This window comes from Streptomyces sp. NPDC056296 (assembly GCF_042268605.1).
In the GTDB taxonomy this organism is placed as follows: domain Bacteria; phylum Actinomycetota; class Actinomycetes; order Streptomycetales; family Streptomycetaceae; genus Streptomyces.
The window spans coordinates 55,395-111,404 of the sequence record NZ_JBHJRX010000021.1 but is presented as its reverse complement, the minus strand read 5'-3'; the positions used below and the strand labels follow the sequence as shown (position 1 = coordinate 111,404).

The following is a 56,010-nucleotide window of genomic DNA, read 5'->3' as shown; positions in this document are numbered from 1 at the left end:
TTCGGCCCCCGGCTGGCCAGCTTCCTCACCGGGTACGGCGGAGCATGGCGAGATCAGTACGGGAACCTCTACTTCTGGGTGCCGATCGTCGGCCCGCTGATCGGTGGCGTGCTCGGCGCGGGTCTGTACAAGGTTTTCATCGGCCGGTTCCTGCCTGCGGCGGAGCCGGAGCCCACGGGGCGCGTACCGGCGCCGGAGGACTGACACCGGCCGGAGAGGCGGCACAGCATGGCGGACTTCATCGGCGCGGTGGACCAGGGGACCACCAGTACCCGATTCATGATCTTCGACCACGGCGGCAACGAGGTGGCGAAGCACCAGTTGGAGCACGAGCAGATCCTCCCCCGCTCCGGGTGGGTGGAGCACGACCCGGTGGAGATCTGGGAGCGCACCAACTCGGTGATGCAGAACGCGCTGCGCCACAGCGGTCTCTCGGGGACCGACCTGGCGGCCATCGGCATCACCAACCAGCGGGAGACCACGGTGGTCTGGGACCGGCGCAACGGCCGCCCCTACTACAACGCCATCGTGTGGCAGGACACCCGAACCGACGCCATCGCCGCGAACCTCGACCGTTCGGGCCGGGGCGACGTCATCCGCCGCAAGGCCGGACTGCCGCCGGCGACCTACTTCTCCGCCGGAAAGATCCAGTGGATCCTGGAGAACGTCGACGGCGTCCGCGAAGCGGCCGAAGCGGGCCACGCCGTCTTCGGCAACACGGACGCCTGGGTCCTGTGGAACCTGACCGGCGGTCCCGACGGCGGCATCCACGCCACCGACGTGACCAACGCGAGCCGGACCATGCTGATGGACCTGGAGACGCTCGACTGGGACGACGAACTGCTGGGCTTCTTCGGCATCCCCCGGTCGATGCTCCCCACCATCAACCCCTCGTCGCACGCGGAGGCCTACGGTGTGGCCCGGACCTCCCGGCCGCTGCGCGCCGCCGTACCCATCGGCGGGGTCCTCGGCGACCAGCAGGCGGCCACCGTGGGGCAGGTCTGCTTCGCGCCCGGCGAGGCCAAGAACACGTACGGCACCGGCAATTTCCTGGTGCTCAACACCGGCACGGAACTGGTCCGCTCCCAGCACGGTCTCCTGACCACCGTGGCCTACCAGTTCGGCGACAGCCCGGTGGTCTACGCGCTGGAGGGCTCTATCGCGGTGACAGGGTCCGCGGTGCAGTGGCTGCGCGACCAGATGAAGATCATCAAGACGGCGGCGGAGAGCGAGGAACTCGCCCGCACCGTCGACGACAACGGCGGCATGTACTTCGTCCCGGCCTTCTCGGGCCTGTTCGCCCCCTACTGGCGTTCCGACGCCCGGGGAGCGATCGTCGGCCTCGCCCGGTACAACGACAACGCGCACCTGGCGCGGGCGACCCTGGAAGCCATCTGCTACCAGAGCCGCGACGTCGTCGAGGCCATGGAACAGGACTCCGGTGTCCACCTCGACGTGCTCAAGGTCGACGGGGGTGTGACCGCCAACGACCTCTGCATGCAGATCCAGGCAGACGTCCTCGGCGTACCGGTCAGCCGTCCCGTCGTCGCGGAGACCACCGCGCTCGGCGCGGCCTACGCGGCGGGACTGGCCACGGGGTTCTGGCGGGACACCGATGAACTGCGCACTCACTGGCACGAGTCCAGGCGCTGGGAACCGCGGTGGCCGGAGGACCGGCGCGCGCAAGGGTACGCCGGCTGGAAGGCGGCGGTGGAGCGCACGCTCGACTGGGTCAAGGTTCCCTGAACCGGCTGCCGCCCTTGAGGGAAGGACTTTGAAGGTAGGACTCGGGCGCGGAGGGCAACAGGCGTCGCCATAAGGTGATCCCATGTCTGCCAGATTGAGTTCCGCGAGGACCCGCGCCGCGCTCCGCACCACCGCGCGCACCTCTGCCGAGTTGCTGCTCATACTTGTCATGCTCGCGGTGGCCCTGTGGATCCTCGGCCGCATGTGGTCGGTCGTGTGGCCGCTGATAGTCGGTCTGCTTCTGACCACGTTGACCTGGCCGTCGGCCCGTTTCCTGCGGCGGCACGGGTGGCGTCCCGCGCTGGCCGCGGCGGTGGTGACCGTGGCGTTCCTCCTGGCCGTCACGGGCATCGTGGCGCTGATCGCGGTGCCGATGTCCTCCGAGACCGACGAGTTGACCGCCGGCGTGGTCGAAGGCATCGACCGGCTGCGCGACTGGGCCGCGGGGCCGCCGCTGAACATCGACGACGGCCAGATCACCAGTGCGCTCGACTCCGCGATGGCGCGCGTCCAGGAGAGCATCGGCAGCGTGGTCAACACGGTGGCCACCGGCCTGAGCACCGTGGTCAACGGCCTCATCACCGCGGTGCTGGCCGTCTTCCTGATGTTCTTCTTCCTCAAGGACGGGCCGCGGTTCCTGCCGTGGCTCGGCCGCCAGCTGCCCGGCCGGCTCGCCACCGACGTCCCGGCCGTCGCCCTGCGCAGCTGGGAGACGCTGGGTTCCTTCGTCCGCTCGCAGGCACTCGTGGGGCTGCTCGACGCCGTCTTCATCGGTCTCGGACTGTGGATCCTGGGCGTGCCACTCGTACTGCCCCTGGCGGTGCTGACGTTCGTGTCCGCGTTCGTGCCCATCGTGGGAGCCCTGTTCGCGGGCTTCGTCGCGGTGCTCATCGCCCTGGTGTCGAACGGCCTGACGGACGCGCTGATCGTGCTGGCGATCATCGTCGTGGTGCAGCAGTTGGAGGGCAACGTGTTCCAGCCCATCATCCAGAGCCGCGGACTCGGTCTGCACGCGGCGGTGATCCTGCTGGCGGTGACACTCGGTGGCAGCCTGGCCGGGATCGTCGGCAGTCTGCTCGCCGTGCCGGTCGCCGCGCTGATCGCGGTGGTCTGGAACTATGTCCGCGAGCAACTTAGCGACCCGCCGGAGGAACCCACGCCGGCCGACGCCTGAGGGGCGGGCCGGTCCCCGCGGTCCGAGTACCGCTTCGCGATCTCGGGTGAAGTCGGTCGCAGCCGGACGGTCGGCGCTGCTGGCTTGCGGCCGTGGATCTCTTCTCCAGCTCCTGGACGGCGTTGCGCACCGCGGTCGCCGAAGTCCCCGACGAGGACTTCGCGCGGCCGTCCGGCTGCACCGGCTGGCTCGTACGCGACCTGGTGTGCCACCTGATCATCGACGCCCTGGACGTCCTGATCACCCTCGCCACCCCCGCCGCCACGGAACCGACCCGGGACGCGGTGACCTACTGGGACATCGTCGAAGCCCCGACCGGCGACGACCCTCTCGACGCGCTGATCGTGCGTCTGGCCGCGGCGTACGAGGAGCCGTGGCTGCTCAGGTTCCACCTCGACGACGTGGGTTCCGCCGCCGGTCGCGTCGCCGGACTCGCGGATCCCGCGGGCCGGGTCGGCACCCGCGACGAGGTGCTCACCGCGGGCGACTACCTCTCCGCGTACGTCCTGGAATGGACGCTGCACCACCTCGACCTGATCGCCCACCTTCCGGACTCGGCGGAACCGCCCGCCGAAGGACTGGCCCGGTCCCGCGAGCTGCTGGAGAAGATCGCCGGTGTGGCGTTTCCCCCGTCGTTCACCGACAAGGACGCGTTGCTGATCGGCACCGGCCGGCGTGCTCCGACCGAGGCGGAGCAGGCGGCACTGGGCGAGCCGGCCGCACGGCTTCCCTTCTCCCTCGGCTGACCGGAACACCCTGTTCCCGGGAGGGAGGAGAGAGAGGCAGGCTCCCCGACCTTGCCGGGCGCGGCCCCGGCTCGCCGGTCGCGCGTCGCGGGGCGACCATGGAGGGGCAGGGCTGATCCGGGGCCAGGTACTGGGAGGCACCCGTGGGGCACACCCGAACGATCGACGTGCTGATCGTGGGCGCCGGACCGGTCGGTCTGAGCGCGGCCGCCGAACTGTGCCGGCGCGGAGTGCGCTGCCGGATCGTCGACCGGCTGCCGGCCCGGCTCCCGTACGCGAAGGCCGTCGGTGTCCAGCCACGCACTCTCGAGATCTGGGACCGCATGGGCCTGGCACCGGCCGTGCTGGAGGCCGCCGCCGTGCTGCGCGGTCAGCTGATCCACGTCAACGGCCGGGAGCGGGCGCGAATCGACCTGGTGCTGCCGTCCGAGGTGCCGTACGGCTTCGCCGCGCTGCCCCAGTACGAGACCGAGCGCCTCCTGGAGGAGTACGTCGCCGGGCTGGGGACGGTCGTCGAACGCGGCACCGAGCTGCTGTCGTTCGTGCAGGATCCGGACGGCGTCACCGCCCGGCTGCGCGATGCGCACGGCGCGCAGGAGGAGCTGCGGGCCGGTTTCCTGGTCGGCTGCGACGGAGCGCACAGTACCGTCCGCAAGGCACTGGGCCTCCGTTTCGAGGGGGCGGCCTTCGCCGAGGAGTACATGCTGGGCGACGTCGAGGCCGACTGGGACCTGCCGCCCGGTTACGGTGTGCGTTCCAGTCACCGTGCCGAGGACGGTTCGACGGACGACCTGCTGGTCTGCGTCCCGCTGCCCGGCAGGGGCCGTTACCGCATGTCGATGCTGGTCCCGCCCGAGCTCTCCACGCGGGCCGGTGACCGGGGGACCGCCGGGGCGGGCAGTGTCGCGCACGGGCTGGAGGGCGGCCGTGCGCCGGAGCTGTCCCATCTCCAGGCGGTCGTCGACCGCCTCTCGCCCCGGCCGGGCGTCCTGTCGAACCTGCGGTGGTCCTCCGTCTTCCGTATCAGCCACCGCATCGTCGACCGCTACGCCGGCGGACGCGTCTTCGTCGCGGGCGACGCCGCCCACATCCACCCGCCCACCGGCGCCCAGGGCATGAACACCGGCATCCAGGACGCCTGCAACCTGGCCTGGAAGCTCGCGCTCGTGACCAAGGGGGAGGCGGGCCCCGCCCTGCTCGCGAGCTACGACGCCGAGCGCCGCCCGGTCGGCGAGGAGGTCGTGGGCCGGACCGTGCGGCACGCGACGCACGGCATCGAGACCGACCCCGACGACCCGCGGACGCTGATGCTGCGCGAGGCGCAGTTGCTCGTCGGCTACCGTGACGGACCGCTCGCGGGCCCGCCGTGCGGGCCGGGCGACGCGCCCCAGCCCGGTGACCGCGCTCCGGACTGCGCCGGGCTGACCGCCCCCTTGGCGGCACATCCCTTGCGTCTTCTGGACGTCCTGCGCGGCCACCCGGGGCACGTGGCGCTGCTGTACGCGGCCGACCCCGCCGTCCTGGCCGCGGCGGTCACGGCGGCCGGGACCACCGTGCGGGGCGTCACCGTCCTCGCCCGCGAGGCATCGCCCAGCACGCCGGAGGCCCTGGCCGTCGGCGGATACCACGACGCCGCAGGGGAGTTCGCCCGGCTCTACCGCCCTGAGGGCCCGACGGGCTTCGTCGTCCGTCCGGACGGGTACCTCGGCGCCCGTTTCCCCCTCGCCGACGCCGAGTCGGCTCTGTCCGGCTGGCTCGGGGCGCTTTCCGCGTCGTCGGCGCGGCCCCGTGAGCGGGCGCGCACAGGTCGCTAACCGGCGTCCAACGGCCGTTCGAAGAACGTCTCCAGGACCACCGTCGCCTGGGTCCCGCTGACCCCGTCGATCGCGTAGAGGCGGCGCAGTACGTCCTGGAGCCGCTCGGTGGTGGCCGTGCGCACCTTGACCAGGACGGCCGCGCTGCCGGCGATGACGTGCGCCTCCTGGATCTCCGGCACGGCGGCGAAGTCCTCGGCCCGGTCCCCCATCCACGCCGTGGAGTCGACCAGCACGAAGGCGAGGACGCCACGGTCGAGGGCCTCGGGGTCGACGTCGACCGTGGTGGCCCTGATGACGCCCTGCTCGCGCAGCTTGCGGACGCGCTCGTGGGCGGCGCCCGCCGACAGGCCGACCTCCTTGCCCAGAGCGGCGTACGGCCGGGTGGCGTTCCGCTGGAGCAACGCGATCAGCCGACGGTCAATCTCATCTACCGACTTCATACACGAACAGTATCTGATTCGGTGATGTGCATGTTACGTTGAATGACATCCTGATCATCCCCGCTGAGAGGACGCCATGTCCACCGACGGCCCGTACGAGATCCTGGATGACCGATTCCGCACCGGACGCTGCGCGAACGGCGACAGCAGACTGGAGGTCCTGCACGACGGCTGCCGCTGGGCCGAGGGCCCGCTGTACCTCCCCGCCTGGCGCCAGCTGGTCTGGAGCGACATCCCCAACGACCGCATCCTGCGCTGGGACGAGGCCACCGGCACGGTCGGCGTCTTCCGCACTCCGGCCGGACACAGCAACGGAAACACCCTCGACCGGCAGGGCCGCCTGGTCACCTGCGAACAGGGCAACCGCCGCGTCACCCGCACCGAACCCGACGGGACGGTGACCGTCCTCGCCGAGCGCTACGACGGCAAGCGGCTCAACAGCCCGAACGACTCCGTCGTACGCTCCGACGGCACGGTCTGGTTCTCCGACCCGGACTTCGGCATCACCAGCGACTACGAGGGCCACCGCGCCGAGTCCGAGATCGGCGCGTGCAACGTGTACCGGATCGACCCGGCGTCGGGGGACGTGCGGCTCGCCGCCGACGGCTTCGACGGGCCCAACGGCGTCATCCTGTCCCCGGACGAGAAGCGGCTGTTCGTCTCCGACTCGCGGGCCGCCCGGATCCACGCGTTCGACGTCCGCGAGGACGGCACGCTGTCCGACGGGAAGGTCTTCGCCGAGGGCCGCGGGGACGTGCACTTCGACAACATCCGCTTCGACGACGAGGGCCGCCTGTGGGCCGCCGCGCTGGACGACGGCGTCCACTGCTACGACCCCGACGGCACCCTCATCGGCCGACTGCGCGTGCCGGAGCCGGTCTCCAACATCGCCTTCGGCGGCCCGAAGAACAACCGCCTGTTCATCACGGCCACCACGTCCCTGTACTCACTGGTGATGTCGGTGACGGGCGCGCCGCGCCTCTAGGTCCTGGCCGGGCCGGACGACCTTCCCGCACGGTACAGGTCGCGCAACAGGCCGATCTCGGCTCCGTGGTGCAGTACCTCCTGGTTGACCCACCAGACGATGTCGATGAAGGGGTCCTCGGCGTCGCTGCCATGGGGGTACGTGCACCGGCCGACGGTGTCCAGCGCGGCGTCGTCGATGTTCAGCAGCGCGTTCCGCCAGGCGGCGGCGCCCGTGGCGAAGGCCGCGACCGCTTCCGCCGCGCTTCCACTGACGGCACAGTCGTCGCGGGTGAGCTTGTGGGTGCCCGCCGTGTGATCGGCCCGCAGGAAGAGCATCTCGCTGAGGTGGCTCAGCCGCCATGCGAGGGTCGTGAAGGGCGGCGGTGAGGGGTGCGGGTGGGGGGCGGCGTCCCGGCCCCAGTCACCGGCGCCGGACAGAGAGGTCGCGTGCCGTCCCGGGCCGTCCGCCCGCCGCCGGACCGACCAGCAGCCCGGCACCGGCTCCCAGAAGTACTCCTCGTCCGTCATGGGGATCACCCCGGTCTCCGACCCGTCCCCGCTGTCCATGACCGGCCCGGCCATACGGCCGGTGAGGCGCTCGCACGCCCAGTCGAACTGTTCCAGCAACGGAACCAGACGAGACGGTGTCATCGGACACTCCTGCCACGAGTGGGACGAGCCCCGGAGGGGAGACGGCTTACCGACCGGCCACCCTGGCACAACCGCCGGCATTCCGCGCCCCGATTTCCCCCTGGCTCCCGCGACCGTGCCCGGACGGGGCGCGGCAGGTGACCGAAGGTGGCCGCGGACGGCCGCGGTGGCCATGGAGAAGTGAACCGGTGTACAGGAAAAGGACGTTGCGACGTAGGTTGTGGTGAAGCACTCACGCCTCGGCTGAAAGACGGACCGTACCCATGAGCGACCCTGTGACGACACCCGGCCACGCAGCGCAGCAGAAGATCGACACCTCGGTGCCGCACTCGGCCCGGATCTGGAACTACTGGCTGGGCGGGAAGGACAACTACCCGGTCGACGAGGAGGCCGGCGACGCGTACACCGCCGTCTTCCCCGGCATCGTCACCATCGCCCGCAGCAGCCGCGCCTTCCTGCGCCGCAACATCACGTACCTGGTCGCCGAGGCGGGTGTCCGGCAGTTCCTCGACATCGGGACCGGTCTGCCGACCGCCGACAACACCCATGAGGTCGCCCAGCGCATCGCCCCCGAGACCCGGATCGTCTACGTCGACAACGATCCGATGGTCCTCGCCCACGCCCGCGCGCTGCTCTACTCCACCCCCGAGGGCGCGACCGCCTACATCGACTCCGACGTGCTCGACCCCGACAGCGTCCTGAGGGACGCCGCCAAGACGCTGGACTTCGACCGGCCCGTCGCCCTCATCCTCAGCAACATCCTGGGGCACGTGGCGGACTACGACCAGGCGCGTTCCATCGTCACCCGGCTGATGGACGCGCTTCCGTCCGGCAGCTACCTGTCCGTCAACGACGGCTCGCGGGGCATCGATCCGGAGTTCGACCGGGCCCAGGACGCCTACAACGAGAGCGGCGCCGCGCCCTACATCCTGCGCACCGTCGACCAGATCACGGCGTTCTTCGACGGCCTGGAGCTCGTGGACCCCGGGGTCGTCCCGGTCACCCGCTGGCGTCCGGAAGCCGGCTCCGCGGCCCCGGAGCTCATCGGCGAACACGGCGGCCTCGCCCGCAAGCCGTGACGCCCCGACGGCGGACGGCATCGCCGGGACGGTTCGGTCCGCGTGATGCCGTCCGCCGTCGCCCCTGAAAGGATCGGGCCGGTGCGCCGCTCCTCACCGGCGCCCGCCCGACTCGACCTGCTCGACCTACTCGCCCGAGAGGAGCGGTACCCATGGCCGAATGGCCGTTGCCCGAGACGTTCCCCAGCGGTTCCGGGGCCGTCCGCTGGAACCGGCTGGGCGGAGCGGACCGGCCACCGCTGGTCCTGCTGCACGGCACGCCGTTCTCCTCGTACGTCTGGCGTGCGGTGGCCCGTTCGCTGGCGCGTGACCATCAGGTGTTCGTCTGGGACATGCCCGGTTACGGGATGTCGGAGAAGTCCGCGGGCCAGGACGTGTCCCTGGCCGCCCAGGGCCGGGTCTTCACCGAGCTGCTGGGCCACTGGGGCCTTGCGGATCCTCTCGTGGTCGCCCACGACTTCGGCGGCGCCGTCGCCTTGCGGGCCCACCTGCTGCACGGCGTCGGCTACCGGGCCCTCGCCCTGGTCGATCCGGTCGCGCTGGCGCCCTGGGGGTCGCCGTTCTTCCGGCTGGTCCGCGACCACGCGGAGGTCTTCGAGGAGCTGCCGCCGGCGCTCCATCAGGCTCTCGTCCGTGAGTACGTCGCTTCCACCGGCGGCCCGGGGCTGCATCCCACGGTGCTGGACCGGCTCGTCGAGCCCTGGCTCGGTGATTCGGGGCAGCCGGCCTTCTACCGGCAGATCGCCCAGGCCGACCAGCGCTACACCGACGAGATCCAGGACCGTTACTCCGGGATCGGGGTCCCGACGCTGATCTGCTGGGGCGAGGACGACGCGTGGATTCCCGTGGCCAAGGGACGCGAACTCGCCGCCGCCGTCCCCGGCGCCCGATGGGAGCCGATCGCCCACGCGGGCCATCTCGTCCAGGAGGACGCGCCCTCGGAGCTGACGGCCGCGCTGCTCGACTTCCTGCGGCACCTTCACTGAAGGCCGCGGCGCGCGGGGCGTAGTTGGAAACACGGGCACGGTCCCCGGAAACCGCTCGTTCCCCGGGCACCGTGCCGTGTTCGGCGCTCTCCCGGATCAGGCGGGGGTGATGTTCTCCGCCTGCGGGCCCTTCTGGCCCTGGGTGATGTCGAAGGTGACGGCCTGGCCTTCCTGCAGCTCGCGGTAGCCCTGGGCGTTGATGTTGGAGTAGTGCGCGAAGACGTCGGGACCGCCGCCGTCCTGCGCGATGAAGCCGAAGCCCTTTTCAGAGTTGAACCACTTGACAGTTCCGCTGGCCATGCCTTTGCCTTTCAGCCGATATCGGATCCGCACCGTGCGAACCCGGAGGTGGTCGTCCTGGTCCTCCGGCATTGCACAGCAAACCGCCCGCACTCCGGCGCGGGCGGTCTGGGCGAACCACGACATCTGCTGCTGACGCTACACGGCATGCCCGAGCCCCACCAGTGAGTAAGGGGTGTGAGCGGCAACGATGTTGCGAACCGGGGCCTGTGACGGCGTGCCGGAACGACGTCACATCCCGGTCATCAGCCGCGGATCGCGCGGGAGGCCCTCCACTGCGGCTGAAGGCCGAGGAGCGGGCTGTCGGGGCGGCCGCCTCGCAGTGATCCACGGGAGCGGCCGCGTCCTCGCTTCCCTGCGCCAAACGGGGGAGACGGCGAGGCGGCCGCACGACCCGGTTCCGTAAGTGGTCTAGCAATGAGTAGTCCACACACGGAGTCGGAGATCGATATGACCGTCAGGAAAGCGCTGGCCCTGGTGATCGGCGCTGTCATGTGCACCGGCGTGCTGGTGACCGGCTGCGCCGAGCAGCAGTCGGGGGCCTCCCCCCAGGACGCGCGGACGCCCGGCAGATCCGCGTCACAGCCGGCGTCCCCGCAGCCCGCTCCCCCGCGCTCCTTCCCCCGCCCTCTTCCCGGGCTCGGACCGACGACGCGGGCCCGGGTCCCCGACGCCTCCCGGCAGGCCCTGGTGGTCACGGGCGCCACGGAGAGTTCGTACGAGGCGCAGGCGGTGCTCTACGAGCAGTACCCCGCACAGGGCTGGCGCGCCGTGGCCGGTCCCTGGCCCGCCCACAACGGTCTGCGCGGCTGGACCGACGACCACGAGGCGGGCGACCTGCACACACCTATCGGCGTCTTCCGGCTCAGTGACGCCGGGGGCAGGCTGCCCGACCCGGGGACCCTGCTCCCCTACGACCAGGATCCCGAGTTCGCCGTGTCGGGCACCGGGCATCTCGGCGAGCCGCTGGAGGGTTCCTTCGACTACGTGATCGCCATCGACTACAACCGGGTGCCCGGCACCACCCCGCTGGACAAGACCCGCCCGCTGGGTGAGGACAAGGGCGGCGGCGTCTGGATCCACGTGGACCACGACGGGCCGACCAACGCCTGCGTGTCCTTGAGCGAGGAGCACATGCGCGCGCTGCTCAACGCCCTGGACCCGGACAAGGAGCCGGTCGTCGTCATGGGCCCGGAGCCGGTCCTGACGCAGTAGCGCGACCCCGGCGGTCGTCCACCCGCCGTAGACGCCCGGTGCGAAGCGGTAACGGAGCACTGCGTCCCCCGAGCCCGGCCAGGCGTACCGGTTCGTCTCACGCGGCCTTGACTGGGCGGGTCGCGCTGGGCCTACTGGAGGCACGACTGGGCGAATTCGGGGGACTGGTCCAGTGTCGGCCCGTATGTCAGCCCCCGGCCGGGACGCAGGTCAGGAGTGCGACAGTGCGGCGTCGATGGGCAGCGGCGGCAGTTCTGCCGGCATGGGCGCTGCTGTACCTCGTAGCCGCTCGGCCGCCGGGGCCCGCGGAGCCGGGTCCGGACCGGGGCGCCGCGGGGGTGTCGGCAGAGGTGACGGTGACGGTCGAAGAGGCCGGGGAGCCGGGCCCGTGCGGAGGGGAGCCGGCACTCCGCCATGTCGCCGTCCGGTCGCCGAGGACGGCGGACGCGGTCGGGGCCGACGACGGCGCCGCCGCCTGCGCCCCGGCGCCGGCCCGTGCAGCGTGGCAGGGCGACACGGACCTTCGCCCGACGGGACCGGCGGGCGGGCCAGGAGCGGGCGGGCCGGAAGCGGGCGGGGGTGCCCGAGGCGCGCCCGAGTTGCAGACGTTTCGTGCTGAGCAACGGCAGTACCGACAAGGCCTGCGCCGCGCGGCCTGAGTACCGCCCGCCGTGACGCGGTGTCCAGCAGGCCTTCGTGTGTCCGGAGTTCCGATGACGCAGGAGGCAGGCGAATGTCCGATAAGCGCATAGACGTGGTCGGGCCGGAAGAGCTCGGCGCGGACGACCGGAAGATCTGGCGGGAGATCAGGGCCGCCTCCGGAGCCCCGGCGAATCCTTTTCTGGACCCGGCGTTCACCGCGGCGGTCGGGCTGGTCAGGCCGCGGGCCGGAGTCGCGGTGCTACGGGAGGACGGGTTCCCGGTCGGGTACTTTCCGCACGAGCGGGGCTTCGCCGGGCGCGGGCGGGCCATCGGGCTCGGAGTGTCGGACAGTCAGGGCGCGGTCCTGCGCCACGGCATCCGTCTCGACGCCCACGCGCTGCTGCGGGCCTGTGCCCTCTCGTCCTGGGAGTTCGACAATCTCGAGGCCGGACAGGACCTGTTCCTGCCCCACGCGACCGAGGAACTGGCTTCCCCCGTCGTCGACCTCGGTGACGGATTCGAGCGGTACACGGAGCGCCTGCGCCGGAACTCGCCGGGCTTCCTCAAGCAGACCCTCGCCAAGGAGCGGAGACTCGCCCGTCAGGTCGGCGAGGTGCGTTTCGTGTACGACGAGCCGGATCCCGGGGCGTTGCGGGCGCTCATGCGGTGGAAGTCCGCCCAGTACCGGCGGACGGGCCGACGGGACCGGTTCGCGCAGGCGTGGATCATCCGGCTGGTGGAGCTGCTCGCCCGGAGCGAGGACCCCGAGTGCCGAGGGGTGCTGTCGGTGCTCTACGCCGCCGGCCGGCCCGTGGCCGCCCACTTCGGGCTGCGCTCACCCACGGTCCTGTCCTGGTGGTTCCCGGCGTACGACCGCGCCTACGGCAAGTACTCCCCCGGGCTCCTGCTGCTGTCGCGGATGCTGGAGGCGGCCGCCGCCGACGGGATCGAACTGGTCGACCTGGGCAGCGGGCCGGCGCGTTACAAGGAGTCGTTCAAGACGCGTGACCTGAGGGTGCACGCCGGCGCCGTGGTGCGCCCGGGGCCGGGCGGTGTCCCCTACCGGCTGGGACGGGAGCCGGTGCGAGCCGCCCGCCGGTTCGTGCACAACCGGCCGGGGCTGGCCCGTACCGCGTCCCGGACGCTGGAGGAACTGGGGCGGTTGCGGGAGCGTTGACACCGCATACGGTCGACGCGCGACCTCGGGACGTCCCGCCACGGCTGTTCGCGGTGCCGTGGCGGGCCGGGTGACCGGTGCCGTCCCTCTCGTGGTCAGCCGACGGGCGGCATGTCGGTGGGCGTCGAGTCGAGTCCGGGCCTGCGCTCACGCCAGGCACCGCGGGTGAAGTCGGGGATCTCGACGGGGCGACCGCCCCTGGCCAGCGACGTGACGCTCAGGGGGACGGGCGCACACCAGGCGGCCGAGTCGTAGACGTCGATGTCCGGCACCAGGCCCGCCCGCATCAGCTGGACGGTGCGCCACTGCAGTACGTAGTCCATGCCGCCGTGGCCGCCGTTGCCCGCGGCGTCGTCGCCGACCTTCTGCCACAGCCAGTGGTCGTACTCCTTGCGGTAGCCCTCGAAATCGCGCCAGGAGTGGCCGCTGTGGTCCGGCTCGACGTAGATCCGGGCGCCGGTCGGGGAGGGCCCCGCGTAGTCCTCGACGATCCCGCGGCTGCCGGCGAGGGTGTTGATCCGGCTGTACGGCCGGGGCGAACTCACGTCGTGCTCCGCCCGGATCGTCCTGCCCTTCTCCGTTTCGATCATGCAGGTGACCAGGTCGCCGTTGATGTAGGTCTCTTTCCAGGAGGGGTGGTCCCTCGGCACGAAGCGCGCGCGGTAGTCGGCCAGTCCCTTCGGGGCGGTCGCGGTGGCGCGCAGCGTGGTCATGCGGTCGCCGCGGTTGACGTCCATGGCCGCCGCGATCGGGGCCAGCCCGTGCATGGGGTAGAAGGAGGCGGTGCTGCGGGTGTGCCAGAGCCGCCGCCAGGAGTCGGTGTAGTAGGTGTCGGAGAAGAGGAGTTCGCGCAGGTCGTGCAGGTAGCCGCCGTGGCCGTTGGTGATGTCCCCGAACAGGCCGTCGTGCGCTCCCCTGAGCATGGCCAGCTCGTTGCGGCCGTAGCTGCAGTTCTCGGACAGGAGCAGGTGCCTGCGGGTGCGCTCGGAGGTGTCGACGAGGTCCCACAGCTGACGCAGTTCCGTCGCGATGGGCAGCTCCACCAGGGCGTGCTTGCCGCTGAGCAGCGCCGCCCTGCCGTGTTCGTAGTGGAACTCCCACGGTGTGGCGATGTACACCAGGTCGATGTCGTCCCGCCGGAGCATCCGGGCGTAGGAGTCGGCGGAGCCGCCGTACTCGGCGGGGCGTGGGTTGCCCTTGCTCTCCAGGCGGTCCGCGGCGCGCTTCGCACGGTCGGCGCGGATGTCGCAGACGGCGGTCACGGTGCAGCCGGGGACGGCCGCCCAGCCGGTGATCATGCCGCCGCCCCGGTTGCCGAGCCCGATGACACCGACGCGCACGGTTCTGTGGGCGCCGAAGGGCACCCCGATCATCGACTTCTGGCCGGGCCTGCGTCGGGGCGCCGGCGCGGCCGCCGACGCGGACGGGGCGGACGCGGTCATCCCGGCCGCGACCGCGCCGGTGGCGACGGCTGAGCCCAGGAGCAGTCGGCGTGAGACAGCGGGGGTTTCGGACATGACGGCAACACTCCTCGTGGGCGGTCGGCATCACGGGCGGGGCACTGTCGGGCGTTGTCGAGCACGGTGAAGCGCGGTGAAGCACGGTGAAGCGCGGGGCGGAGCTCGGTCGGGCTGTCGAGCGCTTTCGGGGCAAGACTCTGCGTGCTCAGCCGTTGCATGTCAATACGTGCTCGATACATCGCCGTTCCGAGCATCTCCGCGCACCGAAGTGGCGTTACATTCCGTCCTGCACGACTCCGCGTGTCGAGAGCGTGACGGGGTCTCCGTTCGTGAAGTCACCTGGCGGGATGCCCGGATGATGCCCCTCGCGCGAGGGCGGGGCCTGGTCGCGCGGGCCCAGCGTGAGCCGGGAGACGATGCGGTAGCGGTCGCCGCGGTAGAGGGAGTGCACGTACTCGACCGGACGGCCGCGTGTGTCGGTGGTCAGGCGCTCGAAGAGCAGCGCCGGGGACAGTTCCGGCACGTCGAGCAGGTCGGCCTCCGCGCGGGTCACCACGGTGGGTTCGATCGACTGCACGGCCTGGTCGACCCGGACGGCGTGCCGCTCGTTCAGGTGCTCGTACAGGTCGCCCTGCTCCAGTTCCTCACTGGTCAGGTCCGAGACGAGGTCGGCCGGGACGTGCAGGTACTCGATGGCCATGGGCGAGCCGTCGACCAGCCGCAACCGGGCCACGTAGTGGATCTGCGCCGCCGGCGACATGCGCAGCTTGCGACCCACCCGGGCGCCCGCGGGCAGGGTACGGACCTCCAGCAGTCTGCTGGTCCAGGCGCCCGCCGCCTGCGGAAGGCTGAAGGCCCGCCGGTCGGAGACCAGTTCCTGAGTGATCTTCTCGGCGGCGACGAACATGCCCCGGCCGTGCTCGCGCACCAGCAGCCCGGCGACCACCAGTTCGTCGACCGCGGCGCGCAGGGTCGGCCGGGACACGCCGAGTTCGGCACACAGAGTGCGCTCGGAGGGGATCGCGTCACCCGGGCGCCGTTCCTCGATGAGTTCCAGGATCGCGTCGCGGACACGCTCGCGCTTGAGCACCGCACCGGAGGCGGCGGCGTCGATCTCCATGCGGTACTCCCGTAACTGGTCTGCTGGTCAGCCGAGTTTACCTGTCCACATCGGTCGCGAACCAGCCACACATCACATCGCCCGGCCGAAACACCCCTTATACGCGGGGGGTTGACGCCCTCATTGGTCCATGCCACCTTCGACCAACGCCGACTGGTAAGCCTTGCACCCCTTACTGGTCAAGTGTGGGTGCTTCGTCCCTTCCAGCTCTCCCAGAGGTGAACCGTGAGGTACCGCCCGCTCGCCCTGTTCTCCACGCTGGTGCTCAGCGCCGGGCTCGCCGCCTGTTCCTCGTCCGGCGACGCGTCGGACGGCGCCGGCGGCGGCAGGACCGCCCTCGACGTGTGGCTCATGCGCGACAGCGTCTCGGCCGACTTCCAGAAGCAGTTCGAGACGGGCTTCGAGAAGTCCCATCCCGACATCGACCTGAAGATCCAGATCCAGGAGTGGGAGGGCATCGGCGAGAAGGTCACCGCGGCACTGGCCAGCAACGACGCGCCCGACGTCATCGAGGTCGGCAACACGCAGGTCGCCCAGTACGCCCAGAGCGGCGGCCTCACCGACTTCTCGGACCGGGTGGACGAACTCGGCGGGAGCGACTGGCTCAAGGGCCTCGCCGAGCCCGGGAAGTACGAAGGCAAGCAGTACGGCATCCCGTACTACGCCGCCAACCGGGTCGTGATCCACCGCACCGACCTGTTCGAGAAGGCCGGTGTGGACGCCGCCGGGATCAAGACCCGGGACCAGTGGATCGCCGCCACCGCCAAGCTCGACAAGGGCGGCACACAGGGCATCTACCTGCCCGGCCAGAACTGGTACGTCCTGTCCGGCTTCGTCTGGGACGAGGGCGGCGACCTCGCCGTGGAGTCCGGCGGCGAGTGGAAGGGCGGCCTCGACAGTCCCGAGGCGCTGCGGGCCATGGACTTCTACCAGCGCCTCCAGGCCCTCGGGAAGGGTCCCAAGGACTCGGACGAGGCCCAGCCGCCGCAGGCGGAGGTCATGGCGAAGGGGCAGGTGGCCCAGATCATCGCCGTCCCCGGCGGCGCCAAGGTCATCGAGGAGAAGAACCCCGAACTCAAGGGAAAGCTGGGCTTCTTCCCGATCCCCGGCAAGACCGCCGACCGTCCGGGCGCCGTCTTCACCGGTGGTTCCGACCTGGTCGTCCCGGCCGTCGCCGCAGACCAGGAGGAGGCGTTCACCTTCATCCGGGAACTGACCGGAGACGCCTGGCAGAAGAAACTCGCGGTCGCCATGAGCTACGTACCGAACAAGACCACCCTCGCGGGCGCCGTCTCCGCCGACCCCGGCACCGCCGCCATGGCGGCCGGCGCCGTGAACGGACACGCCACCCCCAACACCCCGCAGTGGGCGGCGGTCGAGGCGAAGAACCCGATCAAGGAGTACATGACGGCCGTACTCACCGGCCGTGACGCCGAGTCCGAGGCAGCCAAGGCGTCCCGGACGATCACCGACACGCTCAACAGCGGCTCCTGACAGCAGCCGACTGCGACACCCCGAGGACCAGGAGGCGCCGTGTCGACCGTCCGTGAGCGGAGTGGGCCGCACAAGGTCAGCCGCCCGCCGCGTGCCGCCCCCGGACGCCCGGGCGGACGCGGCGGGGCCCGCCCGGGATCCCTCTGGCCGTACCTGCTGATCGCGCCCGCCGTGCTGGGCATGCTCTACCTGCTGATCTATCCGCTGGCCCGCGCCGTCCTCATCTCCTTCCAGGACTTCCGGCTGCGTCAGCTGATCCTCGGCGACGCCGACTTCGTCGGGCTGCGCAACTACCGGACGCTGCTGAGCGATCCGCAGTTCTGGGAGGTGGTGCGCCGGACCTTCGTGTTCATGGCGGTCAACGTGGTCGCGATCATGGTGCTGTCCACGCTGGTCGCGCTGATGGCCGAGCGGCTCGGCAGGGCGGCCAGGACCGTGGTCCTCAGTTCCCTGGTGCTGGTGTGGGCCGTGCCCGTGGTGGCGGCCACCACCGTCTTCCAGTGGCTGTTCCACTCCGAGTTCGGCATCGTCAACGAGACCCTCACCGGTCTCGGCCTCTCCTCGTACGAGGGTTACACCTGGTTCGCGCACGGCGGTACCGCGTTCGCCATCGTCGTGGTCCTGATCGTCTGGCAGTCGGTGCCGTTCGCCGCGATCACGCTCTACTCGGCCCTGGTGACGGTGCCGGCCGAACTGTACGAGTCGGCCCGGATGGACGGCGCGGGCGGCGCGCGCGTCTTCCGCTCCGTGACGTTCCCGCTGATCCGGCCGATCTTCATGCTGGTCCTGTCCCTCGAAGTGATCTGGACGTTCAAGGCGTTCGTGCAGATCTGGGTGATGACCCGCGGCGGGCCGGGCGAGGCCACCACGATCCTGCCGGTGTACGCCGTGCAGACCGCGCTCGCCGGCCAGCGCTACGACCTGGGCTCCGCCGCCTCGATGCTCACGGTCCTGCTGATGAGCGGCGTCCTCGTCCTCTACTTCCGTCAACTGTTCCGCCAGGAGGGCGAGCAGCTGTGAGCACCTCGCACCCCTCGGCCCGCCGCGCGCTGCGCCGCCTCCCGCTCCACGCCGCCGCCGCGCTCACCGTGGTCATCTGCCTGTTCCCCGTGTACTGGATGGTCACCACTGCCTTCAAACCGTCCACGGACATCCAGTCGTACGATCCCCGGCTGATCCCCCGTGCCTGGACGTTCGACCACTTCCAACGGGCGGTCGCCGCCGACGGCTTCGCCCTGTTCTGGCGCAACAGCATCCTGGTCACCCTCAGCGCCGTACTGCTGGCCCTGGTCGTGGCGCTCGGTGCCGCTTACGCGGTGGCGCGGCTGCGCTGGCGCGGGCGTCGGCAGTTCGTGCTCGCGGTGTTCATCGCGCAGATGGCGCCCTGGGAGTCGCTGATCATCCCGATCTACATCATCTCCCGCGACACCGGCATGCTCGACCGGCTCCCGACACTGACGCTGATCTACTTCATGATCACGCTGCCGTTCACGGTGGTCGTGCTGCGCGGCTTCATCGCCGGCATCCCGCCCGAACTGGAGGAGGCCGCACAGGTCGACGGCTGCACCCGGGCCGGTGCCTTCCGCAAGGTCGCCTTCCCGCTGCTGGCACCCGGTCTCATGGCCACCTCCCTGTTCGGCTTCATCACCGCGTGGAACGAGTTCACCTACGCCAACTTCCTCATCATCAAGCAGCAGGACAGCCGCACGCTGCCGGTGTGGCTCTCCTCGTTCCAGTCGACCTTCGGCACCGACTGGGGGGCCACGATGGCGGCCTCCACCCTCTTCGCCCTGCCCGCGCTGGTCATCTTCCTCGCCCTGCAACGCCATGTGACGGCCGGGCTGGCCTCGGGAGGCGTCAAGGGCTGACCGCGTACGCCGTCCCCCGCCCTCCTCCCCGCCCGTCGTGCACCGCCGACCACCGGAGCCGTCCCGTGGAACTGCCACGCCCCGAACTGGCCCTCGTGCCCCGTCCCCGCCGCATCTCCACCCGCTCCGGCCGCTTCCGGCTCGACGGCACGACCCGGCTGCGGGTCACGCCGGGAGCCGAGGCGGCCGCGAAGCTGCTGCGCACCCTCCTCGCCCCGGCCACCGGACTGCGACTGGAGGCCGCCGCAGACGGTGCCTTCGTCCTCGCGCTCGACCCCGCCCTCACCGGCCTCGGCGACGAGGGCTACGGCCTGACCGTGAGCCCGGGGGGCGCCCTGCTGCGCGCCGCCCGCCCGGCCGGGCTCCTGCGCGGAGTACAGACGGTGCGGCAGCTCCTGCCCTACGACGCCCTGTCCGAAGGGCCGGTGCGCGGCGTGCCGTGGGACCTGCCCGCCGTGGAGATCACCGACGTACCCCGCCACGCCTGGCGCGGCTCCATGCTCGACGTGGCCCGGCACTTCCAGCCGGTGTCCTATCTGCGGCGCTACGTCGATCTGATGGCGCTGCACAAGCTGAACGTCTTCCACCTCCATCTCACCGACGACCAGGGCTGGCGGATGCCGGTGGCCGCCTACCCGAGGCTCACCGAGGTAGGTGGACGGCGGTCGGAGTCGATGGCCGGCCCCGCCGGCAGCGACCGCTTCGACGGCGTACCGCACGGCGGCTCGTACACCCGCGCCGAACTGCGGGAGCTGGTCGCGTACGCGGCCGAGCGCGGGGTGACCGTGCTGCCGGAGACCGGCGTGCCGGGGCATGTCCGCGCCGCCCTGGCCGCCCACCCCGAGCTGGGCACCGACCCCGCGCGCCGCCTGGACGTGTGGACGCACTGGGGCGTGTGCGAGAACGTCCTCGGCACCGACGACCACGTCCTGGACTTCTTCCGCACCGTGCTGGACGAGGTGATGGAGGTCTTCCCCTCGCCGTACGTCCACATCGGCGGCGACGAGTGCCCCAGCACCGAGTGGGAGCGGAGTCCGGCGGCGCGGGCCCGCGCCGCCCGAGAAGGGCTGCCGGGTCCCCGCGCGCTGCACCCCTGGTTCATCGCCCGCATGGCCGGGCACCTCGTGCGCGCGGGCCGCCGGCCGGTCGTCTGGGCCGAGAACGGCGTCGCCCTCCCCCTGGAGTGCACGGTGATGAGCTGGCGCGAACCCGGGCACGGCCACGCGGCGGCCGAGCGCGGGCACCAGGTCGTGCACACCGACCACCGCGCCACCTACTTCGACTACGCCCGCGGCCCCGGCCCGCAGGAACCGCCCGCCCAGCCCGGCGCGGTCGTCGACCTGCGCGCGGTGTACGGCGTCGACCTCGCGCCGCCCACGCCGGACCCGGCGATCGCCTCCCGAGTACTCGGCGCGCAGGGCCAGTTGTGGACCGAGTTCGTCCAGACGCCCGAGCACATCGAGTACCTCACCTATCCCCGGCTGTGCGCGCTCGCCGAACGGGTCTGGGACGGCACGTCGGGCTGGCGGGACTTCACCGCCCGGCTGGCAGGGCACCGGGCCCGACTGGACGCGCTGAACGTCCCGCACGCCGACCCGCCGGCCACCGCACCGGTGCCGCCGCGGGTGGGCGGCGTCCGCTGAGCACCGGTACCGGCCGGTTCACCGTCGTATCCCCACGCCACGCACCACCCACCGCGGTTCCCGCGCAGGCGGGAGCCATGCCGAAAGGATCCCGGATGAGAACCCGACCCCCCGTCAGCCGCGCCCGCCTGGCGCTCGCCCTGGCGGCTCTCCTGGGCGGCGGCGCGCTGACCGCCCTCCCCGCACAGGCCGCACCCGAGGCGGGCGGCCTCAGCGTCCAGTACCGCACCAGCGCGAGCGGAGCCACCGCCGACCAGACGGAACCCTGGCTCAAGGTGCGCAACACCGGCACCTCCCCCGTGCAGCTCAGCCAGGTGAAGGTCCGCTACTACTTCAAGGCGGACTCGCCGAACGCCTCCTACCGCTTCGCCTGCTCCTGGGCGGTGCGGGGCTGTTCCGCCGTCACCGGCACGTTCGGCACGCTGAGCAGCCCCACCGCGACGGCCGACCGCTATCTGGAGATCGGCTTCACGCCGGCGGCCGGCAGCCTGCCACCCGGCGCGGACACCGGGGACATGCAACTGCGCTTCCACCAGACCAGCTGGCAGACGGTCCGGCAGAGCGACGACTACTCGTTCAACGGCACCCAGACCTCGTACGGCGACTGGGACAAGGTCACCGCCCAGCTCGCCGGTGCCACCGTGTGGGGCACGGCTCCCGAGGGCAACGACACGGACCCGACCGATCCGCCCGACCCGACGGACCCGCCCGGCGGCGGACAGGCCCTGTTCGACGACTTCGACTACAGCTCGCACACCGACCCGGACATCTCCGCGCACGGCTGGAGCGTGCGCGCCAACTCCGGCGGGCCCGGTGTCCCCGGCGCCACCTGGGACCCGTCCAAGGTCACCTTCGTCTCCGCCGGCGGCAACTCCGTGATGAACCTGGAGACCTCCACCGCGGGCACCGGCGCGTCCACCACGCACACCGAGGTCCTCACCAAGGACATGAAGTTCAGGAACGGCACCTACGCGGCGCGGGTGAAGTTCTCCGACGCCCCCAGGTCGGGACCGGACGGGGACCACCTGGTGCAGACGTTCTTCACCATCAACGACCTCAAGGCCCCCATGGCCGACGACTACGCCGAGTACGACTTCGAGTACCTGCCGAACGGAGGGTGGGGCGAGCCGTCGAACATCCTCTACACGACCTCCTGGGAGACCTACAACCCCGATCCCTGGCAGGCCGTCAACCAGCACTCGGAGCAGCGCCGGAGCTACGCGGGCTGGCACGACCTGGTCGTCACCATCGACGACAGCGCCATCACGTACTACGTGGACGGGCAGCACTTCGGCACGCATGACGCGCGGTACCTGCCCGAGCGGCCGATGTCGATCAACTTCAACCAGTGGCTGATCGACCTGAACGGGCAGACGTCGACGACCCCGCGCGCCTACGACCAGCAGGTCGACTACGTCCTGCACGTCAAGGACCAGGTGCTGAGCCCGGCTCAGGTCGCCGCGAAGGTCGCCGGATACCGCACGGCCGGTACGGGCTTCGTGGACGAGGTCCCCGCGTCCTGACCCGATGCCCCCTGGTGGGGACGGTCAGAACAGCCGCTCCTGGGCGGGTGAGGGCCGTCCCCGCCGGTTGCGGCGCGGGGCGCTCGGTGCGGGCGCCGTGTCCCCGAACAGGGGGGCCGTGCCGTATTCGTCCGGCTCGGCCGGGACGGTGGAGGGCCCGGTGCCCACGTTGAGGACCAGTGGGGCGTCCCGGTCGAAGTCGCCCGGTGTCATCGCCACCCACTCACGGTCCTGCCGCTCACCCACGCACCGACACCTCTCTCGCGCCGCCCGCCGCGACCACGCGACGCTACCAGCTCCGCGGCAGCCCGGTGATCAGGGCTCCTGCCGGGCGGCGGGGTGCCGGCGGACGCGCGTGACGAGCGGCGCCGGTGGCCGACGGGCCGAGGCATCGCGGACTGGTGCGGCCCCGCGTACGGGGGAGAACGCGGGGCCGCACGAGCAAGCTATCGGAGTAATGTCCCGCCTGCCAGACCCGGCCACACCGGGATGGTACGGGCGGCCCCGGTCCGCTCCGCACCCGTCGTGGCTCAGCCCGGGCGGTTCGCCGCCAGCAGTTCCGCGATCTGTTCGTGCAGCCGTCGCGGCACCCGGACCGCCCACCGGTCGGCTGCCTCGGCGCTCAGTTCCCGGCTCCACCGCCAGCTGTCGCGGGCGGCCGTGCGCACCTCGTCCTCCCGGGCGGCGGTGGTGGTGGCGGTGTACCGGTCGACGTCGGCGGCGGGCACGTCCTGTTCCAGTGCCCGGCTGGGGGTCAGCCAGTGTGCGGTGCTGTCGCGCAGGAGCCGGCAGAGCTTCAGTTGCTGCGGCGCGACGACGGCGTGCAGCAGGTTGTGGGCGCGAGCCACCTCGCCGCGGGCCAGGACGTGGGCCAGCATCAGGGTCCAGTTGGCCAGTTCGTCGGTGAGCTGCTGCGCGGTGGCGGTGGGCTCGGGCGGGCGGAACTCGGCCAGGCGCCGGGCGGCCCGGGTGAGGCGGCCGGCGCGGTCCAGCAGGACGGCGTCCTCGGGGCGGGGCAGGTGCACCATGCCCTCCCAGGTCGGCACCTCCGCGATGCCGGGGCCGGCCGGCGTGATGTGGAACTCGCCGCGCATCAGGTCGTCGAAGACGACGGCGAGGATGCCGTACATGTTGGTGTACGCCAACCGCAGCGGGGCGAGCTGTTCGAGGAACGCCCGGGCGTCGAAGTCGTCGAGGTACTCGTCCTGGACGTAGAGGTAGGCCTCGATGTCGGAGTGGGCGTCGGCCTCGCCGACCGTCCAGGAGCCGTAGAGGAGTACGCCTTCGAGACGGGGCTCGGACCGGGCGAGCTGCCGCAGCCGGGCGATGCGGTCGTCCAGGACAGGGCAACGGGAGTGAACGGACATGGGTGGCTGTCTCCTGAGTGGGCGCGCGGGAACGCTCGATCGACGCCCGGCGTCTGCCGGGCGGATGGCTGTGGACCGTGCGGTCGGTTCAGGAGACGCCCATGGCGGGGATTCTATGCCACGCCGGTGGGCCGTGGTGATCTCGCCGGCGGCGATGGCGTCGGCGAACGTGGTCGCGCGGCCGACGACCGCGCAGACCGGGGACGTGGTCCGGGCGAGGCCGCGGCCGATCTGCCCGTCGGGCCGCCACCGCCCTGCCCATTCGGACATCTCCCTCTGCCTCAGGGTCTCCTGACGCTTGCGGAACGGGGGCGTTACCTTCGGCCTCGTGAGCATCAGGTCCCGGCGAGCGCCCAGGTGAAGGACGAACGGCTGACCGTGGCGGAGACGGCCGTGGACGCGGACGAGCGACAGCCGGAACAACCAGCACGGCTCCAGCGGCCGGAGCAGCCGGAGCAACCGGTTGGAGCGGGCCGACCGGAACAGGACGGGAAGCGGAAGCGCCGCGGGCCGGGGCCCTTCACTCTGCTGCTGTTACCGGGTCTGGTGACCGTTACCGGCGTGGCCGCGTTCCTCGCGCTGACGGGCGGTCTGCCCTCCCCGTGGCCCGAGGACTCCGACACGAACCAGGCCGCGGCGGTCGACATCGACCCCTCCTACGTCCCCTGGCTGCGCAAGGCGGCCTCGGCCTGCACGATCCTCGAACCGTCCCTGCTCGCCGCCCAGATCGACCAGCTCTCGGGCTGGAGCGACGACACGGACGCGCTCTCCGGCCAGAAGGGCATCGCCGCCTTCACCGACACCGAGTGGCGGACCTGGGGCAGGGACGACGACGGCAACGGGCACTCCTCGCCCCGCGATCCGGCGGACGCCATCATGGCGCTCGGTCGGCAGGACTGCTCGCTCGCCGAGAAGGTGACCGAACTGCGCACCGAGGGCCGGGTCAACGGGGACCTCGTGGAGCTGACCCTCGCCGCGTACTCGTCAGGGACGGACGCCGTGACCGAGGCGGGGCACGTGCCTCCGACGGCCCGGACCTACCTCGCCGAGGTCGAGGCCCTGATCCCGCGGTACGAGACACTCGACCGGGCCGAGTCCGGCGGCGGCACGGGCGGGGCGGTCGGCGCTCTCCTGGCCGCTCCGGTGAGCCCGCTGACCGTCACCTCGCCCTACGGGTCGCGGGAGCACCCGCTGACCGGGGTGACCAAGCTGCACACCGGCGTGGACTTCGCCGCGCCCCAGGGAGCGCGGGTCGTCGCCGCCCGGCAGGGCCGCGTCGTGTTCGCCGCGCCGACCAGCGCGTACGGCAACCGCGTCGTGATCGACCACGGGACCATCGAGGGCAAACGTCTGGAGACCACCTACAGCCACCTGTCGTCCCTGGAGGCCGCCGTGGGACAGACCGTGGAGGCCGGCACCCCGATCGGACGGGTCGGCTCCACCGGCCTGTCCACCGGCCCCCACCTGCACTTCGAAGTCGTACTGGACGGGTACTACACGGATCCGCGCCCCTGGCTCGTCACCGGCGGGTAGGTGTATTGACCCGTCGCGTGTCCGGATCCGTGGGTCATACGGCCGGACGGCCATGGCGTCACCGTTTCGCGCCGCCCAGACTGGACACGGCTGCCGGAGACGCCGGCGGACCGATGAGCAGGCGGTTGGCGATGACGAACGAACCTTCCAGGACCGGTGCCCCTTACGCGACCGGTAACCCTTACGCGACCGGTGACTTCTCCGCGGCCGGGGTTCGCGTCCCGGACACGAAGCCGGCCCGGGAGGCGACCGAACTGGTGCGGGACAGCACGAGCGAGCTGATCTACCACCACTCGCGCCGGGTGTACTTCTTCGGCGCCCTCCAGGGGCGCGACCGGGGCCTGAGCTTCGATCCGGAACTGCTGTACATCGGCGCCATGTTCCACGACCTGGGCCTGAACGAGGCCTTCCACGGCAGCGGCCGGCGCTTCGAGGTGGACAGCGCCGACGAGGCGCGCCGTTTCCTGCGCGCGCACGACGTGCCCGAGGACGGCATTCGGCGGGTGTGGACCGCGATCGCCCTGCACACCACTCCCGGCGTCCCGGAGTTCATGGAACCGGAGGTGGCGCTGGTGACCGCGGGCGTGGAGTACGACGTCCTCGGCATCGGCTACCACGACCTCGCCGAGGCCGACCGGGCCGCGGTCGTCGCCCTGCATCCGCGTCCCGACTTCAAGCGCCGCATCCTGGGGGCGTTCACCGACGGAGTGCGGCCCAAGCCGGACACCACGTTCGGCAACGTCAAGGCGGACGTGCTCGCGCACCACGTGCCGGGCTTCGAGCGCGGGGACTTCGTGCGCACCGTCCTCGACTCCCCGTGGGCGGAGTAGGCACGGCCGTGTCCGCGCGGCGAGTGGTGGCGGTGACGGCCTTCGACGGGGTGCAACTGCTCGACGTCACCGGTCCCGCCGAGGTCTTCACCACGGCCAATCTCTTCGGCGCCCGCTACGACGTACGGGTCGTCTCCCCGTCCGGCACGGACGTGCGGACCTCCTCCGGGGTCAGGGTGGGCGTGGAGGGCGGGCCGGCCGGGCTGCCCGGCCGGCTGGACACCCTGGTGGTGACCGGGAGGCGGGAGTGGCGGCAGGCCGTCGCCGAGCCGGATCTGATGGCGCTCGTGACCGGACTGGCCGGCCGCTCGCGCCGCGTCACCTCCGTGTGCTCCGGAGCGTTTCTGCTGGCGCAGGCCGGGCTGCTCGACGGCCGGCGGGCCGCGACGCACTGGCGGCTCGCCGGGCAGCTGGCCGCCGCCTACCCGCGGGTGACGGTCGAACCGGACCCGGTGTTCGTCCGGGACGGCCCGGTCACGACGTCCGCGGGCGTCACCGCGGGCATCGACCTGGCCCTGTCCCTGGTCGAGGACGACCACGGCGGGGACCTGGCCCGTGAGGTGGCCCGCGAACTCGTCGTCTTCATGGCCCGTCCGGGCGGGCAGTCGCAGTTCAGCGCGCGCCTGACCCCGCGCGAGGCACGGCACCCGGTGGTGCGCGCCGTGATGGACACGGTGACCGCCGACCCGTCCGCTCCGCACGGCCTGGAGTCCCTGGCCCGCGCCGCGGGAGTCAGCGCCCGGCACCTGCGGCGGCTCTTCCGCGCCGAGACGGGGATGACGACCGGCCAGTACCTGGAATCCGTACGGCTGGAGAGCGCGCAGGCCCTCCTCGAAGGGGGCAACGACCACATCGAGGCGGTGGCGGGCCGGTCGGGTTTCGGTTCCTCGGAGACGATGCGCCGTGTCTTCCAGAGCACTCTGGGCGTCACGCCCACGGCCTACCGGGCACGTTTCCGCTCGACCGCGGGGTACCCGGCGCGGCGTGAGGCCTGAGCCGGCTCCCACGGCCTGCCGTGAACAAGACCCAGCACTCGCGTTTGATCCGCCGTATCGCGTCGAAGGACACAATATGACCCAGTCGAAGCGCGAGACAGAGCGTAAGTACGAGCCGTCCTCCCCCGGTGCCGATGGGCTGCCGGACCTCACCGGCGTCGGTCCCGTCGCCTCGGTCACCGAGGCCGGGGCCGAGGAGCTGGACGCGGTGTACCACGACACCGTGGATCTGCGGCTGGCCGGCACGTCGGCCACCTTGCGCCGCCGGACGGGCGGCTCGGACGCCGGATGGCATCTGAAGCTCCCGCTCGCCGGGGACAGCCGGGAGGAGGTGCGGGCCGCGCTGTCGGACGACGTACCCAAGGCGCTGCGCGAGCTCGTCCTGTCCCGCACGCGGGGTGCGGAGCTGCGTCCCGTCGTACGTATCAGGTCCGCCCGCTCGGTGCGGCACCTCCGCGACGCCGAGGGCACGGTGCTCGCCGAGCTCAGCCTGGACGAGGTGCGGGCCGAGTCGCTGTCGGGCGGCGGTGGCCGCGCCGAGTGGAGCGAGCTGGAGGTCGAGCTCGCCGAAGGGGCCCCGGCCGGGCTGCTGGACACCGTGGAGCGCAAGCTGCGCAAGAAGGGGATCGCGCGGTCGGACAGCCCTTCCAAGCTCGCCCGGGCGTTGCGGGACACCGGCGCCTCGGCGGAGGTGGGGCCGTCGCGGCGCGCCTCGGACGAGGTGGTGCCCGGGTCTCCGGGCGCGTACGTGCAGGCGTACGTGCGCGAACAGGTCGGCATCCTGGTGGCGCTGGATCCGGCGGTCCGCCGGGACCTGCCCGACGGGGTGCACAAGATGCGTGTCACGTGTCGGCGGCTGCGCGGCTGCCTGCGCTCGTACCGGTCGGTTCTCGACCGGCGGGTCACCGATCCCCTTCGCGCCGAGCTCAAGTGGCTGGCGGGTGAACTGGGGATCGAGCGGGACCAGGAGGTGCTGCGCGAGCGGCTCAGCGGTGCGGTCGCCGAGCTGCCCGGCGACCTGGTGCTCGGCCCGGTCGCCGCACGGCTTCGGGTGTGGGACGTGTCGCGCGGCGACGAGAGCCGGACGCGCACGCGGGAGGCCCTGGCCTCGGCCCGCTATCTGCGTCTCCTGGACGCGCTGGACGGGCTGGTCCGGCGGCCGCCGCTGCGCGCCAAGGCGGCCCGCAAACCGGCCCCGGTCATGGCCAAGGCGGTCCTCAAGGAGTACGACCGCCTCGCCGGACGCATGGACCACGCGCTGGAGCAGCCGCCCGGGCAGACCCGGGACGCGGCGCTGCACCAGGCGCGCAAGGCGGCCAAGAAGGTCCGCTACGCGGCCGAGGTGGCGCGTCCGGCGCTCGGCAAGCCCGTCGCCCGTCTCGGCAAGCGTGCCAAGGCGGTGCAGAGGCTGCTCGGCGAGCACCAGGACGCCGTCGTCGCCCAGGACACGCTGCGGGAACTGGCGGTGGCGGCCCACGGCGCGGGCGAGACGGCGTTCACGTGGGGCTTGCTCCACGGTCAGGAACGGGCGGGAGCCCGCGCACGGCAGGAGGAACTCCCGTCGGTGTGGCGGGAGGCGTCGGACCCCGCGCTCCGGGCGGCCCTGAACCACTGAGCCGCGCCGCGGCCCGCGTCGGTGCGCGCCTTCCGGGTCGCCCGGGGCGGCCGTGCCTCCCGGTGGACGGCCGAGGGTCAGTCCCCCCGGCCCGGGTGGGTCCCCGGCCCGTCGCCGTGTCCGGCCAGCGGTGTCGGCGAGAGGTCGACGGGTTCCTCACCGGGTTCGAGCAGGGTGTCGGCGGCGCCCACGATCAGCGGGTCGGGACTGCCCGCGGCCTTGTCGTCCTTCGCCGGATAGTCGCAGCGGTCCAGCAGGCTGCGCATGGCCTCCAGGCGGCCCCGGCGCTTGTCGTTGTTCTTGACCACCGTCCACGGTGCGTGAGCCGTGTCGGTGGCCCGGAACATGTCGATCTTGGCCGCGGTGTAGTCGTCCCAGCGGTCCAGTGAGGAGAGGTCCGTCGGCGAGAGCTTCCAACGGCGGACCGGGTCGACCTGGCGGATCGCGAAACGGGTCCGCTGCTCGGCCTGGGAAACGGAGAACCAGAATTTCACCAGCAGGATGCCGTCGTCGGTGAGCAGCTTTTCGAACAGCGGCGCCTGCTGGAGGAACTGCCGGTACTCGGGCTCCGTGCAGAAGCCCATCACGCGCTCGACGCCGGCCCGGTTGTACCAGGAGCGGTCGAAGAAGACGATCTCGCCGGCGGCGGGCAGGTGGGCGACGTAGCGCTGGAAGTACCACTGTCCCGCCTCCCTCTCGGTCGGCTTGTCCAGTGCGACGACGCGGGCGCCGCGGGGGTTCAGGCGCTCGGTGAAGCGCTGGATGGTGCCGCCCTTGCCGGCCGCGTCGCGGCCCTCGCAGAGGACGACGATCCGCTGACCGGTCTCCTTGGCCCAGCGCTGCATCTTGAGCAGCTCGATCTGCAGGACCCGCTTCTGCCGCTCGTAGTCGGACCTGCGTACCTTGCGGTCGTACGGATGGTTCTCGCGCCAGGTGTCGATCGGGCTGCCCTGCGCGTTGAGCAGGATCGGCTTCTCCGGCCTGCGCTCGTCGATCCGCAGGCCTTCGAGGAGATCCTCCTCGGGTGCGTCGCCACCGGCGCCGTCCGTCTTCGCCATCCCCGCCTCCTCTTCCGTGCTCATGCCGCGTACGCCCGGTCCCGCAGGGAGCGCACGGCGCGCACGGGCCCGGCCGACGTCCGGGCGGCCGTGACCCGGTAAGTGGTCCTGGCCGGGTCGGTCAGCGGCTCGCCCAGAGTAATCCGGCCGGCGGCGTGCAGCCGGTCGCACTCGGCGGTGGGCAGCGACGCGTAGCAGCCGCCCCTGCCCGTGGCCGAGTCCAGCGGCCGCCAGTAGCTGTATCTGCGCCCTCCGCCCTCGCGCACGGTGACGAACACGGGGGTACGCGCATCGGCGACTATCCGCAGGATGTCGGCCCCGGCAGGGCTGAGCGGTGCGCACGGGCGGGGCCCGCGGCGACCGGTGGCACGGGATTCGGCGGTCTGCGCGTGGACGACGGTAAGCGGCATCGGCTGTGGCCTTTCCGGGACAGGGGACTCGAGACCGCCTACCCGCTCCGGCCGGTGTTGATCTCGCTTGCCCGCATTCTTGTGCACGGCACTGACAATGGCGTTCCCACGCCGCCGGAACACGGCAGGTCAGCCCTGGGGTACGCCCGCGCGCCGCAAGGGGTGGGGATTGAGGCGGGCGAAGCCCTCCTGCCGTTCGTAGGGGAAGTAGGGGTAGGGAGCCGTCGTGGCGCTCGCGGCGTCGAGCCTGGCCACCTGCTCCTCGGTCAGCGCCCAGCCGACGGCGCCGAGGTTCTGCCGCAGCTGCTCCTCGTTGCGGGCGCCGATGATGACGGAGGAGACGGTCGGGCGCCGCAGCAGCCAGTTGATCGCGATCTGGGGTACGGTCCGGCCCGTCTCCTCCGCGATGGCGTCCAGCGTGTCGACCACCCGGAAGAGCAGCTCGTCCGCCACGGGCGGTCCGTAGGCGGCCGTGGCGTGCAGTCGGCTGTCGGCCGGGAGCGGCCGGCCGCGGCGGATCCGGCCGGTGAGGCGTCCCCACCCCAGGGGGCTCCACACGACGGCTCCGACGCCCTGGTCGAGGGCCAGCGGCATGAGCTCCCACTCGTAGTCCCGGCCGACGAGGGAGTAGTAGACCTGGTGCGCCGCGTAGCGCTGGTGCCCATGGGCGTCCGCGTCGGCCAGCGACTTCATCAGCTGCCATCCGCTGAAGTTGGAGACCCCGGTGTAGCGGAGTTTTCCGGCCCGAACGAGGTCGTCGAGCGTGGAGAGCACCTCCTGCACGGGGGTTCCGGCGTCGAAGGCGTGCAGTTGGAAGAGGTCGATGTAGTCCGTGCCCAGCCGGCGCAGGGCCTGGTCGACCGCCGTGATCAGACGCGCCCGCGAGGTCCCCGCGTCCGCCGGCCCGTCGCCCATCGGCAGCCCGGCCTTGGTGGAGATGATCACCTGGTCGCGCCGCCCCTTCACGGCGGCGCCGAGCACCTCCTCCGACGCGCCGCCGGAGTAGACGTCGGCGGTGTCGAACATGGTCACCCCCGCCTCCACGCAGATGTCGACCAGTCGGCGCGCCTCCGCCTCGTCCGTGCTGCCCCAGGCGCCGAAGAGTTCCCCCCGCCCGCCGAAGGTGCCCGCGCCGAAGCTCAGTGCCGGGACCATGAGCCCGGACGCGCCCAGTCTCCTGAATTCCACAACCGCATCCCTTCGTCCGGCCGTCCGTCGCGTCGTGGTGGTGCACGACGCGCAGGAGCAGCCACCCGTTAACGGGACATGAGTTCCGTTAAGATGGTCATAGGCTAACAGGAACTCAGCCACTAATGGAACCGGAGTACCGTTATGACTTCCGAAGGCGTGGGACCCGGCAGCGTCCGCCCGGGCGGACGCACCGCCCGCGTACGGTCCGCCGTCCTCCGGGCCGCCGGCGACGCCCTTGCCGAGCATGGTCTGGCCGGCCTCGACCTCGCGGACGTGGCCCGCCGCGCCGAGGTCGGGAAGACCACGGTCTACCGACGCTGGGGAACCCCGGCCAACCTGGTCGCCGACCTGCTCACGGACATGGCCGAGCAGTCGCTCCCCCGCACCGAGACCGGCACGCTCCTCGGCGACCTGCGCGCGAACGCCCGGCTGGTGCGGCGCACGCTGGCGGACCCGCGCCAAGGCGCGCTCTTCAGGGCGGTGATCGCCGCCGCGACCTGCGACGAACAGGCGGCCGCCGCCCTCCACCGGTTCTACGACGTCCGCGTCACGGAGTGGGAGCCCTGCGCCCGCCAGGCCGTCGAACGCGGCGAGTTGCCCGAGGGCACCGACACGCGCGAGGTGATCCGCGCCGTCTCCGCCCCCCTCTACTACCGCCTGCTGACCACCGACGAGCCGCTGGACGAGGCGACGGCGGACCGTGCCGCGGAAGCCGCGGCCGCGGCGGCGCGCGCGGGAGTGTTCACCCCGTAGCGATCAGCCTGCGACGCCCCGGACGAGGCCGCCGTCACGGACGTGCGGGCCGCGCTCGGCGAGCACCCGGAATCCGCCATTGCCGCCGGAACTCACGACCGGCGGTCCGGCATCGACGCAACCGAGGCGCGCCCTCGCGCTGTCGTGCACGAACACCGACCACCACGGCTTGTGACGGCTCCGTCACAAGCCCTTCACCGAACGCACACTTCCGGCCGAGTCCCGTTCGCCGTGTTCCTGGCGGTGCAGACGGTGCGCCGGGGCCGTGCCTAATCTCCCGGGCCATGCGAACCACACGAACGAGACGCTTCGGTCTCGCCACGATCATCGCCCTCGCCCTCGCCCTGTTCGGCCTGGCGCCCTCCGCGAGCGCCGCCGACCCCGCCCCGGCCGAGCTGACGTTCACCACCGACGCGGCGACCACCCAGCCGGGCGGCACGGTGAACCTGTCGATGACGATCAAGAACAACAAGACGTACGACATCTGGTTCGTCTACCAGACGATCGACCCGACCTGGCTGACCACCCAGCGGCCCGACCTCAAGTACAGCTTCACCGGATGCAGCCTGGCCTCGGAGGCCGGCGCCGTCCCGTGCACCGGGACCGGACCCGCCAACCTCGGCACCAACTACGGCGCCACCATCCCGCCCGGCCAGAGCCGCACCGTCACCCTGACCCTGCAGGTCGCCGCCGACTCCGGCTGCAACGGCAACATCGGTTTCTACTCGTACTACTACGCGGAGTTCAGCGACAGCGCGAGCGTCAACGGCGGCCCGGTCTACACGCCGGAGACCCGCGTTCTCTGCGCCTGACCGCACGTCCCCGCGCGCACTGAGCGCCGACGGCGGCCGGCCCGCGACGGACCGGCCGCCGTCGGCGCGAGCAACATCACGGTTGACCTGATCTCGCTCCACACCCGGTCAGCGCACTGGTCGAGACCATTGACACCCACGCTCCACGGAGGCCGGGATTCCGCGCCCGCCGCTTCGCGGCTCACAGCAGTACACGGGCCTGCCGGGGTGGTCCGACACGCGGAGTCCGGCGTTCGCCGACCGCTCACGGCCGTGCCCGTTCCGGGCAAATGGACACATGCGCTTTTCCGTCAAGTTCCGCAGCAGGCACACAAAAACTCCACACGCGCCTCACTATGTGACGCGACGGAAACGTCGACGACCGGCGTCTCAGGGGGGCGACGGCGTGGTCACGGGGTGGGACGTGCTCCGGCAGGAGCGTGCCCCACCCCTGCCCGGGGGAGGGAATCTCACCGCATGAAGCGGACCATTCGCACTACGGCGCTCGCAGTGGGCGCGCTGATAGCGTCGCTCGGCCTACCGGCCGGCCCGGCCCACGCCGACACCCCGGCCCCGCGCGTCGACCTGCGCGTGCTGGTCGTGAGCGACGGAGGACCGGCCACCGACGCCATCGCCGCCGAACTGGAGACCGCGGGCACGCCGTACACGGAGGTCGACCTCCAGGACGCCGGCCGGCCCGTGATCGACGCCGGCTTCCTGGCGGACACCGTGGACGGACGGCCGCGGGCCAGATTCCAGGCCGTCGTCCTCCCCAACGACAACCCCTTCCCGGCGAACTCCGCCGAGATGGCCGCGCTCGCGTCCTACGAGCGGACCTACGCGATTCCGCAGGTCGACGCCTACACCTACGCGCGCCCCGAGGTCGGGCTCCGGTACGCGGTCGGCACCGGGTACGCCGGCAGCGTCGACGGCGTCCGCGCGGAGGTGACCCAGGCCGGGCTGGCCGGACCCTTCGGATACCTGGACGGGACGGTTCCGTTCGAGGACAACTCCCCCACCGTGGGCGAGTCCTACGCCTACCTGTCGACGCCCGCACCGGGCGCCGACTTCGTGCCGTACGTCCAGGCGGCGATACCCGGGCGGGCGACGAAGGGCTCCCTGGTGGGCGAGTACCGGCACGACGGGCGGCGCGAACTCGTCGTCACGTTCGTCTACAACCAGCACCAGCAGCAGTTCCGGCTGCTCGCCCGGGGCATCGTGGAGTGGATGACCGGCGGGGTCCACCTCGGCGCCGACCGCAACTACTTCGCCGTGCACGTCGACGACGTCTTCGCGGCCGACGACCGCTGGGACACCGAGCTCAACTGCACGCCCGGCGACGTGGACTGTCCGCCGGGCGAAGGCACACCGAACCCCATCCGCATGGTCCCGGCCGACGTCGACCACGCCACCGCCTGGCAGGACAGCCGGGACTTCACGCTCGACCTCGCCTACAACGGCTCCGGCAGCGTCGACCACCGCCAGGACAACAACGGCGCCGACCCGCTCGCGGACAAGCTGATCGCCGACCGGGGCCGGTTCCGCTGGATCAACCACACCTACACACACGCCTTCCTGGGCTGCCGGCAGGACGTCAGCGTCGTCCCGTGGAAGTGCGCGACCAACCCCGACGGCAGCACCCAGTGGGTGAGCCGGAACGAGATCGCCGACGAGATCGCCACCAACCGCGTCTGGGGCGAGACGGCCGGACTCCCGCTGGAGAACGACGAGTTGGTGACCGGCGAGCACTCGGGACTCAAGGTCACCCCGCAGCAGCCCGAGGACAATCCGAACCTGGGCCCCGCCCTGACGGACACCGGCATCTCCTGGCTCGCCTCGGACAACTCCCGCGACCCCGTCCAGCGGCAGGTCGGCAGCGCCACGACCGTCTCCCGCTATCCGATGAACGTCTTCTACAACGCCGGGCGGGCGGCCGAGCAGGTCGACGAGTACAACTGGATCTACACCAGCCGCGCCCAGGGCGGCAGCGGCATCTGCGAGGACAACCCCGCGACCTCCACCTGTCTCGCCGCCCCGCTGGACACCGCCACGGGCTACGCCGGCCACATCGTGCCGCTGGAGACGCGCATCGCGCTCGGGCACGTCCTGGCCAACGACCCCAAGCCGCACTTCATCCACCAGTCGAACCTCGCCGAGGACCGCATCGCGTACCCCGTCCTCGACGGCGTACTGGAGGGCTACGACGCCCTGTTCGCCGACAGCGCCCCCGTGGTGAACCTCCGCATGGAGGACATCGGCGTCGAGATGCGGCGCCGCGCCGCCTGGCGGAGCGCGGTCGACGCCGGTCAGGTCACCGGCTACCGCGTCGGTGACACCGTGACCGTCCAGGCACCGGACGGCGTGGCCGTGACGGCGACGATGCCCGCGGGCACCCTGCGCGGGGGCACGGGCTTCGGGGACGCCTACGCCGGCGCGCTGTCCGGCTGGACCCCGACGGCCGACGGGACGCTCTCCCTCACCCTGCCGACGTCGGCCACCGCGCCCTCCGCCGTCGCCGGGCCCGGCGACCCGGCCGCCGCGACGCGCACCGCGCCCCGCACCCGGGTACCGGCCGGCGTGACCGAGCCGGTGCCGTACGGCGCGGAGCGCTGATCGCCGGACCACCACCGCAGGTCCGGTCAGCCCGCACGATCAGCCCACACCTCGGCCGTGGAGCACATCCATGCACGTTTCCCACGGCGCGCGACGCACCGGCGCGTCGCGCGTCACCCTGCTCACCGAAGGCACCTACCCGCACAGTCACGGCGGCGTGAGCGTCTGGTGCGACCAGCTCGTCACCGGCATGCCCGACCTCGACTTCGAGGTCATCGCCGTCACCGGCACCGGGCGCGAACCGCTCGCCTGGGACATCCCCGGGCACGTCTCCCGGGTCGTCTCCGTCCCCATGTGGGGGCCCGCACCGGAGGGGCGCCCGCCTCGCGGGCGGGAGCGCAACCGGCTCGCCGACGCCTACGAGCGGTTCGTGACCGCGCTGCTCGACCCGCGCGCCGAGGACGGGTTCGGCCCCGCCCTGTACCGGCTGGCGCGGGCCGCCGGGGACGGCCGGCTCAGTCCGTTCCTGCGCGGGGACCGGGCGATCGGCATCCTGACCGCGGTCTGGAACCGGCCGGGCCTGGCCGTGCGCGAGGCCCGGCCCACCCTGCACGACGCGGTGACCGCGACCGCGCTGCTGGAACACGCCCTGCGTCCGCTGGCCGCGCCGTACCCGGAAGGCGGCGTGGCGCACGCGGTCAGCGGCGGTGTCGCGGTCCTGCCCGGCCTGGCCGGACTGGAGCGGCACGGCGTGCCGTTGCTGCTGACGGAACACGGCGTCTACCTGCGTGAGCGCTACCTCGGCTACCGCACCGCCCCCTACCGGTGGCCGGTGAAGGCACTCCTGCTGGGCTTCTTCCGGCTGCTGGCCGAGGAGACCTACCGCCGGGCCGCCCTGATCACTCCGGGCAACCGCTACAACCGGCTGTGGGAGGAGCGGGGCGGTGCGGCCCCGGAGTCCATACGCACGGTCTACAACGGCGTGGACCCGGCCGCGTTCCCGCCCGCAGGTCCCGAGCCCGCGGAACCCGTGCTCAGCTGGGCCGGCCGGGTCGATCCGATCAAGGACCTGGAGACCCTGATCCGCGCCTTCGCCCTCGTGCGGGCCGAACTGCCCGCCGCACGCCTGCGGTTGTTCGGCGGCACACCGCGCGGCGGCGAGGCCTACCGGGAGCGCTGCGAGGCGCTGGCGGCACAGCTGGGGCACGGTGACGCGGTCACCTTCGAGGGCCGGGTCGAGGACATCAAGGACGCGTACGCCGCCGGGAACGTCGTGATGCTCTCCAGCATCAGTGAAGGCTTCCCCTTCACCCTGATCGAGGCCATGTCCTGCGGCCGGGCGACCGTCTCCACGGACGTGGGCGGCGTCCGGGAGGCCGTCGGCGACACCGGTCTCGTGGTGCCGCCCCGCGATCCGGCCGCCATGGCGGCCGCCGCGCTGGAGCTGCTGGGCGACGCCGAGCGGCGCCGGGCGATGGGCGAGGGGGCCCGGCTGAGGGTGATCGAGCAGTTCACGCTCCGCCAGACCATCGACACCTTCCGGTCCATCTACCTGGAGTTGTCGGCGTTCGGCACTACGGCCGCACACACCGCAGCCGTCGAGGAGGACGCCTTCGCGCCGGTGGTCGCCACGTCGGTGAGGAGTGCGACCGGATGAGCGGACCCATGGCCCTGGAACCGGGTGGCGCGGAGCAGGACACGCTGGCGCTGCGCCTCGCCGACGACCGCACACTCACCCTGCGCGCGGCCGACCGGCACACGCTCGCCCTGGCGCGCCCCGGGCACGGCTCCCGGCACGACGCGGTCGACGGGCTGGCCGCCGAACTGGCCGACCGCATCGCGCCCGCCGTCCATCCCTACGAGGTGGCCGCGCTGCTGGAGTCCGAGGGGCTGACCGGCGAGGTGATCCGGGAACGGTACGGACACACCGACCTGTTCTCCCTCGCCACGGCGCTGTACGAGCGCATACCGCGCACCTTTCCGGACCCCCCGCGCCCCGCCGACCCCTGGCGGCCCGACCACGTACGGTGCGCGCTGCGGGGCACGTTGTTCGCACTGCCCGGTCTCGCCTACGCCCTCGCGGGCCGCCTGCTGCCCCAGGACGGCGCGGTGCGGGCGCTGGTGGTGGCGGGGCTGCTCTCCTGGGCCTGGAACCAGGCGCTGGGCCACCGGGCGTATCTGCGGCTGGCGACCGGGCGGTGGGAGGCGGGGCGCACTCTCCTCAAAGGGGCGCCACTGGGCGCCGTAGTGGCGACCGGCGCCGGGACGGCCTTCGCCGGGTCGGGCGCCACCGCGCTGACCGTGACGGCCCAGTCGGGATATCTCGCGGCGGCCGGTGTGCTGCTCGTACTGGGCCGGGAGCGGCTGCTGTTGGCCGCGCTCGCGCCGGTGATCGCCGGCGCGGCGGCGTTGCCGTGGTGGGAGCCCGGGACCGTTCTGCGGGCGGGGCTGCCGCTGCTGTCGCTCCTGGGGGCGGCCGCCGCGGCCGGCTGGGCGCTGCGCGACACCCTGGCGACCGCGCCCGTACCGGACGCCGCCCGCCCGCACCTGCTGCGCTCGCTGCCGTACGGCCTGTTCGGGCTCGCCGCCGGGGCGCTGGTGTTCCTGGCAGGCCGCGATCATCCGTGGGCGGTGATCGTGCTGACGCTGAGCATGGGCCCCGCGGAATGGCTGCTGTACCGCTACCGCGGTCTGTCGGTGGCGGCCTTGCGGGCCACCGGCACCCCGGCGGGTTTCCGGCTGCGCTCGGCCGCCGTGCTCGCGGGCTGCCTGCTGGTCTACCTCGGTCCGCTGCTGCCCGCGGCGCTCCTCGTCGACGCCGACCCCGTCACGCTGCTGCTGCTCGCGGCGGCACTGTGGACCTCCCTGCTGCTCCAGGCCTTCGGCGTGGCCTGGCCCCCGGCCGCCCTGTGTCTCGCGGCGGCCGCCGGTGCCGGGGCGGTCGCCCTGGCCGGACTGCCGCCGGGCGCGTCGATCGCCCTGCCGGTGTGCTGCGGTGCCGCCGCGCTCTGTCTCACGGTGTGCGTACTGCGGCTGCTGGGCCGGCCGGCGGCCCATGCGTGAGGCCGCGGCGGGACCGCCGTACGACTCCGGGCCGCCTCATCCGGCACCTCGCCGCCCACCGATTCACCGACCGATCACCGACCGATCACCGACCGATTCACCGACCGGAAGGACCTCGCGTGACCGCCACACCGCTCGCCGCCGTCACCGGAGCCGAGGGATTCATCGGCTCCCACCTCACCGAGGCGCTCGTCGCCTCCGGGCACCGGGTGAGGGCCATGGCGCAGTACAACTCCTTCTCCTCCTACGGCTGGCTGGAGTCCCTCTCCCCGGACGTCCTCGATCAGGTCGAGATCGTTCTCGGCGACGTCCGTGACCCCGGTTCGGTCCGGCACCTGGTCGAGGGCGCCGACTGCGTCTACCACCTGGCCGCCCTCATCGCCATCCCGTACTCCTACCGGGCCCCGCACAGTTACGTGGACACCAATGTCACCGGCACGCTGAACGTGCTGGAGGCGGTCCGCGCCCAGGGCACGCCCCGGCTGGTGCACACCTCCACCAGCGAGACGTACGGCACCGCGCGGACCGTGCCGATCACCGAGGACCATCCCATCAACACCCAGTCGCCGTACGCCGCGTCCAAGGCGGGCGGGGACCGGCTGGCGGACAGCTACCACGCCAGTTTCGACACGCCGGTGGTGACGCTGCGGCCCTTCAACACCTACGGTCCCCGGCAGTCCATGCGGGCGGTGATCCCCACCGTCATCGGCCAGGTCGCGGCCGGCGAACGCGTCCTCACCCTCGGCGACCTGCGCCCCACCCGGGACTTCACTTTCGTCAAGGACACCGCGCAGGCGTTCCTGGCGGTCGGCACCGCGCCCGCCGAGCGGGTCGTGGGCCGTACCTTCAACGCCGGGACCGGCGGCGAGATCTCCGTCGGCGACCTGGTGGCCCTCATCGGCAAGGTGATGGACACCGCCCTGGACGTACGGGAGGACGCGCAGCGGCTGCGGCCCGCGAACTCCGAGGTGATGCGGCTGGTCGCCGACGCGAACCGGCTGCGGGAGGCGACCGGCTGGAGCCCCGGCCACGACCTGGAGCAGGGCCTCGCACACACCGTGGAGTTCTTCCGCGACCCGGCCAACCTCTCCCGCTACAAGACCGGCATCTACAACATCTGACCACGACCGGCACGTTGACCGAGGGGGAACCTCATGCACGCAGTGATCCTGGCCGGAGGCAAGGGCGTCCGGCTGCGGCCCTACACGACCGCGCTGCCCAAGCCGCTCGTGCCCATCGGCGACCAGCACGCCATCCTGGAGATCGTCCTGCGCCAGCTCGCCGCGGCCGGGTTCACCGGCTGCACGATCGCCATAGGCCACCTCGGCGAGATCATCCGCGCCTATGTCGGCGACGGGTCGCAGTGGGGCCTGACCGTCGACTACGCCACCGAGGAGAGCCCCCTGGGGACCATGGGGCCGCTGCTCACCATGCGTGAGCGGCTGCCGGAGCACTTCCTGGTCATGAACGGCGACATCCTCACCGACCTCGACTACGCCGACGTCCTGCGCCGGCACGGCACTTCCGGCGCCCCGCTGACCATCGCCACGTACGCCAGGAAGGTGCACATCGACTTCGGCGTGCTGACCACCGACGCGAGCAGGGTCGTCGCCTTCACCGAGAAGCCCAGCATGGACTACCGCGTCTCCATGGGCGTGTACGGGCTGACCCGCGCGACACTCGACGGCTACACGGCCGGACTGCCGCTGGGCTTCGACGAGTTGGTCCTCGACCTGCTGCGCGCCGACGACCCGCCGCACGCCTACGACTTCGACGGCTACTGGCTCGACATCGGCCGCCCCGACGACTACGACCGGGCCAACGCCGAGTTCACCAGCCGCAAGTCCCTGCTGCTCAAGGGAGCCTGAGCACCGCATGCGCATTCTCGTCCTGGGTTTCACCGGATATCTGGGCGCCCACGTCGCCGAGCGGCTGCGCGCCCTGCCCGGCGCGCGGGTCCTCGCCGGCGGCCGCTCCCCCGCGGCCGACGTGTCCGTCGACCTCGTCACCGACTCTGTCGACCGGCTGGCCGAGGCTCTGACGTCGGCGGCCGTCGACACCGTCGTCAACTGCGCGGGCGCGACCGGCGGCGATCCGGTGACGCTCGCCGAGCTCAACGCCCGCGGCCCCGCGGTCCTCTGCGCGGCGCTGCGCCGGGCCCGCCCCGCGGCCCGTCTGGTCCACCTGGGTTCGGCCGCCGAGTACGGGCCGGGGGCCGAGCGGGTCAGGGTGCCGGAGTCGGCGGCCACCCGACCCCTCACCGCCTACGGCGCCACCAAGCTGGCCGGCACCGTCACCGTCGCCACCTGCGAACTGGACGCGGTGGTCCTGCGGGTCGGCAACCCGGTGGGGCCCGGCGCACCGCCCTCCGGCCTGCCCGGCAGGGTCGGCGGGCTGCTGCGTACGGCGGGTACGGACCCGGACGCGGTGCTCCGGCTGGGCGACCTGTCGGCGTACCGGGACTTCGTGGACGTCCGGGACGTCGCGCGGGCGGTCGAACGGGCGGTCACCGCGACCGGGCCGTTGCCGCGCGTGCTCAACATAGGCGGCGGCGACGCCGTCCCGGTGCGCCGGCTGGTGCGGACGCTCGCGGACACCGCCGGCTTCCGCGGCCGGATCGAGGAGCAGGGCGCCGGTTCCGCCCGTTCGGACCAGGTGTCCTGGCAGTGCTCCGACATCGCCGCGGCCCGGACCGCGCTCGACTGGCGGCCCTCATACTCGCTCGACGAGTCACTGGCCGCGCTCTGGTCGGCCGGCGCCCGTCCACCGTCCCTCACCCCGGAAGGCGACCGCCCGTCGTGAGCCTGCTGATCCCGCTGTACGTCCATCCGGCCGAGGACCCGGGCTCCTGGCACCGGCTCATCACGGCGGCCGACCGCACGTACGGGGTCGTCATCAACCCCGCGAACGGTCCGGGCCGTGCGCCCGATACCGCCTTCGCCGCGGCGGCCGGGGCGTTGCGGGCGGCGGGCGCCCGTCTGCTGGGCTACGTCGACACGGACTACGGGACGCGTCCGGCGGCCGACGTCGTCGAGGACGCCCGGCTGCACCGGGAGTGGTACGGGGCGGACGGGTGCTTCCTCGACCGGGTGAGTTCGGCCGCGTCCGAACTGCCCGCCTACAGGGCGCTGGTACGCGGTCTGCGCCGGCAGGGCTCGACCCCGCTCGTGCTGAACCCGGGGGTCCACCCGGCACCGGGCTACGCGCGTCTCGCCGATCTCGTCGTCACCTTCGAGGGGTCCTGGTCGGCCTATGTGTCCGTGTTCAGCCGACCTGACTGGACCCTGCGGCACCCGCCCGAGCGCTTCTGCCACCTGGTGTACGGGGTGCCCGAGGCGCTCGCCCCGCTCGCCGTACGCACCGCGCGCGAACGCGGCGCCGCGGTGTCCGGGCCCGTCACGGGAGAGCCGCCCAACCCGTGGGCCAGCCTGACTCCCGTACTGACCGGAGCGGAGCGATGAGGAGGAGGGTACGGGCGTTCGCCGCGCTGACGGCGGCGATCGTCCTCTCGGTGGTGGCCGGGTGCTCGGGTACGGACGGCACACCGCCGCCGGGCCCGTCCGCCACGGCGGTGTGGCAGCCCCGGCCCGGGCTGGCCTGGCAGTGGCAGCTCAATGGGAAGGTCGACCCGTCGGCCGACGTGCCGGTCTACGACATCGACGGCTTCGAGAACGACGCGGCCGACGTGGACCGGCTGCACCGCGCCGGCCGCAAGGTGATCTGCTACGTCAACGTGGGTGCCTGGGAGGACTTCCGGCCCGACCGGGACGACTTTCCTCGTGCGGTGCTGGGCAAGCCCAATGGCTGGCGGGGCGAACGCTGGCTGGACATCCGCCGGATCTCCGTCCTTCGGCCGATCATGGAGCGGCGGTTCGACATGTGCCGCGACAAGGGGTTCGACGCGGTGGAACCCGACCTGGTGGAGGGATATGCCGACGAGACGGGCTTCCCGCTCACCGCCCGGGACCAGCTGGCGTACAACCGCGTGATCGCCGACATCGCCCACGAACGCGGCCTGGCGGTGGGCCTCAAGAACGACCTGCCGCAGATCCCGCAGCTGGTGGACGACTTCGACTTCGCGGTCAACGAGCAGTGCGCCGAGTACGGCGAGTGCGCGCGGCTCAGGCCGTTCGTCGAGGCCGGCAAGGCGGTCTTCCACGTGGAGTACAGCGAGCCGACCCGTGGTTTCTGCCCCGAGTCACGCCGGCTCGGGCTGTCCTCGATGCTGAAGCGACCGGAGCTGGGGGTCTGGCGCGATCCCTGCTGACCGCGGCATACGGCAGGATGGGCCCATGAGCGTAGTCAAGATCAACGTACTGACCGTTCCCGCCGAGCAGCGCGAGACGCTGGAGAAGCGCTTCGCCTCGCGGGCCCATGCCGTGGAGAGTTCCGACGGGTTCGAGTGGTTCGAGCTGCTGCGGCCCGTGGAGGGCACCGACGACTACCTCGTCTACACGCGCTGGCGCGACGAGGAGTCCTTCCAGGCCTGGATGGAGGGGCCGATGAAGCAGGCACACCAGGGCGGTGGCGCGGAGGGCGGCGAGCGCCCGAAGCCCGCGGCGAGCGGGTCCACGGTGTGGTCCTTCGAGGTGGTGCAGCAGGCGGCCCCCAAGGGGGCCTGACATCGGTGGCGGCCACGGTCCGGCGTCGGGCCGTGGCCGCCGTCCGTCTCAGCCGAGCTGGACGAGGAGGTCTCCGCCCTCGACCTGCTGGACGCGGTTGATGGCGAGCCTGCTCACCGTGCCGGACTTCGATGCGGTGATCGTGGCCTCCATCTTCATCGCCTCGATGGTGGCCACCGTGGCACCGGCCTCGACCTCGTCGCCCTCGGCGACGGCGAGGGTCACCACGCCCGCGAAGGGCGCCGCGACATGGCCGGGGTTGGACCGGTCGGCCTTCTCCGTGACGGGGACGTCGGAGGCCGCCGAGCGGTCGCGGACCTGGATCGGGCGGAGCTGGCCGTTCAGGGAGGACATCACGGTGCGCATGCCGCGTTCGTCGGCGTCGCCGACCGCCTGCAGTTCGATGAGCAGACGGACGCCGGGGTCGAGGTCGACCGTGTACTCCTTGCCGGGGCGCAGCCCGTAGAAGAAGTCCTTGCTGTCCAGGACGCTGGTGTCGCCGAAGGTGTTGCGGTGGGTGTCGAACTCGCGGGCCGGTCCGGGGAACAGCAGCCGGTTGAGCGTGGCCCGGCGGTCCTTGGCCAGTCCGGTGCGGTCGTCGCCGCTCAGCTCCGCCACCGGCCCGGCCTCGGCGCGGCCCCGCAGGGCCTTGCTGCGGAACGGCTCGGGCCAGCCGCCGGGCGGGGTGCCCAGCTCGCCGCGCAGGAAGCCGATGACGGAGTCGGGGATGTCGAACCGGTCCGGCTCCTGCTCGAAGTCTGCCGGGGAGACGCCGGCGCCCACCAGGTGCAGCGCCAGGTCGCCGACCACCTTGGAGGAGGGGGTGACCTTCACCAGGCGGCCCAGCATCCGGTCGGCGGCGGCGTACATCGCCTCGATGTCCTCGAAACGGTCGCCGAGGCCCAGCGCGATGGCCTGGGTACGCAGGTTGGAGAGCTGCCCGCCGGGGATCTCGTGGTGGTAGACACGGCCGGTCGGTGCGGCCAGGCCCGCCTCGAAGGGGGCGTAGACCTTGCGGACGCTCTCCCAGTACGGCTCCAGGTCGCCGACGGCCTGGAGGTCGAGGCCGGTGGGTCGCTCGGTGTGGTCGGTCGCGGCGACGATCGCGGACAGGGAGGGCTGTGAGGTGGTGCCGGCCATGGACGCCACCGCCCCGTCGACGGCGTCGGCGCCGGCCTGGATCGCGGCGAGGTAGGTGGCGAGCTGGCCGCCGGTGGTGTCGTGGGTGTGCAGGTGCACCGGCAGGTCGAACTCGCGGCGCAGCGCGGAGACCAGGGTCGCCGCGGCCGGTGCCCGCAGCAGGCCGGCCATGTCCTTGACGGCCAGGACATGGGCGCCCGCGTTGACGATCTTCTCGGCGAGCCGCAGGTAGTAGTCGAGGGTGTAGAGCCGCTCGGACGGGTCGGACAGGTCGGCGGTGTAGCACAGGGCGACTTCGGCGACGGAGGTGCCGGTCTGCCGGACGGCGTCGATGGCGGGCCGCATCTGGTCGACGTCGTTGAGGGCGTCGAAGATGCGGAAGACGTCGATGCCGGTGGCGGCGGCCTCCTGGACGAAGGCGTCGGTCACCTCGGTCGGGTACGGGGTGTAGCCCACGGTGTTGCGGCCGCGCAGCAGCATCTGGAGGCAGATGTTGGGCACGGCCTCGCGCAGGGCGGCCAGCCGCTCCCACGGGTCCTCGGCGAGGAAGCGCAGGGCGACGTCGTAGGTGGCGCCGCCCCAGCACTCCAGGGACAGCAGTTGGGGCAGGGAGTGGGCGACCTGCGGGGCGACGGCGAGCATGTCCTTGGTGCGGACCCGGGTGGCGAGCAGCGACTGGTGGGCGTCGCGGAACGTGGTGTCGGTGACGCCGATGGTGGGCGAGTCGCGCAGCCAGCGGGCGAAGCCCTCCGGGCCGAGTTCGGCGAGCCGCTGCCGGGAGCCGGCCGGGGGCTCGCCGGCGGCGAGCGGCGGCAGCTTGGTCAGCGGGTCGGCGAGTTCGGGCCGCTCGCCGTGCGGCTTGTTCACCGTGACGTCGGCGAGGTAGGTCAGCAGCTTCGTGCCGCGGTCGGCGGAGTGGCGGGCGGTGAGCAGGTGCGGGCGCTGCTCGATGAAGGACGTGGTGACCCGGCCGGCCTGGAAGTCGGGGTCGTCCAGCACCGCCTGGAGGAAGGGGATGTTGGTGGCGACGCCGCGGATGCGGAACTCGGCGACGGCACGCCGGGCACGGCCCACGGCGGTGGCGAAGTCCCGGCCCCTGCAGGAGAGTTTGACCAGCATCGAGTCGAAGTGGGCGCTGATCTCCGTACCGGCGTGGGTGGTGCCGCCGTCGAGACGGATGCCCGAGCCGCCGGGCGAGCGGTAGGCGCTGATCTGCCCGGTGTCCGGGCGGAATCCGTTGGCCGGGTCCTCGGTGGTGATGCGGCACTGGAGGGCGGCGCCGCGCAGGGTGATGTTCTCCTGGGCGAGTCCGAGGTCGGCCAGGGTCTCACCGGCGGCGATGCGCAGCTGGGACTGGACGAGGTCGACGTCGGTGACCTCTTCGGTCACGGTGTGTTCGACCTGGATGCGCGGGTTCATCTCGATGAAGACGTGGTTGCCGTCGCGGTCGACGAGGAACTCCACGGTGCCGGCGTTGCGGTAGCCGATCTGCCGGGCGAAGTTCACGGCGTCGGAGCAGATCCGCTCGCGCAGGGCCGGGTCGAGGTTCGGGGCGGGCGCCAGTTCGATGACCTTCTGGTGGCGGCGCTGCACCGAGCAGTCCCGCTCGAAGAGGTGGATGACGTTGCCCTGGCCGTCGGCGAGGATCTGGACCTCGATGTGGCGGGGTTCGACGACGGCCTTCTCCAGGAACACCGTGGAGTCGCCGAAGGCGGAGGCCGCCTCCCGGGACGCGGCCTCGATGGCCTCGCGCAGCTGGGCGGGTTCCTCGACGCGGCGCATGCCGCGGCCGCCGCCGCCCGCGACCGCCTTGACGAACACGGGGAAGCCGACGTCGTCGGCGGCGCGGACGAGTTCGTCCACGTCGTCGGAGGGCGCGGAGGAGCCGAGGACGGGCACGCCGGCCTCGCGGGCGGCGGCGACGGCTCGGGCCTTGTTGCCGGTCAGTTCGAGGATCTGGGCGCTCGGTCCGACGAACGTGATGCCGGCCTCTTCGCACGCGCGGGCCAGTTCGGGGTTCTCGGACAGGAACCCGTAGCCCGGGTAGACGGCGTCGGCTCCCGCCCGGCGGGCCGCTCGGACGATCTCCTCCACGGAGAGATACGCGCGCACCGGATGTCCCGGCTCCCCGATCTCGTAGGCCTCGTCGGCCTTCAGTCGGTGCAGCGAGTTGCGGTCCTCGTGCGGGAAGACGGCGACGGTGCGCGCGCCGAGCTCGTAGCCCGCGCGGAACGCCCGGATCGCGATCTCACCGCGGTTGGCGACCAGCACCTTGCGGAACATTGTTGATCCCTTCAGCCTGCCGGGTGACGAGACCATGGTGTCGGCGCCACCTCCGGTACGCCATGTGAGCCGGGCCACTCACCGGCCCGTACCCGGCCGTGTGAGGTCGCGGTCGGGTCAGACGTCGGAGTCGATTCCGGTGACCACCGTGGGTCCGAGCGGCGCGCTGCCGCCGTCCAGGCCGGCCGCGCGCAGGGCGGAGTCCGCGACCTCCCGGGCGCGGCCCTCCGCGTGGGCGGCGGTGTCCGCCTCGACGGTGAGGCGGATGGTGAAGGTGCCGTCCTCGTTGACCGAGAGGGCGTCGAGGTCCTCCTCGTCTCCCAGGTGGGTGCGGTGCGGATCCGCGGGGCGCAGAGCCCGGGCGAGCTCGTCCTTCGTGGCGTCCTGGACGGTGCCGGTGAACGTCCCCGGCACCGAGATGACATACGTCGTCATGTGCGCTCCTCCTTCGGATCCCCTCCGCCTACCCCGATACGGCCGCGGGACCCGGACGGGAGGGCCGTCGTCAGCGCAGGGCCGCGGTGAGGCGGTGGCGCAGGCGCTCGACGTCGACCGGTGTGCGGGAGGGCGCGGCGGTGGTGCAGCCCGGCAGGACCGCCTTGGCCAGGGTGCTCAGCAGGGCCCGGGGACCGCTGTCGAGGTAGGTGGTGAAGCCCGCGAGGCGCATCGCGCGCAGGGTGTGGTGGAAGGCCACGGGCTCGGTGAGGTGGGCGGCCGCCGCTGTGCGCAGCTGGGCCGGAGTGCGTGCGGGGCGGGCATCGGTGGCGGTGTACACGGTGAGCGTGGGCGGCGCGACGGGCTGTGCCCGCAGCAGGCGGCGGAAGGCCCGGTGGACCTCGGCGAGCAGGGGGTGGTGGTAGGCGGTGCGGCTGGTCAGCCCGGTGGTGCGATGGCCGAGTGCTCGGGCGGTTCGCCCTGCGGCGGCCAACTGGTCGTCGGGTCCGGCCAGGACGGTCTGTGCGGGGGCGTTGTGGGCGGCGATCCGTACTTGCGGGAGGCCACCGGTGCGCAGGAGGTCCGCTGCCTGGTCGGCGGTCATGTCGGTGGCCAGCAGGCCCGCGGCCGGCAGCGCGGCGTCCCGTAGCAGCCGGTCGCGGACGTGCAGCAGCCGGACGCCCTGCTCCAGGGTGATGGCCCCGGCCACGGTGAGCGCCGCGAGGTCCCCCACGCTGTGGCCGAGGACCGCGTGGACGGGCGGGGCCGCGAGGTCGAGCAGGACGGTCGCGGAGGCGACTACCGCGGCATAGGTGGCCAGGTCGTAGGCGAGTGGGTCGGCGAGCAGGAGTTGGTCGGGGCCGGGCGCCCCGACGCCCGTGAGGAGGCGGGCGACGGGTGTCCCGGTGCCGCCGAGTGCGGTGCTGTGGGCATCGACCCTCCGCAACGTCCCCGAGACGGACGGGACGTCGCGCAGGTGGCGCAGCGCGCCCGGGAGGTAGGCCCCCTGGCCGGGGCACATCAGCACGGTGCGCGGTGTGCCGCCGGTGGTGGCCGGGGCCGCGTGTCTCATGAGGCGTCGGCGAAGGTGAGCGCGACGTTGTGCCCGCCGAAACCCATGCTCGTGGTGACGGCCGCGAGGGGCCCGCAGGGCAGTGCCGCCGGGCTGCGGCCCACGACGTTCAGGCCGATCTCGGGGTCCACTCGTTCGAGACTGCACGCGGGCGGTGCGGTTCTGTCCCGCAGGGCGAGCACGGTGAGGACGGCCTCGATGGCGCCCGCGGCGCCCAGTGTGTGCCCGAACGCGCCTTTGGTCGCGCTGACCGCCATGTCGCCCAGCACTCCGGCGAAGACCTTGTGCAGCGCCTGCGCCTCGCCGAGGTCGCCGAGCGGTGTCGAGGTGGCGTGGGCGTTGATGTGCTGGACCTGCTCCGGAAGGAGCCCGGCGTCGCGCAGCGCGGCGTCGACGGCGGCCGCGCAGCCCGTTCCGCCGGGCGCGGGCTGGGCCACGTGGTGGCTGTCGTTGGTGATGCCCGCGCCGGTCAGCCGGCCGTGGACGCGGGCCCCGCGGGCGGCGGCGTGCTCGGCGCTCTCGACGACGAGCATGCCGGCGCCCTCTCCCATCACGAAACCGTCCCGGTCGGCGTCGAAGGGCCTGGACGCCCCCTTGGGATCGTCCAGGCGCCGGGAGAGCGCCTGCAACCGCGCGAACCCGGCCAGGGCGAGCGGGTGCAGCGCGGCCTCGGTGCCACCCGCGACCACGATGTCGGCGCGGCCCTCCCGGATCATGCCGAGTGCCTGGGTGAGGGCCTCGGCGCCCGCGGCGCAGGCACTGACCGGGGCGTGCACCCCGGCCTTGGCGCCCACCATCAGCCCCACCTCGGCGGCGGAGTGGTTGGGCAGCATGACCGGGATGGTGCGCGGGCTCACCCGTCCCGCGCCCCGGGTCTCCAGGCGGCGGTTCTGCTCCAGCATGCTGGTGAGCCCGCCCAGCCCCACCCCGACGACCACGGCCACCCGTGAGCCACCCGCGGCGAGGGACGACGCGTCCGGCAACCCGGCGTCGCGAACGGCCTCCCGGGCGGCGACCAGGGCGAACTGCGCCGAGCGGTCGCAGTGCGCCGCCTTGGCGGAGGACAGGACCGTCTCGGGGCCGACCGCCGCCGGCGCCGCGAGATAGGTCTGCACGGGGCCTTCCGACGTTCCGAAGTCGACGCGTTCGACGCCGCACACGCCGTCCAGCAGGGCCCGCCAGGTGGACGGGACATCGCCGCCCAGCGCGGTCGTCAGTCCCAGCCCGGTGATGACGGCGGCGCGCTCCTCGCGGGCCGGGTCGGCCGCGTGCCGTGGGCTCACGCGGTGCCGCCCGCGGGGGCGGTGACGGCTTCGGCGAGGTGGGCGGCGATCTGCCGCACGGTCGCGAGCCGGTCCGCCTGCTCCTGCGGCACCTCGATCTGCCAGCGGTCCTCGATGGCGGCGACCAGCTCCAGCATGGCCAGCGAGTCGACGCCCAGGTCGTCCTTCAGGGACGAGTCCGGTCCGATCTCCTCCACGGCCAGGTCCTCGACCGTCGCGGCCAGCAGTTCCCGCAGTTCGTCGAGCAGCTGTCGTTCGTCAGCGATGGACGGCATGTCCGGTTCCTCCTTGTCCGTGCGCGGCGCACTCGCGGTGGACGGGAGGGCCTGGCCTCCGGGAGTGCGCCGCCGGTGTACCGGCGACCTGCCGGACACGCCGACAGACTGTCCGGCCGTCCGCCGCGGCAAGCGCCCCGTACGGGGGGACGGCGGGGCATCGGGGGCACTCGAGGGGCTCCTGTGGACGCCCGCGTCCTCTCTTCACGTTGAAGCGCCCCCGCGGTGGGGTGAGGGTGGCGGACGGCGAGCGCGTAACGGGGGCCGGGAGCCGTGGAGGCGGCGCTGTCGCACTTCCTCAGCGGACTTTGGCGGCTCTTTTAAGGCTTTCTGAAGATGACCTTCGAACGGCCGTTTCCACGCGGGACGGGTCCTAGGCTCTCGAACACCCCCCACAGTCCCGGTGGGCGCGGTCGCGTCCACCGGGTACGGGGCTCCGTCAGCCGACAGACAAGCCGAGGTGTCCTGCGTATGGGTTCCCGCCGAGCCGCTCGCCCGTCCCGTACCCACGCCCGCCCGCGCGGCGGGCTCAGGACCCGCGGTACCGCACTGGTGCTCGGCGCGGTCACCGTGACGGCGGGTGTCGGGATCACGCTGGCCGTCGCCGGAGGCGAGGACGGCTCGGCCTCGGACCGGGTCGCCACGAGCGCCGCCGGTGCGGCACCGGCCGCCGAGGACGCGGCGGGCGGCGCGGCACCACTGGCGTCCGCGTCGGCGAGCCCGAGCGCGACGGCGAGCAGCTCGCCGAGCGTGAGCGCCAAGCCCAAGGAGAAGCCGAAGAAGACGGCGAGCCCGGCCGCCACCCCGTCGAAGACGGCCGAGCCCGTCTCCAAGGCACCCGTGAGGACCACGGCGAAGAGCGGCGGCGACCGGTCGGCGGGCGGCGGCGACACGGGGTCGGGCAGCACCGGGTCGGGTTCGGACTCGGGATCGGACGCCGGTTCCGGCGGGGGCGGCGGGCCCGAGGCGCAGGTGCTCGCGCTCGTGAACGAGGAGCGGGCGTCGGCGGGCTGCTCGCCGGTCACGGCGAACGACCGGCTGACCCGTGCCGCCGACGACTACAGCGACGTCATGGCGAGCAGCGGCGTGATGTCCCACACCGGCCCCGACGGCTCCACGATGACGACCCGGGTCGAGGCCGCCGGTTACCAGTGGTCCACGCTGGGCGAGAACATAGCCCGGGGTCAGGCGGACGCCGCCTCGGTGATGGACTCCTGGATGAACAGCCCCGGCCACCGCGCGAACATACTCAACTGCTCCTTCAAGGAGCTGGGCGTCGGCGTCCACTTCGGCGACGGCGGCCCCTGGTGGACCCAGAACTTCGGCGCCGGCCGCTGACGCCCGTCACCGCACCCCTCCCGCTGCGCCGCTCGCACCGGCGAGTACGAACGACACCCGCACCCGCGCGCCCCCCAGCGGCGCGCGGGTGATCGTCAGTTCGCTGTCCGCCGCGCGGGCCGCCCGGGCCACGATGTCCAGGCCCAGGCCGGTGGAGCCGCCGACGCTGACGCCCCGGGTGAGCGCCGCCTCGGGGTCCGCCACTCCCGGTCCGGCGTCGTCGACGGTGAGGAAGACGTGCCGCTCCGCCCGCTCCACGCGGACGGCGAAGGCGGTGCCCTGCGGGGTGTGCCGGAAGACGTTGCCGATCAGGGCGTCGACGACGGCCGCGAGGTCGTCCTCGGGGAAGGCGACCGGCGCCGGGCGCGGGGTCAGGGAGCGCTCGTACGGCCGGGCCTGCTGGGTGGCGAGGACCGACCAGAAGTCCAGGCGCATGGCGACCACCTCGGCGACGTCGCACGGCTTCGCCGGGCCCGCCCCCGCACCGCCGTGCTGCACCGCGGCCAGGGGCGTGCGCGCGGCCGCGATGATCGCGTCGAGCTCGCTCTCCAGCTGGCCGGCCGCTTCGGTGACCCGCCGGGCGCTCGGGGTCGCGCCCATCCGGTCGGCCTCCAGGTAGAGGGCGGTCAGCGGGGTGCGCAGCCGGTGGGAGAGGTCGGCGACCAGTTCGCGTTCGACGGCGAGCAGGTCGACGACCCGGTCGGCCATGGTGTTGAACGCCACGCCGGCTTCCTGGAGCTCGGGCGGGCCGTCCGGTTCGACCCGTACGTCGAGGTTGCCGGAGCCGAGGGCGAGCGAGGCGCGCTTGAGGCCGCGGGAGGAGCGGACGACGCGGGCGCCGAGCCGGTCGGCGACCAGCACCGAGCCGCCGACCAGGCCCAGCGCGAGCAGCGCCATCACGCCCCACGACGCGGCCACGCCCCGGGTGAGGTCCGCGGCGGGCACGTAGGCCTCCACGACCGCGACCCGGTCTCCCCGCAGGACGACGGGCTGGAGGTAGACCCAGCCGTCCGCGGTGTCGACGGCGAGTGTCTCGCGTCCCCGCACTGCCCGGTCGAGTGCGTCCTCGGGCGCGTGCGGCCGCCCGACGAAGCCGCCGTCGGGCAGCCGCACCACGAGCTGGTCGGACGAGCCGAGCTCGGCGACGGCCTGCTGCACGTCGGCGCGCCGGGTGGTGAGGGCGAGGACCGGCGAGAGGGCCGACGCACGCTGCTCGGCGGCGGTGGTGACCCGGTCCCGGGCCTGTTCGCGGACGAGGAGGGCGAGCGGGATGAGGAACGACAGCGCCACCATGGAGGTGACGGCCAGGGCGATCCCGGCGAGGGCACGTCTCATGGCGAGCTGACCAACTTGATGCCGATACCGCGGACCGTGTGGAGGTAGCGGGGCTTTCGCGCCTTCTCCCCCATTTTGCGACGGAGTGCGGAGAGGTGGACGTCCACCGTCTGGTCCTCCACGTACGGCTGCTGCCACACCTCGGCGAGTATCCGCTGCCTGGATATGACCTGGTCGGCGTTGGCGGCCAGGTAGGCGAGCAGGTCGAACTCGCGGCGGGTGAGGGGCAGTTCCCGGCCGGCGAGGTGTGCGGTGCGTGCGGTCGGGTCGATGCGCAGGTCGGCGACCTGGAGGGCGGGCCGCCGCGCCGCCTGGACGTCGGCAGGGACGGAGCGGCGCAATACGGCGGCGAGCCGGGCGGCGAGCTGCCCGCCGGAGAAGGGCTTGACCATGTAGTCGTCGGCCCCGGCGTTGAGCAGCCGGATGATCTCCGTGTCGTCGTCGCGGGCGGTGGCGACCAGCACCGGGACGCGGGAGATGCCCCGGATCATCCGCAGCACGTCCAGGCCGTCGAGGTCGGGCAGCCCGAGGTCGAGCACCACGATGTCCGGCGGGCTCTGGGTGATCTCGCGCAGCGCCTCGAAACCCTGGTGTGCGGTCTTCACCGCGTAGCCGTGTCCGGTCAGGACCTCGATCAGCGCGGCCCGGATCACAGGGTCGTCCTCGACGACAAGTACGGAGGCCATGGGCAGGCACGTTAGCCGGTCCGTCACTATGGTGTCGTGTCCCGCCTTCTGCGCTACCTGATCATCTGGCTGTCGTGCACGGCAGCCAGTGTCACGGCTGTCATCATCACGATCCACTTCGTGGTGGGCTCGACCCGGCCGACCGCGCCGGTCGCGCAGTCGGCGCCGAAGGAGCTCCCGGCGTCCCCCCGGCCCACTCCGTCCAAGACCGCGAAGCCCTCCCCCAGCCCGTCGGCGACCAGCCGGAAGCCCAGCCCGACACCGTCCCGGACGAGCGAGAAGCCGCCCGAGCCGACGCCGACGCCTACGCCGACCGCCCGCGCCACGCCCCCGCCCTCTCCGACGGGCGGGGTCGACCCGGGCTGCGAGGAGGGCGGGGCCGGTGTGTACACGGTGCCGTCCGAGGGCGGCAAGGTGACCGTGCGGTTCGGCGGCAGCGGGGTGTGCCTGGTCTCGGCGGTGCCGAACCGTGGCTTCACGGTGAGTACGGAGCAGAGCCAGCCGCAGACGCTGACGGTGACCTTCTCGGCGAGCCGTCACCGGTCGGAGGTCACCGCGACGACGCGGCCGCAGAGCCGGGCCGACGTCCGCGAGGTGTCGTGGTGAGGTCCCGCACTCCGTTCACTTCGTGGTGGTGCAGGCGGCCCCGTTGAGGCTGAACCCCGTCGGGGCGGTGTTGGCGGCGCCCTTCCCGCCGGTGAACCCGAGGGTGACCGTGCCGCCGGCGGGGATGGTGGAGGTGTAGGAGGCGGGGGCGACTCGCACGGCGCCGGCGTCCTGGGTCGCGGTGCCTCCCCACATGTTCGTGATCGTCTGGCCGTCGGTGAAGGCGAAGGCGAGCGTCCACGGGCTGATGGGCGCGGTGCCGGTGTTGCGGACGGCGATCTCGCCCTGGAAGCCGCCCGGCCACTCGCCCACGACGCGGTATCCGACGGAGCACGAGGTGCCGGGGGTGCTGCCGCCGTCGCCGGTGGTGACGTCCACGGTGGCGGAACGGGCCGAGCGGTTGCCCGCCGCGTCGCGGGCGTAGACGGCGAAGGTGTAGGTGGTGTCGGCGGTGAGGCCCGTCACGGTGGCGGTGTTGGCGGCGGAGGCGGCGACCTCGGTCTCGGCGCCGTCCCCGACCCGGACGACGTCGTACCCGGTGACGCCCACGTCGTCGGTGGCGGCGGTCCAGCCGAGGGTGACGGAGGTGTCCGTAGTGGCGGTGGCGGTCGGGGTGCCGGGCGTCGTCGGGGCCCGGGTGTCGTCCGGGTCGCCACCGCCGTAGACCGTGGCCTCCTTCGAGGTCCGGGCGATGCCGTCGGCGCCGTGGAAGATGCGCTCGCCCCAGGAGCTGAGCCGGCTGGGGTCGAAGTCGAGGGCGAGGTCGAGGACCGGGTCGGTGTTGCCGCTCCAGGACCAGGCCAGGTAGCCCAGGCCGAGTTGTTCGGCGGTGGCCATCATGGTGTCCTCGTCCGGGTCGCCCCACTGGTCGGCGGGGCCGCCGAACTCGCCGATGAGGAGGGGCAGTCCGGCGTCGACGAAGGCGTTCAGGTAGTCGGTGATCTCCTGGGCGGTGTCGTAGACGCTGTACATGTGGATCGAGAAGATCAGGTTGCCGGTGGGGTCGGCGTCGTACACGGACTGGGCGTTGGCCCGCATGACCCCCTGCCAGTCCTGGCCCCAGTTGGGTGCGTCCACCATGATCGTGTGCTGGAAGCCGGCGGCGCGGAGCTTCTTGACCGCCGCGATCGTCGGCTCGGTCCAGCCGGCGGGGTCGGTGTTGCCCCAGGGCTCGTTGCCGATGTTGACGACGACGTAGTCCTCCTCGCCGGCCAGCACGTCCTTGAGGCCGATCCAGTAGTCGGCGGCGTGGTCGAGCGTGCCGGCGGCGGCTTCCTCGCCGTAGCCGGTGGTGTCGTGCACCTCCAGGACGCAGATCAGCCGGTTCGCCTTGCACTGGTCGACGACGGCGGCCACGTCCTCGGGGCCGTTCTCGCTCCAGCGGTGACCGTCGGACAGGACGACCCGGACGGTGTTGGCGCCCAGTGCCTTGACGTCCGCCAGCGACTGCGTCTCGCCCGGGTACCAGGTGTGGGCGTGGTTGACCCCGCGCATGACGAAGTCGTTGCCGTTGCCTTCCAGCAGCCGGCCGTCGCTGATGTGCAGGCCGGTGGCGGCCCGGGCGCCGGGCGGCTGGGCCAGGGCCACGGCCGGGCCGAGGGCGCCGAGGACGGCCAGACCGATCAGGGCGGCCAGCGCGGTGAGCAGGCGGGCCAAGAGGCGCTGCCGGGGTTCGCGTGGTGTCGTGCGCACGGTGCCTCCAGTGGGTGGGGAAGCGCTTACTGTGTGGGAGCGCTCCCATGAACCCATGACGGCGCGTACACGTCAAGATGGAGGACGGGATCGAATGTCGCGGGAAACGGGTACGTCCCGCTCACGGATGAGCGGGACGTACCGGGGTCTACTGCACTCCGGGCTCGGTCAGGGCAGGGTCCACTTCTGGTTGGGGCCGGTGTGGCAGGTCCACAGGTGGACCGGCGTCCCGTCGTTCCAGGTACCGCCCGACGCGTCCAGGCACTTGCCCGACTGCGGATTGCGCACCGTGCCGTCCGGCTGCGCCGCCCACTTCTGCGCACCCGTGCCGTTGCACGTCCACAGCTGGATCCGCGTACCGTCCGCGCTGCCGCCACCGGACACGTCCAGGCACTTGCCCAGCGCCTTCAAGGTGCCGTCACCGCCGACCGTCCAGTCCTGCGCCGCACTCCCGTTGCACGTCCAGATCTGCACCTCCGTACCGTCGGCCGTGCCCGAGTTGTCCACGTCCAGGCACTTGCCGTTGACGCCCTTCACCGGACCCGTTCGCGGGCCGGTCGGCGGTGTCCCGTCCTGCTGGACACGGATGTTGCGGAAGGCCACCTCGTCGCCGTCGCCGTGGTTCTGGAGTCCGATGTGCCCTTGGCGCAGGCTGCGCGCCGGGTCGGTGTTGGTGAAGTCGTTGATCTTCACGCCGTTGAGGAAGATCTCCAGCCGCTCTCCGGTGACGCGGAGTTCGTACGTGTTCCACTCCCCCGGCGGGTTCAGCGCGGCGTCGCGTGCGGGGAGGTCCGCCGACTTGAAGCCGTAGACGGCGCCGGTGGTGCGGTCGGCCGCGTCCGTGGCGTCGATCTGGATCTCGTAGCCGTTGTTCACCGCGGACCAGGGGTCGTCGGAGGCCGGGAAGCCCACGAAGACACCGGAGTTGTCGTCCCCGGACGCCTTCCAGTCCAGCTTGAGGGAGTAGTCGCCGGTGAACTCCTCGGCGGCGTACCAGAGCATGCCCAGCCCGCCGTGGGAGGTGAGGGTGCCGTCGG

The 56,010-nt window shown here is 72.4% G+C and carries 52 protein-coding genes (2 of these 52 running past the window's edge); 32 read left to right on the top strand and 20 right to left on the bottom strand.

Annotated features, from left to right (window positions below; translation table 11 throughout):
* From ACFCZF_RS17760 to ACFCZF_RS17740, 5 genes are all read left to right on the top strand, one after another.
* A protein-coding gene (locus ACFCZF_RS17760; RefSeq protein ID WP_376672441.1) for an MIP/aquaporin family protein crosses the window boundary here: on the top strand, positions 1 to 204 show its 3' portion. Its footprint begins 642 nt before the window's first position; the window shows 204 of its 846 coding nt (coding positions 643–846); its start codon lies off the left edge, out of view; the stop codon is at positions 202 to 204.
* Between the two features lie 24 nt (positions 205 to 228).
* Entirely contained in the window at positions 229 to 1,746 is a 1,518-nt protein-coding gene (gene glpK / locus ACFCZF_RS17755) for a glycerol kinase GlpK (RefSeq protein WP_376672440.1), read from the top strand.
* Between the two features lie 82 nt (positions 1,747 to 1,828).
* Positions 1,829 to 2,920: an AI-2E family transporter gene (locus ACFCZF_RS17750; RefSeq protein WP_376672439.1), complete on the top strand. Its 1,092-nt coding sequence runs from the start codon at positions 1,829 to 1,831 to the stop codon at positions 2,918 to 2,920.
* 92 nt (positions 2,921 to 3,012) lie between these two features.
* The gene (locus ACFCZF_RS17745; protein ID WP_376672438.1) at positions 3,013 to 3,666 is read left to right on the top strand and encodes a maleylpyruvate isomerase N-terminal domain-containing protein; all 654 of its coding nucleotides are present in this window, start codon (positions 3,013 to 3,015) and stop codon (positions 3,664 to 3,666) included.
* Between the two features lie 143 nt (positions 3,667 to 3,809).
* On the top strand, positions 3,810 to 5,480 hold the full coding sequence (locus tag ACFCZF_RS17740) for an FAD-dependent monooxygenase (protein ID WP_376672437.1): 1,671 nt from the start codon (positions 3,810 to 3,812) through the stop codon (positions 5,478 to 5,480).
* Here ACFCZF_RS17740 and ACFCZF_RS17735 read toward each other — a convergent pair.
* Complete coding sequence (locus ACFCZF_RS17735; protein WP_121745305.1) at positions 5,477 to 5,923, bottom strand: Lrp/AsnC family transcriptional regulator; 447 nt, start codon at positions 5,921 to 5,923, stop codon at positions 5,477 to 5,479. The genes ACFCZF_RS17740 and ACFCZF_RS17735 overlap by 4 nt on opposite strands.
* Before the next feature lie 76 nt (positions 5,924 to 5,999).
* On the opposite strand from ACFCZF_RS17735, the gene ACFCZF_RS17730 reads away from it, so the two are divergent.
* Entirely contained in the window at positions 6,000 to 6,908 is a 909-nt protein-coding gene (locus ACFCZF_RS17730; RefSeq protein WP_376672436.1) for an SMP-30/gluconolactonase/LRE family protein, read from the top strand.
* Here ACFCZF_RS17730 and ACFCZF_RS17725 read toward each other — a convergent pair.
* Positions 6,905 to 7,540, bottom strand: coding sequence for a DinB family protein (locus ACFCZF_RS17725; RefSeq protein ID WP_376672435.1), 636 nt, complete (start codon positions 7,538 to 7,540; stop codon positions 6,905 to 6,907). The genes ACFCZF_RS17730 and ACFCZF_RS17725 overlap by 4 nt on opposite strands.
* A 263-nt stretch (positions 7,541 to 7,803) precedes the next feature.
* Here ACFCZF_RS17725 and ACFCZF_RS17720 point away from each other — a divergent pair, with 263 nt between their 5' ends.
* Positions 7,804 to 8,619: an SAM-dependent methyltransferase gene (locus ACFCZF_RS17720; RefSeq protein WP_376672434.1), complete on the top strand. Its 816-nt coding sequence runs from the start codon at positions 7,804 to 7,806 to the stop codon at positions 8,617 to 8,619.
* 152 nt (positions 8,620 to 8,771) lie between these two features.
* Positions 8,772 to 9,605 (top strand): alpha/beta fold hydrolase, encoded by an 834-nt coding sequence (locus tag ACFCZF_RS17715; protein WP_376672433.1) that lies wholly within the window; start codon positions 8,772 to 8,774, stop codon positions 9,603 to 9,605.
* A 96-nt stretch (positions 9,606 to 9,701) separates the two neighbouring features.
* Here ACFCZF_RS17715 and ACFCZF_RS17710 read toward each other — a convergent pair whose 3' ends face one another.
* A complete protein-coding gene (locus tag ACFCZF_RS17710) occupies positions 9,702 to 9,905 on the bottom strand; it encodes a cold-shock protein (protein WP_003978336.1) in 204 nt (67 codons plus the stop codon).
* Positions 9,906 to 10,355: 450 nt separating this feature from the next.
* Here ACFCZF_RS17710 and ACFCZF_RS17705 point away from each other — a divergent pair, with 450 nt between their 5' ends.
* Complete coding sequence (locus ACFCZF_RS17705; RefSeq protein ID WP_375909248.1) at positions 10,356 to 11,120, top strand: L,D-transpeptidase family protein; 765 nt, start codon at positions 10,356 to 10,358, stop codon at positions 11,118 to 11,120.
* 733 nt (positions 11,121 to 11,853) lie between these two features.
* The gene (locus ACFCZF_RS17700; RefSeq protein WP_376672432.1) at positions 11,854 to 12,939 is read left to right on the top strand and encodes a GNAT family N-acetyltransferase; all 1,086 of its coding nucleotides are present in this window, start codon (positions 11,854 to 11,856) and stop codon (positions 12,937 to 12,939) included.
* A gap of 95 nt (positions 12,940 to 13,034) precedes the next feature.
* Here the strand turns inward: ACFCZF_RS17700 and ACFCZF_RS17695 are convergent, their stop codons facing one another.
* Positions 13,035 to 14,456 carry a Gfo/Idh/MocA family protein gene (locus ACFCZF_RS17695; protein WP_376672431.1) on the bottom strand — a complete coding sequence of 474 codons (1,422 nt, stop codon included), beginning with the start codon at positions 14,454 to 14,456 and terminating at the stop codon, positions 13,035 to 13,037.
* Positions 14,457 to 14,673: 217 nt separating this feature from the next.
* A complete protein-coding gene (locus ACFCZF_RS17690) occupies positions 14,674 to 15,519 on the bottom strand; it encodes a GntR family transcriptional regulator (protein ID WP_375909254.1) in 846 nt (281 codons plus the stop codon).
* 225 nt (positions 15,520 to 15,744) lie between these two features.
* Between ACFCZF_RS17690 and ACFCZF_RS17685 the strand changes: the two genes are divergently transcribed.
* The 5 genes from ACFCZF_RS17685 (at position 15,745) to ACFCZF_RS17665 (ending at position 22,047) form a co-directional block, all read left to right on the top strand.
* A complete protein-coding gene (locus ACFCZF_RS17685) occupies positions 15,745 to 17,013 on the top strand; it encodes an extracellular solute-binding protein (RefSeq protein WP_376672430.1) in 1,269 nt (422 codons plus the stop codon).
* A 39-nt stretch (positions 17,014 to 17,052) separates the two neighbouring features.
* Entirely contained in the window at positions 17,053 to 18,033 is a 981-nt protein-coding gene (locus ACFCZF_RS17680; RefSeq protein WP_376672429.1) for a carbohydrate ABC transporter permease, read from the top strand.
* Positions 18,030 to 18,881 carry a carbohydrate ABC transporter permease gene (locus tag ACFCZF_RS17675; RefSeq protein ID WP_376672428.1) on the top strand — a complete coding sequence of 284 codons (852 nt, stop codon included), beginning with the start codon at positions 18,030 to 18,032 and terminating at the stop codon, positions 18,879 to 18,881. Before ACFCZF_RS17680 ends, ACFCZF_RS17675 begins: the two co-directional genes overlap by 4 nt.
* Positions 18,882 to 18,946: 65 nt before the next feature.
* On the top strand, positions 18,947 to 20,524 hold the full coding sequence (locus ACFCZF_RS17670) for a beta-N-acetylhexosaminidase (protein ID WP_376672427.1): 1,578 nt from the start codon (positions 18,947 to 18,949) through the stop codon (positions 20,522 to 20,524).
* A 95-nt stretch (positions 20,525 to 20,619) separates the two neighbouring features.
* A complete protein-coding gene (locus ACFCZF_RS17665; RefSeq protein WP_376672426.1) occupies positions 20,620 to 22,047 on the top strand; it encodes a cellulose binding domain-containing protein in 1,428 nt (475 codons plus the stop codon).
* A gap of 24 nt (positions 22,048 to 22,071) precedes the next feature.
* Here ACFCZF_RS17665 and ACFCZF_RS17660 read toward each other — a convergent pair whose 3' ends face one another.
* Complete coding sequence (locus ACFCZF_RS17660) at positions 22,072 to 22,293, bottom strand: hypothetical protein (RefSeq protein WP_375909264.1); 222 nt, start codon at positions 22,291 to 22,293, stop codon at positions 22,072 to 22,074.
* Between the two features lie 284 nt (positions 22,294 to 22,577).
* Entirely contained in the window at positions 22,578 to 23,414 is an 837-nt protein-coding gene (locus ACFCZF_RS17655; protein ID WP_376672425.1) for a nucleotidyltransferase domain-containing protein, read from the bottom strand.
* A 357-nt stretch (positions 23,415 to 23,771) separates the two neighbouring features.
* Here ACFCZF_RS17655 and ACFCZF_RS17650 point away from each other — a divergent pair, with 357 nt between their 5' ends.
* From ACFCZF_RS17650 to ACFCZF_RS17635, 4 genes are all read left to right on the top strand, one after another.
* Positions 23,772 to 24,947 (top strand): M23 family metallopeptidase, encoded by a 1,176-nt coding sequence (locus ACFCZF_RS17650; RefSeq protein ID WP_376672424.1) that lies wholly within the window; start codon positions 23,772 to 23,774, stop codon positions 24,945 to 24,947.
* Positions 24,948 to 25,078: 131 nt separating this feature from the next.
* Positions 25,079 to 25,777, top strand: a complete 699-nt coding sequence (locus ACFCZF_RS17645; protein ID WP_376672423.1) for an HD domain-containing protein — start codon at positions 25,079 to 25,081, stop codon at positions 25,775 to 25,777.
* Positions 25,778 to 25,785: 8 nt separating this feature from the next.
* Positions 25,786 to 26,772 carry a GlxA family transcriptional regulator gene (locus ACFCZF_RS17640; protein WP_376672422.1) on the top strand — a complete coding sequence of 329 codons (987 nt, stop codon included), beginning with the start codon at positions 25,786 to 25,788 and terminating at the stop codon, positions 26,770 to 26,772.
* Between the two features lie 76 nt (positions 26,773 to 26,848).
* Complete coding sequence (locus ACFCZF_RS17635) at positions 26,849 to 28,387, top strand: CHAD domain-containing protein (protein WP_376672421.1); 1,539 nt, start codon at positions 26,849 to 26,851, stop codon at positions 28,385 to 28,387.
* Positions 28,388 to 28,464: 77 nt separating this feature from the next.
* On the opposite strand, the gene ppk2 is transcribed toward ACFCZF_RS17635, so the two are convergent.
* The 3 genes from ppk2 to ACFCZF_RS17620 form a co-directional block, all read right to left on the bottom strand.
* Positions 28,465 to 29,445, bottom strand: coding sequence for a polyphosphate kinase 2 (gene ppk2 / locus ACFCZF_RS17630; RefSeq protein WP_376672420.1), 981 nt, complete (start codon positions 29,443 to 29,445; stop codon positions 28,465 to 28,467).
* 20 nt (positions 29,446 to 29,465) lie between these two features.
* Positions 29,466 to 29,855 (bottom strand): hypothetical protein, encoded by a 390-nt coding sequence (locus ACFCZF_RS17625; RefSeq protein WP_376672419.1) that lies wholly within the window; start codon positions 29,853 to 29,855, stop codon positions 29,466 to 29,468.
* 129 nt (positions 29,856 to 29,984) lie between these two features.
* Positions 29,985 to 31,043, bottom strand: coding sequence for an aldo/keto reductase (locus ACFCZF_RS17620; RefSeq protein ID WP_376672418.1), 1,059 nt, complete (start codon positions 31,041 to 31,043; stop codon positions 29,985 to 29,987).
* Between the two features lie 144 nt (positions 31,044 to 31,187).
* Here ACFCZF_RS17620 and ACFCZF_RS17615 point away from each other — a divergent pair, with 144 nt between their 5' ends.
* The 11 genes from ACFCZF_RS17615 (at position 31,188) to ACFCZF_RS17565 (ending at position 42,828) form a co-directional block, all read left to right on the top strand.
* On the top strand, positions 31,188 to 31,799 hold the full coding sequence (locus tag ACFCZF_RS17615; protein ID WP_376672417.1) for a TetR/AcrR family transcriptional regulator: 612 nt from the start codon (positions 31,188 to 31,190) through the stop codon (positions 31,797 to 31,799).
* A 284-nt stretch (positions 31,800 to 32,083) separates the two neighbouring features.
* Positions 32,084 to 32,611 (top strand): hypothetical protein, encoded by a 528-nt coding sequence (locus ACFCZF_RS17610; protein WP_375909282.1) that lies wholly within the window; start codon positions 32,084 to 32,086, stop codon positions 32,609 to 32,611.
* Positions 32,612 to 33,067: 456 nt separating this feature from the next.
* Positions 33,068 to 35,203, top strand: coding sequence for a hypothetical protein (locus ACFCZF_RS17605; protein WP_376672416.1), 2,136 nt, complete (start codon positions 33,068 to 33,070; stop codon positions 35,201 to 35,203).
* 70 nt (positions 35,204 to 35,273) lie between these two features.
* Entirely contained in the window at positions 35,274 to 36,800 is a 1,527-nt protein-coding gene (gene pelF / locus ACFCZF_RS17600) for a GT4 family glycosyltransferase PelF (RefSeq protein WP_376672415.1), read from the top strand.
* Complete coding sequence (locus tag ACFCZF_RS17595; protein ID WP_376672414.1) at positions 36,797 to 38,206, top strand: hypothetical protein; 1,410 nt, start codon at positions 36,797 to 36,799, stop codon at positions 38,204 to 38,206. The genes pelF and ACFCZF_RS17595 overlap by 4 nt, the downstream gene beginning before the upstream one ends.
* A gap of 119 nt (positions 38,207 to 38,325) precedes the next feature.
* Positions 38,326 to 39,327, top strand: a complete 1,002-nt coding sequence (locus ACFCZF_RS17590; protein ID WP_376672413.1) for an SDR family NAD(P)-dependent oxidoreductase — start codon at positions 38,326 to 38,328, stop codon at positions 39,325 to 39,327.
* Between the two features lie 33 nt (positions 39,328 to 39,360).
* Positions 39,361 to 40,074, top strand: a complete 714-nt coding sequence (locus ACFCZF_RS17585; protein ID WP_376672412.1) for an NDP-sugar synthase — start codon at positions 39,361 to 39,363, stop codon at positions 40,072 to 40,074.
* A 7-nt stretch (positions 40,075 to 40,081) separates the two neighbouring features.
* On the top strand, positions 40,082 to 41,008 hold the full coding sequence (locus ACFCZF_RS17580) for an NAD-dependent epimerase/dehydratase family protein (RefSeq protein ID WP_376672411.1): 927 nt from the start codon (positions 40,082 to 40,084) through the stop codon (positions 41,006 to 41,008).
* On the top strand, positions 41,005 to 41,667 hold the full coding sequence (locus tag ACFCZF_RS17575) for a spherulation-specific family 4 protein (RefSeq protein WP_376672410.1): 663 nt from the start codon (positions 41,005 to 41,007) through the stop codon (positions 41,665 to 41,667). Before ACFCZF_RS17580 ends, ACFCZF_RS17575 begins: the two co-directional genes overlap by 4 nt.
* Positions 41,664 to 42,473, top strand: coding sequence for an endo alpha-1,4 polygalactosaminidase (locus ACFCZF_RS17570; protein WP_376672409.1), 810 nt, complete (start codon positions 41,664 to 41,666; stop codon positions 42,471 to 42,473). The genes ACFCZF_RS17575 and ACFCZF_RS17570 overlap by 4 nt, the downstream gene beginning before the upstream one ends.
* Positions 42,474 to 42,498: 25 nt before the next feature.
* On the top strand, positions 42,499 to 42,828 hold the full coding sequence (locus ACFCZF_RS17565; RefSeq protein ID WP_376672408.1) for an antibiotic biosynthesis monooxygenase family protein: 330 nt from the start codon (positions 42,499 to 42,501) through the stop codon (positions 42,826 to 42,828).
* A 48-nt stretch (positions 42,829 to 42,876) separates the two neighbouring features.
* On the opposite strand, the gene ACFCZF_RS17560 is transcribed toward ACFCZF_RS17565, so the two are convergent.
* The 5 genes from ACFCZF_RS17560 to ACFCZF_RS17540 all read right to left on the bottom strand — a co-directional run bounded on the left by ACFCZF_RS17560 (position 42,877) and on the right by ACFCZF_RS17540 (position 49,316).
* The gene (locus ACFCZF_RS17560) at positions 42,877 to 46,251 is read right to left on the bottom strand and encodes a pyruvate carboxylase (protein ID WP_376672407.1); all 3,375 of its coding nucleotides are present in this window, start codon (positions 46,249 to 46,251) and stop codon (positions 42,877 to 42,879) included.
* A 117-nt stretch (positions 46,252 to 46,368) separates the two neighbouring features.
* A complete protein-coding gene (locus ACFCZF_RS17555; RefSeq protein WP_375918298.1) occupies positions 46,369 to 46,686 on the bottom strand; it encodes a hypothetical protein in 318 nt (105 codons plus the stop codon).
* Between the two features lie 70 nt (positions 46,687 to 46,756).
* Entirely contained in the window at positions 46,757 to 47,758 is a 1,002-nt protein-coding gene (locus tag ACFCZF_RS17550) for an ACP S-malonyltransferase (protein WP_376672406.1), read from the bottom strand.
* On the bottom strand, positions 47,755 to 49,041 hold the full coding sequence (locus tag ACFCZF_RS17545) for a beta-ketoacyl-[acyl-carrier-protein] synthase family protein (protein ID WP_376672405.1): 1,287 nt from the start codon (positions 49,039 to 49,041) through the stop codon (positions 47,755 to 47,757). The genes ACFCZF_RS17550 and ACFCZF_RS17545 overlap by 4 nt, the downstream gene beginning before the upstream one ends.
* Complete coding sequence (locus tag ACFCZF_RS17540; protein ID WP_376672404.1) at positions 49,038 to 49,316, bottom strand: acyl carrier protein; 279 nt, start codon at positions 49,314 to 49,316, stop codon at positions 49,038 to 49,040. Before ACFCZF_RS17540 ends, ACFCZF_RS17545 begins: the two co-directional genes overlap by 4 nt.
* Before the next feature lie 471 nt (positions 49,317 to 49,787).
* On the opposite strand from ACFCZF_RS17540, the gene ACFCZF_RS17535 reads away from it, so the two are divergent.
* The gene (locus ACFCZF_RS17535) at positions 49,788 to 50,654 is read left to right on the top strand and encodes a CAP domain-containing protein (protein WP_376672403.1); all 867 of its coding nucleotides are present in this window, start codon (positions 49,788 to 49,790) and stop codon (positions 50,652 to 50,654) included.
* Positions 50,655 to 50,660: 6 nt separating this feature from the next.
* Here ACFCZF_RS17535 and ACFCZF_RS17530 read toward each other — a convergent pair whose 3' ends face one another.
* The 3 genes from ACFCZF_RS17530 to ACFCZF_RS17520 are packed head-to-tail and all read right to left on the bottom strand — an operon-like array spanning position 50,661 to position 53,001.
* A complete protein-coding gene (locus ACFCZF_RS17530) occupies positions 50,661 to 51,989 on the bottom strand; it encodes an ATP-binding protein (protein ID WP_376672402.1) in 1,329 nt (442 codons plus the stop codon).
* Positions 51,986 to 52,675 (bottom strand): response regulator transcription factor, encoded by a 690-nt coding sequence (locus ACFCZF_RS17525; RefSeq protein WP_375918310.1) that lies wholly within the window; start codon positions 52,673 to 52,675, stop codon positions 51,986 to 51,988. Before ACFCZF_RS17525 ends, ACFCZF_RS17530 begins: the two co-directional genes overlap by 4 nt.
* A 53-nt stretch (positions 52,676 to 52,728) precedes the next feature.
* Positions 52,729 to 53,001: a hypothetical protein gene (locus tag ACFCZF_RS17520; RefSeq protein WP_376672401.1), complete on the bottom strand. Its 273-nt coding sequence runs from the start codon at positions 52,999 to 53,001 to the stop codon at positions 52,729 to 52,731.
* Between the two features lie 58 nt (positions 53,002 to 53,059).
* Here ACFCZF_RS17520 and ACFCZF_RS17515 point away from each other — a divergent pair, with 58 nt between their 5' ends.
* Positions 53,060 to 53,281, top strand: a complete 222-nt coding sequence (locus ACFCZF_RS17515) for a hypothetical protein (RefSeq protein ID WP_375918314.1) — start codon at positions 53,060 to 53,062, stop codon at positions 53,279 to 53,281.
* 15 nt (positions 53,282 to 53,296) lie between these two features.
* Here the strand turns inward: ACFCZF_RS17515 and ACFCZF_RS17510 are convergent, their stop codons facing one another.
* Together ACFCZF_RS17510 and ACFCZF_RS17505 are read right to left on the bottom strand one after the other, a co-directional pair.
* A complete protein-coding gene (locus ACFCZF_RS17510) occupies positions 53,297 to 54,973 on the bottom strand; it encodes a cellulase family glycosylhydrolase (protein WP_376672400.1) in 1,677 nt (558 codons plus the stop codon).
* A gap of 168 nt (positions 54,974 to 55,141) precedes the next feature.
* On the bottom strand, positions 55,142 to 56,010 hold the end of the coding sequence (locus ACFCZF_RS17505; RefSeq protein WP_376672399.1) for a ThuA domain-containing protein. It continues 913 nt past the right edge of the window; only the last 869 of its 1,782 coding nucleotides appear in the window; its start codon lies beyond the right edge, outside the window; it ends in the stop codon at positions 55,142 to 55,144.

What these genes read in the sequence shown, in the direction of transcription:
- ACFCZF_RS17595 (WP_376672414.1), top strand. Translation starts at nt 36,797, where the DNA reads ATGAGCGGACCCATGGCCCTGGAACCGGGTGGCGCGGAGCAGGACACG.
- ACFCZF_RS17710 (WP_003978336.1), bottom strand. Translation starts at nt 9,905, where the DNA reads ATGGCCAGCGGAACTGTCAAGTGGTTCAACTCTGAAAAGGGCTTCGGC.
- ACFCZF_RS17530 (WP_376672402.1), bottom strand. Translation starts at nt 51,989, where the DNA reads ATGAGACGTGCCCTCGCCGGGATCGCCCTGGCCGTCACCTCCATGGTG.
- ppk2 (WP_376672420.1), bottom strand. Translation starts at nt 29,445, where the DNA reads ATGGCGAAGACGGACGGCGCCGGTGGCGACGCACCCGAGGAGGATCTC.
- ACFCZF_RS17580 (WP_376672411.1), top strand. Translation starts at nt 40,082, where the DNA reads ATGCGCATTCTCGTCCTGGGTTTCACCGGATATCTGGGCGCCCACGTC.
- ACFCZF_RS17690 (WP_375909254.1), bottom strand. Translation starts at nt 15,519, where the DNA reads ATGGAGATCGACGCCGCCGCCTCCGGTGCGGTGCTCAAGCGCGAGCGT.
- ACFCZF_RS17735 (WP_121745305.1), bottom strand. Translation starts at nt 5,923, where the DNA reads ATGAAGTCGGTAGATGAGATTGACCGTCGGCTGATCGCGTTGCTCCAG.
- ACFCZF_RS17605 (WP_376672416.1), top strand. Translation starts at nt 33,068, where the DNA reads ATGAAGCGGACCATTCGCACTACGGCGCTCGCAGTGGGCGCGCTGATA.
- ACFCZF_RS17625 (WP_376672419.1), bottom strand. Translation starts at nt 29,855, where the DNA reads ATGCCGCTTACCGTCGTCCACGCGCAGACCGCCGAATCCCGTGCCACC.
- pelF (WP_376672415.1), top strand. Translation starts at nt 35,274, where the DNA reads ATGCACGTTTCCCACGGCGCGCGACGCACCGGCGCGTCGCGCGTCACC.
- ACFCZF_RS17730 (WP_376672436.1), top strand. Translation starts at nt 6,000, where the DNA reads ATGTCCACCGACGGCCCGTACGAGATCCTGGATGACCGATTCCGCACC.
- ACFCZF_RS17695 (WP_376672431.1), bottom strand. Translation starts at nt 14,456, where the DNA reads ATGTCCGAAACCCCCGCTGTCTCACGCCGACTGCTCCTGGGCTCAGCC.
- ACFCZF_RS17525 (WP_375918310.1), bottom strand. Translation starts at nt 52,675, where the DNA reads ATGGCCTCCGTACTTGTCGTCGAGGACGACCCTGTGATCCGGGCCGCG.
- ACFCZF_RS17750 (WP_376672439.1), top strand. Translation starts at nt 1,829, where the DNA reads ATGTCTGCCAGATTGAGTTCCGCGAGGACCCGCGCCGCGCTCCGCACC.
- ACFCZF_RS17720 (WP_376672434.1), top strand. Translation starts at nt 7,804, where the DNA reads ATGAGCGACCCTGTGACGACACCCGGCCACGCAGCGCAGCAGAAGATC.
- ACFCZF_RS17540 (WP_376672404.1), bottom strand. Translation starts at nt 49,316, where the DNA reads ATGCCGTCCATCGCTGACGAACGACAGCTGCTCGACGAACTGCGGGAA.
- ACFCZF_RS17565 (WP_376672408.1), top strand. Translation starts at nt 42,499, where the DNA reads ATGAGCGTAGTCAAGATCAACGTACTGACCGTTCCCGCCGAGCAGCGC.
- ACFCZF_RS17665 (WP_376672426.1), top strand. Translation starts at nt 20,620, where the DNA reads ATGAGAACCCGACCCCCCGTCAGCCGCGCCCGCCTGGCGCTCGCCCTG.
- ACFCZF_RS17560 (WP_376672407.1), bottom strand. Translation starts at nt 46,251, where the DNA reads ATGTTCCGCAAGGTGCTGGTCGCCAACCGCGGTGAGATCGCGATCCGG.
- ACFCZF_RS17615 (WP_376672417.1), top strand. Translation starts at nt 31,188, where the DNA reads ATGACTTCCGAAGGCGTGGGACCCGGCAGCGTCCGCCCGGGCGGACGC.
- ACFCZF_RS17645 (WP_376672423.1), top strand. Translation starts at nt 25,079, where the DNA reads ATGACGAACGAACCTTCCAGGACCGGTGCCCCTTACGCGACCGGTAAC.
- ACFCZF_RS17550 (WP_376672406.1), bottom strand. Translation starts at nt 47,758, where the DNA reads ATGAGACACGCGGCCCCGGCCACCACCGGCGGCACACCGCGCACCGTG.
- ACFCZF_RS17655 (WP_376672425.1), bottom strand. Translation starts at nt 23,414, where the DNA reads ATGTCCGTTCACTCCCGTTGCCCTGTCCTGGACGACCGCATCGCCCGG.
- ACFCZF_RS17535 (WP_376672403.1), top strand. Translation starts at nt 49,788, where the DNA reads ATGGGTTCCCGCCGAGCCGCTCGCCCGTCCCGTACCCACGCCCGCCCG.
- glpK (WP_376672440.1), top strand. Translation starts at nt 229, where the DNA reads ATGGCGGACTTCATCGGCGCGGTGGACCAGGGGACCACCAGTACCCGA.
- ACFCZF_RS17700 (WP_376672432.1), top strand. Translation starts at nt 11,854, where the DNA reads ATGTCCGATAAGCGCATAGACGTGGTCGGGCCGGAAGAGCTCGGCGCG.
- ACFCZF_RS17715 (WP_376672433.1), top strand. Translation starts at nt 8,772, where the DNA reads ATGGCCGAATGGCCGTTGCCCGAGACGTTCCCCAGCGGTTCCGGGGCC.
- ACFCZF_RS17585 (WP_376672412.1), top strand. Translation starts at nt 39,361, where the DNA reads ATGCACGCAGTGATCCTGGCCGGAGGCAAGGGCGTCCGGCTGCGGCCC.
- ACFCZF_RS17705 (WP_375909248.1), top strand. Translation starts at nt 10,356, where the DNA reads ATGACCGTCAGGAAAGCGCTGGCCCTGGTGATCGGCGCTGTCATGTGC.
- ACFCZF_RS17610 (WP_375909282.1), top strand. Translation starts at nt 32,084, where the DNA reads ATGCGAACCACACGAACGAGACGCTTCGGTCTCGCCACGATCATCGCC.
- ACFCZF_RS17725 (WP_376672435.1), bottom strand. Translation starts at nt 7,540, where the DNA reads ATGACACCGTCTCGTCTGGTTCCGTTGCTGGAACAGTTCGACTGGGCG.
- ACFCZF_RS17570 (WP_376672409.1), top strand. Translation starts at nt 41,664, where the DNA reads ATGAGGAGGAGGGTACGGGCGTTCGCCGCGCTGACGGCGGCGATCGTC.
- ACFCZF_RS17555 (WP_375918298.1), bottom strand. Translation starts at nt 46,686, where the DNA reads ATGACGACGTATGTCATCTCGGTGCCGGGGACGTTCACCGGCACCGTC.
- ACFCZF_RS17635 (WP_376672421.1), top strand. Translation starts at nt 26,849, where the DNA reads ATGACCCAGTCGAAGCGCGAGACAGAGCGTAAGTACGAGCCGTCCTCC.